This window comes from Salinimicrobium sp. CAU 1759 (genome assembly GCF_054482715.1).
In genome coordinates this window covers 57,672-115,342 of sequence record NZ_JBTLRK010000003.1, presented here as the reverse complement: position 1 = coordinate 115,342, position 57,671 = coordinate 57,672, and the positions used below count along the sequence as shown (strand labels likewise).

53 protein-coding genes and 6 tRNA genes (1 of these 59 only partly in view) are annotated in these 57,671 nt (G+C 41.5%); 45 read left to right on the top strand and 14 right to left on the bottom strand.

From position 1 onward, the window contains the following. Together ACXYMT_RS13810 and ACXYMT_RS13805 are read left to right on the top strand one after the other, a co-directional pair. Window positions 1–68 carry the end of a hypothetical protein gene (locus tag ACXYMT_RS13810; RefSeq protein ID WP_459059684.1) on the top strand. Its footprint begins 1,066 nt before the window's first position, so the window shows 68 of its 1,134 coding nt (coding positions 1,067–1,134); its start codon lies off the left edge, out of view; it ends in the stop codon at window positions 66–68. A 76-nt stretch (window positions 69–144) separates the two neighbouring features. Beyond that, complete coding sequence (locus ACXYMT_RS13805) at window positions 145–1,776, top strand: amidohydrolase (RefSeq protein WP_459059683.1); 1,632 nt, start codon at window positions 145–147, stop codon at window positions 1,774–1,776. 153 nt (window positions 1,777–1,929) lie between these two features. Here the strand turns inward: ACXYMT_RS13805 and ACXYMT_RS13800 are convergent, their stop codons facing one another. Further along, entirely contained in the window at window positions 1,930–2,688 is a 759-nt protein-coding gene (locus ACXYMT_RS13800; RefSeq protein WP_459059682.1) for a hypothetical protein, read from the bottom strand. 4 nt (window positions 2,689–2,692) lie between these two features. Next, the gene (locus ACXYMT_RS13795; RefSeq protein WP_459059681.1) at window positions 2,693–3,421 is read right to left on the bottom strand and encodes a class I SAM-dependent methyltransferase; all 729 of its coding nucleotides are present in this window, start codon (window positions 3,419–3,421) and stop codon (window positions 2,693–2,695) included. A gap of 26 nt (window positions 3,422–3,447) precedes the next feature. Between ACXYMT_RS13795 and ACXYMT_RS13790 the strand changes: the two genes are divergently transcribed. After that, window positions 3,448–3,945 (top strand): YkgJ family cysteine cluster protein, encoded by a 498-nt coding sequence (locus ACXYMT_RS13790; RefSeq protein WP_459059680.1) that lies wholly within the window; start codon window positions 3,448–3,450, stop codon window positions 3,943–3,945. A 124-nt stretch (window positions 3,946–4,069) separates the two neighbouring features. After that, on the top strand, window positions 4,070–4,441 hold the full coding sequence (locus ACXYMT_RS13785) for a four helix bundle protein (RefSeq protein ID WP_459059679.1): 372 nt from the start codon (window positions 4,070–4,072) through the stop codon (window positions 4,439–4,441). A gap of 57 nt (window positions 4,442–4,498) precedes the next feature. On the opposite strand, the gene ACXYMT_RS13780 is transcribed toward ACXYMT_RS13785, so the two are convergent. Next, window positions 4,499–5,731 (bottom strand): exo-beta-N-acetylmuramidase NamZ family protein, encoded by a 1,233-nt coding sequence (locus tag ACXYMT_RS13780; RefSeq protein WP_459059678.1) that lies wholly within the window; start codon window positions 5,729–5,731, stop codon window positions 4,499–4,501. A gap of 8 nt (window positions 5,732–5,739) precedes the next feature. Between ACXYMT_RS13780 and ACXYMT_RS13775 the strand changes: the two genes are divergently transcribed. Continuing rightward, entirely contained in the window at window positions 5,740–6,975 is a 1,236-nt protein-coding gene (locus ACXYMT_RS13775) for an ABC transporter permease (protein ID WP_459059677.1), read from the top strand. A 93-nt stretch (window positions 6,976–7,068) separates the two neighbouring features. Next, window positions 7,069–8,049 carry a PLP-dependent cysteine synthase family protein gene (locus ACXYMT_RS13770; protein ID WP_459059676.1) on the top strand — a complete coding sequence of 327 codons (981 nt, stop codon included), beginning with the start codon at window positions 7,069–7,071 and terminating at the stop codon, window positions 8,047–8,049. Between the two features lie 62 nt (window positions 8,050–8,111). Here the strand turns inward: ACXYMT_RS13770 and ACXYMT_RS13765 are convergent, their stop codons facing one another. Together ACXYMT_RS13765 and ACXYMT_RS13760 are read right to left on the bottom strand one after the other, a co-directional pair. Further along, the gene (locus tag ACXYMT_RS13765) at window positions 8,112–8,483 is read right to left on the bottom strand and encodes a hypothetical protein (protein ID WP_459059675.1); all 372 of its coding nucleotides are present in this window, start codon (window positions 8,481–8,483) and stop codon (window positions 8,112–8,114) included. Next, window positions 8,480–8,656, bottom strand: a complete 177-nt coding sequence (locus ACXYMT_RS13760; protein ID WP_459059674.1) for a hypothetical protein — start codon at window positions 8,654–8,656, stop codon at window positions 8,480–8,482. The genes ACXYMT_RS13765 and ACXYMT_RS13760 overlap by 4 nt, the downstream gene beginning before the upstream one ends. Before the next feature lie 182 nt (window positions 8,657–8,838). On the opposite strand from ACXYMT_RS13760, the gene ACXYMT_RS13755 reads away from it, so the two are divergent. The 28 genes from ACXYMT_RS13755 to ACXYMT_RS13620 all read left to right on the top strand — a co-directional run bounded on the left by ACXYMT_RS13755 (window position 8,839) and on the right by ACXYMT_RS13620 (window position 33,237). Further along, window positions 8,839–9,534, top strand: a complete 696-nt coding sequence (locus ACXYMT_RS13755; protein ID WP_459059673.1) for an SGNH/GDSL hydrolase family protein — start codon at window positions 8,839–8,841, stop codon at window positions 9,532–9,534. A gap of 84 nt (window positions 9,535–9,618) precedes the next feature. After that, complete coding sequence (locus tag ACXYMT_RS13750; RefSeq protein WP_459059672.1) at window positions 9,619–10,902, top strand: DUF2851 family protein; 1,284 nt, start codon at window positions 9,619–9,621, stop codon at window positions 10,900–10,902. Between the two features lie 12 nt (window positions 10,903–10,914). Then, entirely contained in the window at window positions 10,915–11,145 is a 231-nt protein-coding gene (locus ACXYMT_RS13745; protein WP_324721496.1) for a PspC domain-containing protein, read from the top strand. A 134-nt stretch (window positions 11,146–11,279) separates the two neighbouring features. Then, window positions 11,280–13,367, top strand: coding sequence for an amino acid carrier protein (locus tag ACXYMT_RS13740; protein WP_459059671.1), 2,088 nt, complete (start codon window positions 11,280–11,282; stop codon window positions 13,365–13,367). A 15-nt stretch (window positions 13,368–13,382) separates the two neighbouring features. Then, window positions 13,383–14,261: a ComEA family DNA-binding protein gene (locus ACXYMT_RS13735; RefSeq protein ID WP_459059670.1), complete on the top strand. Its 879-nt coding sequence runs from the start codon at window positions 13,383–13,385 to the stop codon at window positions 14,259–14,261. Between the two features lie 58 nt (window positions 14,262–14,319). Then, entirely contained in the window at window positions 14,320–15,489 is a 1,170-nt protein-coding gene (locus tag ACXYMT_RS13730; protein WP_459059669.1) for an acyl-CoA dehydrogenase family protein, read from the top strand. Between the two features lie 241 nt (window positions 15,490–15,730). After that, the gene (gene rpsU, locus ACXYMT_RS13725) at window positions 15,731–15,925 is read left to right on the top strand and encodes a 30S ribosomal protein S21 (RefSeq protein ID WP_029035711.1); all 195 of its coding nucleotides are present in this window, start codon (window positions 15,731–15,733) and stop codon (window positions 15,923–15,925) included. Window positions 15,926–16,013: 88 nt separating this feature from the next. After that, entirely contained in the window at window positions 16,014–16,919 is a 906-nt protein-coding gene (locus ACXYMT_RS13720) for a tyrosine-type recombinase/integrase (protein ID WP_459059668.1), read from the top strand. A gap of 26 nt (window positions 16,920–16,945) precedes the next feature. Next, window positions 16,946–17,251, top strand: a complete 306-nt coding sequence (hpf, locus tag ACXYMT_RS13715; protein WP_324721503.1) for a ribosome hibernation-promoting factor, HPF/YfiA family — start codon at window positions 16,946–16,948, stop codon at window positions 17,249–17,251. Between the two features lie 98 nt (window positions 17,252–17,349). Further along, a tRNA-Thr gene (locus ACXYMT_RS13710) sits at window positions 17,350–17,423 on the top strand. A 150-nt stretch (window positions 17,424–17,573) separates the two neighbouring features. Next, window positions 17,574–17,659 (top strand) — tRNA-Tyr (locus tag ACXYMT_RS13705). A gap of 75 nt (window positions 17,660–17,734) precedes the next feature. Further along, window positions 17,735–17,807: transfer RNA gene (locus ACXYMT_RS13700), tRNA-Gly, on the top strand. A gap of 165 nt (window positions 17,808–17,972) precedes the next feature. After that, window positions 17,973–18,044, top strand: a tRNA-Thr gene (locus ACXYMT_RS13695). A 58-nt stretch (window positions 18,045–18,102) separates the two neighbouring features. Continuing rightward, window positions 18,103–19,290 (top strand): elongation factor Tu, encoded by a 1,188-nt coding sequence (gene tuf / locus ACXYMT_RS13690; protein ID WP_459059667.1) that lies wholly within the window; start codon window positions 18,103–18,105, stop codon window positions 19,288–19,290. Window positions 19,291–19,350: 60 nt separating this feature from the next. Next, window positions 19,351–19,423 (top strand) — tRNA-Trp (locus ACXYMT_RS13685). 139 nt (window positions 19,424–19,562) lie between these two features. Beyond that, window positions 19,563–19,760: a preprotein translocase subunit SecE gene (gene secE, locus ACXYMT_RS13680; protein ID WP_168025835.1), complete on the top strand. Its 198-nt coding sequence runs from the start codon at window positions 19,563–19,565 to the stop codon at window positions 19,758–19,760. 11 nt (window positions 19,761–19,771) lie between these two features. Then, window positions 19,772–20,323, top strand: coding sequence for a transcription termination/antitermination protein NusG (nusG, locus tag ACXYMT_RS13675; RefSeq protein ID WP_324721505.1), 552 nt, complete (start codon window positions 19,772–19,774; stop codon window positions 20,321–20,323). A 76-nt stretch (window positions 20,324–20,399) separates the two neighbouring features. Beyond that, on the top strand, window positions 20,400–20,837 hold the full coding sequence (rplK, locus tag ACXYMT_RS13670; protein WP_324721506.1) for a 50S ribosomal protein L11: 438 nt from the start codon (window positions 20,400–20,402) through the stop codon (window positions 20,835–20,837). Between the two features lie 18 nt (window positions 20,838–20,855). Continuing rightward, on the top strand, window positions 20,856–21,554 hold the full coding sequence (gene rplA / locus ACXYMT_RS13665) for a 50S ribosomal protein L1 (protein ID WP_324721507.1): 699 nt from the start codon (window positions 20,856–20,858) through the stop codon (window positions 21,552–21,554). Window positions 21,555–21,566: 12 nt separating this feature from the next. After that, window positions 21,567–22,088: a 50S ribosomal protein L10 gene (gene rplJ, locus ACXYMT_RS13660; RefSeq protein WP_459059666.1), complete on the top strand. Its 522-nt coding sequence runs from the start codon at window positions 21,567–21,569 to the stop codon at window positions 22,086–22,088. A gap of 57 nt (window positions 22,089–22,145) precedes the next feature. After that, window positions 22,146–22,523, top strand: coding sequence for a 50S ribosomal protein L7/L12 (gene rplL, locus ACXYMT_RS13655; protein WP_459059665.1), 378 nt, complete (start codon window positions 22,146–22,148; stop codon window positions 22,521–22,523). Window positions 22,524–22,656: 133 nt separating this feature from the next. After that, window positions 22,657–26,469, top strand: coding sequence for a DNA-directed RNA polymerase subunit beta (rpoB, locus tag ACXYMT_RS13650; protein WP_459059664.1), 3,813 nt, complete (start codon window positions 22,657–22,659; stop codon window positions 26,467–26,469). A 65-nt stretch (window positions 26,470–26,534) separates the two neighbouring features. Then, window positions 26,535–30,836 carry a DNA-directed RNA polymerase subunit beta' gene (gene rpoC, locus ACXYMT_RS13645; protein ID WP_459059663.1) on the top strand — a complete coding sequence of 1,434 codons (4,302 nt, stop codon included), beginning with the start codon at window positions 26,535–26,537 and terminating at the stop codon, window positions 30,834–30,836. A 90-nt stretch (window positions 30,837–30,926) separates the two neighbouring features. Beyond that, a complete protein-coding gene (locus ACXYMT_RS13640; protein WP_459059662.1) occupies window positions 30,927–31,253 on the top strand; it encodes a DUF3467 domain-containing protein in 327 nt (108 codons plus the stop codon). A gap of 11 nt (window positions 31,254–31,264) precedes the next feature. After that, window positions 31,265–31,486 (top strand): PLDc N-terminal domain-containing protein, encoded by a 222-nt coding sequence (locus tag ACXYMT_RS13635; RefSeq protein WP_459059661.1) that lies wholly within the window; start codon window positions 31,265–31,267, stop codon window positions 31,484–31,486. Between the two features lie 70 nt (window positions 31,487–31,556). Continuing rightward, window positions 31,557–31,754 (top strand): hypothetical protein, encoded by a 198-nt coding sequence (locus ACXYMT_RS13630; protein WP_459059660.1) that lies wholly within the window; start codon window positions 31,557–31,559, stop codon window positions 31,752–31,754. After that, window positions 31,717–31,911: a GNAT family N-acetyltransferase gene (locus tag ACXYMT_RS13625; protein ID WP_459059924.1), complete on the top strand. Its 195-nt coding sequence runs from the start codon at window positions 31,717–31,719 to the stop codon at window positions 31,909–31,911. The genes ACXYMT_RS13630 and ACXYMT_RS13625 overlap by 38 nt, the downstream gene beginning before the upstream one ends. A gap of 132 nt (window positions 31,912–32,043) precedes the next feature. Beyond that, window positions 32,044–33,237, top strand: coding sequence for a hypothetical protein (locus ACXYMT_RS13620; protein WP_459059659.1), 1,194 nt, complete (start codon window positions 32,044–32,046; stop codon window positions 33,235–33,237). 279 nt (window positions 33,238–33,516) lie between these two features. On the opposite strand, the gene ACXYMT_RS13615 is transcribed toward ACXYMT_RS13620, so the two are convergent. After that, the gene (locus tag ACXYMT_RS13615; RefSeq protein ID WP_459059658.1) at window positions 33,517–35,106 is read right to left on the bottom strand and encodes a peptide chain release factor 3; all 1,590 of its coding nucleotides are present in this window, start codon (window positions 35,104–35,106) and stop codon (window positions 33,517–33,519) included. A 139-nt stretch (window positions 35,107–35,245) separates the two neighbouring features. Here ACXYMT_RS13615 and idi point away from each other — a divergent pair, with 139 nt between their 5' ends. From idi to ACXYMT_RS13595, 4 genes are all read left to right on the top strand, one after another. Then, window positions 35,246–35,764, top strand: coding sequence for an isopentenyl-diphosphate Delta-isomerase (gene idi / locus ACXYMT_RS13610; protein WP_459059657.1), 519 nt, complete (start codon window positions 35,246–35,248; stop codon window positions 35,762–35,764). Then, window positions 35,761–36,171: a 6-pyruvoyl trahydropterin synthase family protein gene (locus ACXYMT_RS13605; RefSeq protein WP_459059656.1), complete on the top strand. Its 411-nt coding sequence runs from the start codon at window positions 35,761–35,763 to the stop codon at window positions 36,169–36,171. Before idi ends, ACXYMT_RS13605 begins: the two co-directional genes overlap by 4 nt. A 70-nt stretch (window positions 36,172–36,241) precedes the next feature. Beyond that, the gene (locus ACXYMT_RS13600; protein ID WP_459059655.1) at window positions 36,242–36,508 is read left to right on the top strand and encodes a hypothetical protein; all 267 of its coding nucleotides are present in this window, start codon (window positions 36,242–36,244) and stop codon (window positions 36,506–36,508) included. An 11-nt stretch (window positions 36,509–36,519) separates the two neighbouring features. Further along, a tRNA-Thr gene (locus tag ACXYMT_RS13595) sits at window positions 36,520–36,593 on the top strand. A gap of 290 nt (window positions 36,594–36,883) precedes the next feature. Here the strand turns inward: ACXYMT_RS13595 and ACXYMT_RS13590 are convergent. From ACXYMT_RS13590 to ACXYMT_RS13575, 4 genes are all read right to left on the bottom strand, one after another. Next, on the bottom strand, window positions 36,884–37,621 hold the full coding sequence (locus tag ACXYMT_RS13590; RefSeq protein ID WP_459059654.1) for a DUF4369 domain-containing protein: 738 nt from the start codon (window positions 37,619–37,621) through the stop codon (window positions 36,884–36,886). 53 nt (window positions 37,622–37,674) lie between these two features. Further along, on the bottom strand, window positions 37,675–38,940 hold the full coding sequence (locus tag ACXYMT_RS13585; protein WP_459059653.1) for a DUF819 family protein: 1,266 nt from the start codon (window positions 38,938–38,940) through the stop codon (window positions 37,675–37,677). Between the two features lie 61 nt (window positions 38,941–39,001). Next, window positions 39,002–39,814: a Cof-type HAD-IIB family hydrolase gene (locus ACXYMT_RS13580; protein ID WP_459059652.1), complete on the bottom strand. Its 813-nt coding sequence runs from the start codon at window positions 39,812–39,814 to the stop codon at window positions 39,002–39,004. Beyond that, the gene (locus ACXYMT_RS13575; protein WP_459059651.1) at window positions 39,811–40,743 is read right to left on the bottom strand and encodes an alpha/beta hydrolase family protein; all 933 of its coding nucleotides are present in this window, start codon (window positions 40,741–40,743) and stop codon (window positions 39,811–39,813) included. The genes ACXYMT_RS13580 and ACXYMT_RS13575 overlap by 4 nt, the downstream gene beginning before the upstream one ends. 273 nt (window positions 40,744–41,016) lie before the next feature. Here ACXYMT_RS13575 and ACXYMT_RS13570 point away from each other — a divergent pair, with 273 nt between their 5' ends. Then, a complete protein-coding gene (locus tag ACXYMT_RS13570) occupies window positions 41,017–41,796 on the top strand; it encodes a S1/P1 nuclease (RefSeq protein ID WP_459059650.1) in 780 nt (259 codons plus the stop codon). Between the two features lie 188 nt (window positions 41,797–41,984). Then, on the top strand, window positions 41,985–44,186 hold the full coding sequence (locus ACXYMT_RS13565) for a response regulator (protein WP_459059649.1): 2,202 nt from the start codon (window positions 41,985–41,987) through the stop codon (window positions 44,184–44,186). A 195-nt stretch (window positions 44,187–44,381) separates the two neighbouring features. On the opposite strand, the gene htpG is transcribed toward ACXYMT_RS13565, so the two are convergent. Then, on the bottom strand, window positions 44,382–46,268 hold the full coding sequence (htpG, locus tag ACXYMT_RS13560; protein WP_459059648.1) for a molecular chaperone HtpG: 1,887 nt from the start codon (window positions 46,266–46,268) through the stop codon (window positions 44,382–44,384). A gap of 220 nt (window positions 46,269–46,488) precedes the next feature. On the opposite strand from htpG, the gene ACXYMT_RS13555 reads away from it, so the two are divergent. The 3 genes from ACXYMT_RS13555 (at window position 46,489) to ACXYMT_RS13545 (ending at window position 49,259) form a co-directional block, all read left to right on the top strand. Then, window positions 46,489–47,160: a TetR/AcrR family transcriptional regulator gene (locus ACXYMT_RS13555; RefSeq protein WP_459059647.1), complete on the top strand. Its 672-nt coding sequence runs from the start codon at window positions 46,489–46,491 to the stop codon at window positions 47,158–47,160. Window positions 47,161–47,239: 79 nt separating this feature from the next. Then, on the top strand, window positions 47,240–48,547 hold the full coding sequence (locus ACXYMT_RS13550) for an ABC1 kinase family protein (protein ID WP_459059646.1): 1,308 nt from the start codon (window positions 47,240–47,242) through the stop codon (window positions 48,545–48,547). Window positions 48,548–48,734: 187 nt separating this feature from the next. Continuing rightward, window positions 48,735–49,259 carry an EF-hand domain-containing protein gene (locus ACXYMT_RS13545; protein ID WP_459059645.1) on the top strand — a complete coding sequence of 175 codons (525 nt, stop codon included), beginning with the start codon at window positions 48,735–48,737 and terminating at the stop codon, window positions 49,257–49,259. A 66-nt stretch (window positions 49,260–49,325) separates the two neighbouring features. On the opposite strand, the gene ACXYMT_RS13540 is transcribed toward ACXYMT_RS13545, so the two are convergent. Continuing rightward, window positions 49,326–51,791 (bottom strand): S9 family peptidase, encoded by a 2,466-nt coding sequence (locus tag ACXYMT_RS13540; RefSeq protein ID WP_459059644.1) that lies wholly within the window; start codon window positions 51,789–51,791, stop codon window positions 49,326–49,328. Window positions 51,792–51,924: 133 nt separating this feature from the next. Here ACXYMT_RS13540 and ACXYMT_RS13535 point away from each other — a divergent pair, with 133 nt between their 5' ends. Next, on the top strand, window positions 51,925–52,935 hold the full coding sequence (locus tag ACXYMT_RS13535; RefSeq protein WP_459059643.1) for a 3-oxoacyl-ACP synthase III family protein: 1,011 nt from the start codon (window positions 51,925–51,927) through the stop codon (window positions 52,933–52,935). Between the two features lie 97 nt (window positions 52,936–53,032). Here ACXYMT_RS13535 and ACXYMT_RS13530 read toward each other — a convergent pair whose 3' ends face one another. After that, entirely contained in the window at window positions 53,033–55,399 is a 2,367-nt protein-coding gene (locus ACXYMT_RS13530; protein WP_459059642.1) for a TonB-dependent receptor, read from the bottom strand. Between the two features lie 435 nt (window positions 55,400–55,834). On the opposite strand from ACXYMT_RS13530, the gene ACXYMT_RS13525 reads away from it, so the two are divergent. Beyond that, complete coding sequence (locus ACXYMT_RS13525) at window positions 55,835–56,197, top strand: CoA-binding protein (RefSeq protein ID WP_459059641.1); 363 nt, start codon at window positions 55,835–55,837, stop codon at window positions 56,195–56,197. Here ACXYMT_RS13525 and ACXYMT_RS13520 read toward each other — a convergent pair. Then, the gene (locus ACXYMT_RS13520) at window positions 56,174–57,613 is read right to left on the bottom strand and encodes a sodium:solute symporter (RefSeq protein WP_459059640.1); all 1,440 of its coding nucleotides are present in this window, start codon (window positions 57,611–57,613) and stop codon (window positions 56,174–56,176) included. The genes ACXYMT_RS13525 and ACXYMT_RS13520 overlap by 24 nt on opposite strands. Window positions 57,614–57,671: the final 58 nt, after the last annotated feature.

The window sequence follows — 57,671 nt, the reverse complement described above, 5'->3', positions numbered from 1 at the left end:
CACTTGCTGCTGGGGCCAACTCAGACATTCGTGAAGCTATTGGGGATGCAATTTTAGGTTGGTTCTAAGTCCTTTCTTTCAATTATATAAAAATGCGCTTCTTTCTGGAGCGCATTTTTTATTTTTACCTCAAATCTTTAAAAAATGATCAAAAGAATACTTATTTACTTTTTAAGCTTCGGAATTTCCTTTGCCTGTAATGACAATAACAAAGAAGAAGCAGATCTCCTGGTCATTAACGCCAATATCTATACTGTAGATGATGAATTTTCTACCGCGGAAGCTTTTGTGGTAAAAGACGGTAAATTCATAGCAGTAGGTACTTCGGAAGAATTACAGGAGAAATACAATGCTGCTGAAGTTTATGATGCTGAAGGGAAGACCATACTTCCCGGGCTAATTGATGCTCATGCCCATTTCTACGGATTAGGGACAAACATGCAGGCCGTAGATCTAACCGGCACAACCAGCTTCAAAGAGGTGGTGAGTCGTATCACTGAATTTCAGGAAGAAAAGAACACCGATTTTATTGTAGGTAGGGGATGGGACCAGAATGACTGGGAAGTTCAGGAGTTTCCGGTAAAGGATACGCTGGACCTGTTATTTCCCGATACTCCTGTAGCGATCACCAGGATTGACGGTCATGCTTTACTTGCCAATCAGGCTGCGCTTGATGCTGCCGGGATCACAGTTGATACTCCTGCCGAAGGTGGAGAAATAGAAAAGAAAAACGGTCAGCTCACAGGGATCTTAATTGACAATCCTATGGCACTGGTGGAAAATGCAGTCCCTGCCACGAGCACAGAAGATCAGATCACCGCTTTACAGGATGCTCAAAAAGATGTTTTTCAGTATGGTCTTACAACCATCAATGATGCCGGACTTGATCGTAGCACAATAGAATTGATCGACAGCCTGCAGCAAGCTGGAGAGTTGGATGTTCGTATCTATGCCATGATAAGCAACACCAAAGAAAATCTCGATTATTTTCTTGACCGGGAGCCGCTAAAAACAGATAAGCTGAACGTGCGGTCTGTGAAGTTCTATGCCGATGGTGCTCTTGGCTCTCGAGGTGCAGCTTTGAAGGAACCTTATTCAGATAAGCACAACCATTTTGGAGCACTTTTATCCTCAGTAGCCGATTTCAAAGAGACAGCTGCCCGTATTGCAAATTCAGCATATCAAATGAATACCCATGCCATTGGAGATTCAGCCAATGTGGTGGTTTTAAAAACTTACGATTCACTTCTTGCAAATGCAGGAGACCGTCGCTGGAAGGTGGAACATTCTCAGGTCATCGCACCCGAAGACTTTCAATACTTCAGCAGGAATATTATTCCTTCGGTTCAACCCACACATGCCACCAGTGATATGTATTGGGCACAGGAAAGACTGGGGGCGGAGAGAGAAAAAGGAGCTTATGCTTATAAGCAGCTGCTCGATGAAGCCGGGATCATCGCTTTGGGTACCGACTTCCCCGTGGAAAAGGTAAGTCCGTTTTTGACCTTTTACGCTGCTGTAGCACGTAAGGACACACAAAATTATCCCGAAGGCGGTTATATGCCGGAGCAGGCATTAAGCCGGGAAGAAGCTCTCCGTGGAATGACGATTTGGGCAGCATACAGCAATTTTGAAGATGAAGAAAAAGGTTCTATTGAACCGGGAAAGTTTGCCGATTTTGTCATTTTAGACAAGGATATCATGACAATCTCTGAAGATCAGATCCCTGAGATGAAGGCAAATGCTACTTATTTAGGAGGCAAAAAAGTTTTTTAGAAGTTAGAATTACGAATTTAGAAGTACCAAATTACAGAGATTAAAACCCTTTGAAGAAAATCTTCAAGGGGTTTTCTTTTTTCCTAAAATTAAGACAGCTACAAATTTTAAATCTTAAACTTTGAATCTTGAATAAATAAACCCCTTCCAGATTTATTTCCCTCCGTTAACCTTTAGATCCAGCTTACATTTTTCGTCGAAATCCAGGATCTTAACTCCGTTTTCAAAGAAGCTAAGGGGAGAAGAACTCACATCTATTTTAGCAGCCATAAGACAACCATCCACATTGCAATGAGCTTTATAGTTTGGATCTTCATCTTCGTGTTCAGTTTGTGCGGGAGAACCATTATCTACCAGTCCAAAAAGATGTCCGAATTCATGGTGTAAAGTGACAGTCTGAATTTCGCTTCTCGAACCATTCATTTTTTTAATTACGCTGTCAAAAATGACCATTGAGGTATTCATGTAGGCTTTTCCCAAAATATTTGAGCCTTCTTTTGTGTCCTCACTTTTGTTATCGGCAAAGAAAATATAGACTGCAAGCCGGTTATCTACAGAAAATGCTGTCCTGTTTTTTTTCTCAACTGCCTTGATCTCCTCCATAGAGTATGAGCCCACATTTGGACTGGAAATCGCCCGTGTCTGAATAGACACTCCATTTGGTTTATGAGTATGCCTGTCAAAGAAGGTATGCAGACTGCTTAAAGCCTCTGCCGTGGGTTCGTAACCGGTAACGTAAACCACTTCCAGGTCAATGGCTGTAAAGACCTCGTCACTTAAAAAATCTCTGGCCGATGATCCTAACACTAAATCATTTCTGTGCGCAGAGACTTTATTCTCAGGACTGTCTGTAGTACACCCGGTTAGTAGAAGCAGTGCTACAAAGCAGTTTAATAAATAGTTTTTCTTCATTCTTTTATTTGATGCTAAGCTGTGCGAGGTAATCGTAGTGTTCCCCCTCATAGACTTTTTCGCAATTAAACCCGTTTTTAGTAGCTGCTAAAGATAAGGATTCAAAGTCAAGATACAACCAGTCAAAGCTGCTGGAAGTTTCTCCCTTGTAGCTCAGCCTGTAAATTAACTCCCCGTAATAACCTTTCGAAGAATCTACCCAAACCCCACCATCTTCATCGGCGTCAAAAAGGTAAATCAAATCTGAAGAATCAATTAGAACCTGGCCGCCTACGGAAAGGAGAGCTTTTAGCTTTTCAAAAAAGCGATCCAGGAACTTCATTTTTCCCACTATGCCTGTGCCGTTCATTAGCATTAGGACCGTATCGAATTTTTCTTCGGAAAGATCTTCAAAAGCTATATTTCTTGCATCTGAAATTCCCCGTTTGCGGCAGACCTCTATTGCTCCGGCGGATGTGTCTATACCAACTACTTCAAGTTTTCGTTCTTCCTGAAGGTGCAGAGAGTGACTTCCGGCTCCGCAACCCACATCCAGAACTCTTCCGCGGCACAATTCAAGAGCTTTTTGCTCCAGCTTAGGCATTTCTTTATAATTCCGAAAGAGATAAGGCACCGGGATCGCATCATCATCAAAGTCGGGCGAGTGCACCGTGATATCTGTTGCATCAGCATTTTCGTGGTATGCTGTTATGGCTTTTCCGAAGATATCGGGGTTATTTTTTGGCTTGTTCACGTCTTGGTTCTGTTTATCTTTGCGGCATGCAGGATGAGTTAGATGGGCTTCCGCAAAGGGCCAAAGATAAACATAAGGAGAATAAGAAATTTTTCCAGCAGCTTAAAAAGAAGCCGCCAAAGCATTTAGATCTTCAAATGCAGGAGCTGCACGAGGAGGAGTTCGAGCGAACCGACTGCCTTAAATGTGCCAATTGCTGCAAAACCACCGGACCTCTTTTTACCAATAAAGACATTGAGCGTATTTCCAAACATCTACGCCTAAAGCCACAGCAGTTCATCGATCAATATTTGCGAATAGATGAGGATAATGATTATGTGCTGCAGGAGGTGCCCTGTGTCTTTCTAGCACCCGATAATTACTGTCTTATCTACGACGTTCGTCCAAAAGCTTGTAGTGAATTCCCCCACACCAACCGCAAAGACTTTCACAAGATCTCAAACCTCACCATGAAGAACGTCGCCATTTGCCCGGCAGCGTTTAATATTGTTGAAGAAATGAAGCGAAGGTTGAACAAAAGCTAATTAGAATAAAAAAATCTTTTAGACCAATGAATCTGTTGCGAGTTACGTGTTGCGGGTTTTTTTAAGGAATAACACCAAATTTTTCTCTATCTTTTCTTGAAATTGAACTACAACGATAATTCACATGGCGAATTCATACAAGGATCTGGAGATTTATTCAATATCGTTAAATCTCTTTTACAAAGTTCACTCTTTAAGCCTCCAATTGCCTAAATATGAGCTGTATGAGTTAGGAAGCCAGATTCGTAGATCAGCAGATTCAGTAAATACTAACATTGTGGAGGGATACGGCCGTAGAAGATACAAGGCAGATTTTTTAAAGTTTCTGGTATATTCTCATGCAAGTAATGATGAAACACTGAATCATTTAGAAAAGTTGATTCATCTTTATCCAGCAACAATGCAGGACCATCTTTATTTAAAAAAGTATTACAACAACCTCGGAGCTAAAATAAATTCCTTCATAAAATATGTAGAAACCTCCTGGAAAATATAATTTGAAGCGCAACCCGCAACCCGCAACCCGGAACGTGCAACATGCAACGTGCAACATTTAATAATAGAGCAAATATTTCTCCCTTACCTTCGCGTATTCCTCTAACCCCGACTTCCAGCTCGCACGAATCTCCTTTGCACTCAACCCACTTTCTATTTGCTGCTGGAGTTTTTTAGTTCCGGCGAGCCTGGTGAAAAATGAGTTGAAGAATTCCCCTTTTTGAGCGGTGTGGTTGTAGGCTTCTATCAGCCAGTCCAGGTTGAGGTAGTCAAGGCGTGGAGTGTTAGAAAGGTCTTTTCCAAAACAGGTTTTCCCGAGGTGCTTTGGTGATTTTGCGCCTTCATTGGATTGCGGTATATAGGAAAAAGGGAACTGTTCTTCGGGTAGAAACGGAGAGCCAAAAACCTGGAACTGCTTTGAGGTTCCCCGGCCGGCATTCACGTTAGTTCCTTCAAAAAAGCACAGGCTGGGGTAAAGGTTGATGGCCTTTGCATTTGGAAGATTTGGAGATGGCTTTACCGGAAGCACGTATGGCTCATCCCGGTTGTAATTTTCCATTTTCACTATCTGCAGAGGCGCCTGTATTTCCCCTTTTAGCCACCTCTCTCCATTGATCATTTTTGCATACTCTGCAATGGTCATTCCGTGAACTACAGGAATAGGATGCATACCAACGAAGCTCTGGTGCTCCGGTTCAAGAACTGGTCCATCGATGTAGTGACCGTTTGGATTGGGCCGGTCAAAGACCATCACCTGAACGTCATTTTCAGCTGCGGCTTCCATGACATAGTGGAGTGTTGAAATATAGGTGTAGAATCGGGCGCCGACGTCCTGCAGGTCGAATATTAAGATATCAAGACCTTCCAATTGTTCGGGCGTTGGTTTCTTATTGTTTCCGTAAAGGGAGATCACCGGGAGCCCTGTGCGCGGATCTTTTCCATCTTCGACTGCTTCCCCGGCATCGGCTGTACCGCGAAATCCGTGTTCCGGGGCAAAGACTTTCCGAAGATCAACTTTGAGAGCTAATAGGGTGTCGACAAGGTGAACATTTCCGGCTTCCGTAGGAATGATGCTGGTCTGGTTCCCCACAAGCCCCACTTTCTTAGCTTCCAAAAATGGCAAATAATGGGCAGTTCTTTCGGCGCCGAGCTTCAGCCTTTGTGGAGCTTTAGCAGAAGAAGTTGTATCAGCTTCAGTAGAATTTTTTGATGGCTTACCCGAATTGTTTCCGCAGGCAGTGGCGGTAATAAGTAGGAATAAAAATGTACTTTTGAAAAATCTAAAACTCATAGCTACTCTTGAATCTGGAATTCTTTATCGCCAAACGCCTCATTAGTGCGAAGCAGCACAAAAGTAGCATATCGGCCCCTATAATAAAAATAGCCATTGTGGCCATTGCCATTGGGGTGATCATGATGCTGGTGGCTTTTGCGACGGGGATCGGGCTTCAGCAAAAGATAAGGGAAAAAATGTCGGCTTTTACAGGGCATGTGACCATTTCCAGCTATGACAACAATAATTCGCAGGTCTCCCTGATGCCCATCTCGACCGACCAGGATTTCTATCCTAAATTTGAATCGGTAGAAGGTATTGAACACGTGCAGGCAACAGCTTACCTGGGTGGAGTTATTCGTACTGAAGACGACTTCGAGGGAATAATTGTAAAAGGCGTGGGACCAGATTTTAACGGGGAATATTTTGAAGATTTCCTTGTGGCAGGAGAATTGCCCGACGTTAGCGGAAGTTTAAATAGCCAAGTCCTTCTCTCCAGCTATACTGCCAATCGGCTGGGACTGGAGGTTGGTGACAAGGCAATCACCTATTTTTTGAGGGACGAGACCAGCCGGACTCCTTTGACCAGGGCCTTTGAGATCACAGGAATTTATAATTCGGGCTTTCAGGAATTTGACGAGCTGTATATGCTGGCCGATATAAGACATGTACAGCGGATCAATCGTTGGGAGAAAGATGAGGTGGGGAACTTTGAAGTTTTCCTGGAGGACTTTAGCAAACTTGAGGAAAAAGGACAGGAGATCTATGAGAATACAGGTTCATTTCTTGACACGCGGACAATAAAGCAGCAGTATTATTCTATTTTTGAGTGGTTATCATTGTTCGATTTCAACATTGCACTCATCATCGGGATCATGATCCTGGTGGCAGGGATCAATATGATCACAGCATTGCTGGTACTCATTCTCGAAAGGACACAGATGATCGGAATTATGAAAGCCCTGGGCAGCAGCGACTGGATCATAAGGAAGATCTTCTTATACAACGCCGGATATTTGATCCTTCTCGGACTCTTTTGGGGAAATCTAATTGGCCTCGGACTCCTTTTCGCTCAAAAGTACCTGAAGCTCATTCCGCTTAATCCCGAAACTTATTACGTTACTGAAGCTCCGGTGTACATTGGGTGGGAATACATTCTCGGAGTAAATCTCGGCACCTTACTACTATGTATGCTCATGCTGCTCATTCCTTCCTATATCATCACCAGGATCTCTCCGGTAAAAGCTATGAAATTCGACTAGAATAAGGTGTCAAAAATGCCATTTTCGGCACCCCTTTTGAAGTCTTTTAAAAGCTGCATTTTTTCTTACCTTTGCAGTCGCAAAAAATGAGAAATGGAATACGCTGAAAATATACTAGGTACCATTGGAAACACGCCGCTTGTCAAGATCAATAAATTGACTGAAGGTATAGATGCACTGGTGCTGGCAAAATATGAAACATTTAATCCGGGGAACTCGGTGAAAGACCGTATGGCGGTTAAGATGATCGAAGATGCCGAAGCTGCCGGACTTTTAAAACCGGGAGGAACCATTATCGAAGGAACTTCAGGAAATACCGGGATGGGGCTTGCTCTTGCCGCAATTGTCAAAGGTTACCGCATGGTATGTGTAATGGCCGACAAACAATCTAAAGAGAAAATTGACATTTTACGTGCCGTAGGTAGTGATGTGGTGGTTTGCCCCACCGATGTGGCGCCAGATGATCCTCAGTCTTATTATTCTACCTCAAAACGGCTTTCTGAAGAAACTCCGAATTCCTGGTATGTGAACCAGTACGATAACCTCTCCAATACTAAAGCACATTATGAAAGTACAGGACCTGAGATCTGGAGGCAGACCGACGGAAGAGTAACCCACTTTGTAGTAGGAGTTGGTACCGGCGGAACTATCTCGGGTGTTGGGAAATACCTGAAGGAACAAAATCCTAATGTGAAAGTTTGGGGAGTGGATACCTATGGTTCAGTATTTAAAAAATACCACGAGACAGGAGAATTTGATGAAAAGGAGATCTACCCTTATGTAACTGAAGGGATTGGAGAAGATATTCTTCCAAAGAACGTAGATTTTGACATTATTGACGGCTTTACAAAAGTGACCGACAAAGATGCGGCGGTCTACACCCAAAGGCTTGCGAAGGAAGAGGGAATGTTTTTGGGGAATAGTGCAGGAGCTGCGATTAAAGGATTGTTGCAGTTAAAAGAACACTTTAAGAAGGATGACGTGGTGGTTATTCTATTCCACGATCACGGAAGTCGCTACGTCGGCAAAATGTTCAACGATGACTGGATGAGAAAAATGGGATATATTGACTAAGAAATTAGAGCGAAGAGTCAAGAAACAATACTTTTTAGAAAAAATATATAAAGCTGTCTTTTTTAAGCAGCTTTTTTTATTGCTGAAGTTTCAACTTGTTGGATCAGCCAAAAAATCAATGCTCCTGCAAAGTAAAGAAGAACATCAATTACGTCTGAAGTATACCTGTTGGTTACTTCCGGAAGATAGAGTTCGAAATAAACGGAATATAGTGCCGCGAGAGAGAAGGCTGAAAAAAGGGATATTTTAACTCGTTTACTTTTGCTGAAGAACGTGATCACGAAAAAACAAATACTTAACACGATTGGAAGGCACAGGAGGTCGTTAAGGTAGGAGGAAAGAAAGGTTGGCGGGTTGCTGCTGAAGTTAAGGAGCAGCATATTTAGTAAAAATACAATCAGGCAAACGCCAAAGAGTGCGGTTATTCTTCTCATACCAGGAAAAGTGCTGTTAAAAATGCTAGCGCACCACCGATGATCATGACCGCCAGCCACACGTTATAACCTACCTTTTTGAGGCCCGTTATGAATTTGCTCTCTTTCTTATGCCCCGGGGTTGTATTTTGATCTTCCACATTTTCCTTTGAGAAGTCCTGGTTCCGCTCCATGGTTCTGGTTTTGCAATAAGATAGAATTTTTGCTACAATATTCTTCTGTCAGCAGCCGGTTTAACCGGGAATTAAGAATTCTAACATTGATAATATGTTGTCTAATCCTCATCCAAAAAGAGAGGACGGGTTATGCTGCTGCGAGAGAATAGTATATTTTAGCAGTGTTAAAAATGTCAATTATGAGAAGAATTTTTTTGGCTTGCCTGTTAATGGTAGGTTTCGTTAGCTGTAAAGAGGAAAGTGCTCCGGAGGTGGACAATGAGGTTAGGGAAGCAACTTTGATCTACCTTGCCCTTGGAGATTCCTATACCATTGGAGAAAGTGTGGAGCCCGAAGAAAGATGGCCGGTACAGCTTACAGAAAAATTAAGAGCCGATGGTATTGCAATGCGCGATCCAAGGATCATTGCTACAACTGGTTGGACCACTCAAGATCTTTTGAGTGCAATTGATTCCCAACTCAACAACGAGAAATATGACCTTGTATCTGTTTCTATTGGAGTGAATAACCAATACCAGGGAAAATCTATTGAGGAGTACAGGGAAGATCTTTATGAGGTGTTCAAAAGAGCCATCACTTTCTCAAAGAGTGGTGTATCAGGTGTATTTGCAGTAAGTATACCAGACTATGGTGTGACTCCTTTTGGCGCTCAGAATTCTGAGGAGATAGCAAGGGAGCTGGATGAATTTAATGAGGTGTTTGAAGAAGTAGCTTTGGAATTTGGCGTAGACTTCTATAACATTACGCCAATCTCAAGAGAAGCAGCTAATCAACCGGACCTTATTGCTGATGATCAACTTCACCCGAGCGGCAAAATGTACAAGCTTTGGGTGGAACATTTCTATCCCGAAGTAAAGCAAAAGGTAACTCAGTAAAAATTAACAATAAATGTAAGGCTTCTCCTGCATTAAAGTTTTTTGCCCATGAGGTGATATGGAATTATTCCATATTTTTATTCGATGCGGGAAGACTATTTACATTATCTGTGGCAGTTTCAGAAATTCAATAATCTGAACCTCAAAACTGTGGAGGGTAAAATCGTGCAGGTGATTTCCCCCGGTTTACACAATGAACTTTCCGGTCCTGACTTTTTTAATGCAAGGCTCTTAATTGGGGAACAAGAATGGGCAGGTAATGTAGAGATACATCTTCGTTCTTCCGATTGGTATTTGCACGGCCACGAGACAGATCCCGCCTATGACAATGTGATCCTACATGTAGTATGGATACACGATGTGGAAATTTTCCGAAAAAATAATTCTCCGCTTCCAGTTATTGCATTAAAAGATGTTGTCTCTTCGGAAAGCCTTTTGGTCTATCAGAAACTCTGTGCTGATAATTCCCTAAGGTGGATCAGTTGTCAGGAGGACTTTTCACATGTTGATGATTTTCTTTTGAACAACTGGCTTGAAAGATTATATGTTGAGAGGCTTGAGAAGAGGTCATCACTTATTGAGGAACTTCTAGTGAGAGCTGCCGGAGACTGGGAAGCTGTACTTTTTCAAATGCTTGCCCGAAATTTTGGGCTCAATGTAAATGGAGAGGCTTTTCTAAGTATTGCGGCCTCCATTCCATTTTCAGCGATAAGAAAAGTAAATCTTCTTCAAATGGAATCTCTGCTGCTGGGACAGGCAGGGCTTCTCACTAACGATCATCAAGAGCCATATTTTAGGCATTTAAAAGAGGAGTATCTTTTCCTAAAGCATAAATTTAAACTTTCCTCAAAAGGGGTTCTTCCGGTAAAATATTTTAGGTTGCGCCCAGATAATTTTCCGGAGATAAGGTTGGTCCAACTGGCCGCTGTTTATTACAAACAGAAATCGCTTTTTTCTTCTCTTCAGAAGTGCAAAAATACGCAACAAGTGTACGAACTATTCAATGCAAACGTGAGCGAATTTTGGAACTCTCATTATACTTTTTCCCGAAGCCACTCTCCCAGAAAGAAAAAATTGAGTTTTAAACTTCTCGACTTATTGATCATTAACACAGTTGTTCCTGTTCAATTTTGCTATATAAAAAGTACAGGCAAAGAAGAATTTGAGGGTATATTACCTTTGATCAAAAGCATAGCTCCCGAGCGAAATGAAGTTGTTAAAAAGTTCGAGACTCTCCGGCCTTCGGTGGCACCCGGGGCGATGGAAACTCAGGCACTACTGCAGCTTAAAAATGAGTACTGTGATAAAAAGGCCTGTCTAAAATGTGCAGTTGGAATGAAGATCCTTCAGCAACAACCTCAAATTTAATATCTTTGCCACATGCAGAAATGGGTTAACCAAATAAGGAATTTTTTTGAAAGACATGGGTTCTACGTATCCTCTCGCTTTGCTGATAAGTTGGGAATGAGGGCCAAAAATGTTAGATTATTCTTTATCTATCTATCTTTTGCCACTTTTGGGATAGGTTTTGCAATCTATCTCACCCTGGCTTTTCTATTGAAGTTCAAGGATATGATCTACTCTAAACGCACCTCAGTTTTCGATCTCTAGGAGAGACACTAAGTCTTAGCTCCTGTGGATTAACGTTTTCTTTGCAATTTAACTAGATAAAATTTGAAAACGTTAATATTTTTAGCATCTTGCTTCGCCGAAAATTCCATTAAATATTATTCTAAAATTCTTATATGAGAAAGTCGATACTTTCATTATTATTTTCTGTTTTCTTTTTGACGACTTATGCGCAGGATATGCAGGTGGATGTCCAGGTGGAGAATCCATCCAAGGTCATCAATGATGGTTTAGTTGAACTTGAAGTCACCGGAGGAACTCCTCCATATCAGTACAAGTGGTCCAACCAAAGCACTCCTCTCGATGCATCCCGTGCAGGAGCTCTTGTGGAAGGTGTGGAATATACAGTTACTGTGACAGATGCAGCAAACAATAGTATCACCAAAACTTTTGAAGTGCCTGCAGAAGCTATCACAGAACATTTCAACGGTACCTTCGCGCCAATTGTGGCCAGTATGGGAAGCGTTTTGTTCTGGGATCCATTTTCGGCTATCGGGATATATGATCCTGTAGTTTATGCTGATATGAAAAGGGTAGCAGCTCCAAATTGGGAAGCTCAAGCCCAGGGGCGATATGTTCTCGAACAATGGCTGAAACCTGAAGGAGCCCGCGTAGAAGAGGGTGAGCCTATTGCCGTAGTCGTCAAGGATGGGGTTGAAGAATCAACTGCCTATGCAAATGCCAATGGAACCCTCGAATATTTAGTTGAAGAAGGGGGAGTTATTTACAATTCTGAGAATGTAGAACACATAATAGAACAGGGAGCACAATATCTTGCAGCCATTAAATATGATGAGCCAATTCCTTTATTGCACCCTAACGGGGACCTGCAGCAAAAAGATATTCCTTTTATTGTTATATGGCTGGTGCTGGGAGCGCTGTTCTTTACTATTAGAATGGGCTTCATCAATATTAGAGGATTTAAACACGCTCTGGATCTTGCAAAAGGGAAATATGATGATCCAAACGCTCCTGGACAGGTTACTCACTTCCAGGCTTTGGCAACAGCAGTTTCTGGAACTGTAGGTTTAGGTAATATCGCCGGGGTGGCAGTAGCAATTTCTTTGGGAGGTGCCGGTGCCACTATGTGGATGATCGTTGCAGGACTTCTTGGAATGTCTTCCAAATTTGTAGAGTGTACCCTTGGGGTGAAATATAGATTTATAAATTCTGAAGGTCGTGTCTTTGGTGGTCCAATGAACTACTTGAGATACGGACTTGAAAAAAGAAACATGGCAGGATTTGGAAAGTTCCTGGCTGTATTCTTCGCTATATTGGCAATTGGTGCCTCCTTTGGGGGTGGTAATATGTTCCAGGCGAATCAATCCTTTGTCATCCTTGCGGGAGAGTTTCCTGCTCTTGTTGGAAATGGATTCCTCTTTGGAGTTGTAGTCGCTATTCTTGTTGGAATAGTAATTATTGGAGGAATAAGCAGCATCGCTAAAGTGACCGGAAAGATAGTTCCGATCATGGCAGCTGTTTATATTCTTGGTGCCCTGGTTGTAATTGGAGTAAATATTGAGAATATTGGTCCTGCGTTTGCAGCGATCTGGGATGGAGCCTTTAGCCCGAGCGCTTTGAAAGGTGGGGTAATTGGTGTATTGATCGTCGGTTTCCAGAGAGCAGCCTTTTCAAATGAAGCAGGGGTTGGATCTGCAGCTATTGCCCACTCGGCAGCTAAGACCAACAATCCGCCGTCTGAAGGTTTTGTGGCCTTGCTTGAGCCTTTTATCGATACAGTAGTGGTGTGTACACTTACTGCTCTTGTACTGATATTTACAGGTATGCACGAAGTAGAAGGAGTAGGAGGGGTTGAATTAACTTCTACTGCCTTTGGAAGTGTGATCTCGTGGTTCCCATACGTGCTGGCAGCAGCTGTTTTCCTTTTTGCCTTTTCGACAATGATCTCCTGGTCTTACTACGGAATGAGAGCCTGGACTTACCTTTTTGGAAAGAGCAAGAAGATGGAATTGATCTATAAGGCCCTTTTCCTTGTGTTCGTAGTAGTTGGAGCTTCAGTAAGTCTAGGAGCCGTTCTGGATTTCTCAGATATGATGATCCTGGCGATGTCCTTCCCTAATATTATCGGTCTTTACATTATGTCCGGTGAAGTGAGAAAAGATCTAAGAGAATACTCCAGGAAATTAAAAGCCGGAGAATTATTTCACAAGCCCGAAAGGGAGCGTGTGAAAAAAGCTTCTTAAGCTTAAATCACATACATGAATAACTGGAGATCCCATTTTGTTTTCAATAGAAGTCAGCAAAATGGGATCTTTGTTTTAGTAGCTATCATAGTTGTACTTCAACTAATTTATTTCTTTTATCCTTTTTCTGCGGATGAACCTATAGATCCTCAAGAAGAAGAGATAGTTCTAAAATTGCAACGGTCCATAGATTCTTTGAAGCTGGTTGCTTCGGAAAAGGAGTCGGTAGAGACCCTGCCTTTTAATCCTAATTTCATTTCAGATCATAAAGGTTATCTACTAGGAATGTCTGTAACCGAAATTGATCGGCTTCATGAGCATCGGGAGAAAAATTTGTGGGTAAATTCCGCGGAAGAATTTCAGGAAGTTACAGGAGTGTCTGATTCTATGCTGAAGATCCTTGCTCCATCCTTTAGATTTCCGGAATTCCGGCAGAAAACTTCTGAAGAAAATAAGGTGTCAAAAATGACATTTTCGGCACCTCTTTCTAAAGCCGATCTTAACACCGCAACGGCTAAAGAATTACAGCAAGTCAATGGAATTGGAGAAAAACTCTCTGCCAGGATCCTGAACTACCGCAACAGTCTTGGTGGCTTTCGGGGAGATTTGCAGCTTTATGATGTATATGGCCTTTCTCCCGAAGTGGTCCAGAGGGCGCTGCTGCGATTTGAGGTGAAGACAAAGGATTTTGACAAGCTGGATCTCAACGAAGTGACACTTATGCAGCTCACCGAACTACCATTTTTCAATTATGAGCAGGCACGGGCTATTATCAAATACCGTGAAGAGGTAGGAGAGATAGAGAATATAACGGAACTTGAGCAGATTAGGAATTTTCCCATAGAAAAATTAGACAGAATTGCCCTATATTTGACGATCGACCAGAAAAACTGAGTTTTTCTCAATCCCAAATCTTTTTCAGCTTATTAAAAAACATTCAGAATATAAATTTATGAACAGCAGATATTTTACAGAAGAACACGAATTATTCCGCAAAAGCTTTCAGGAATTTTTGCAGAAAGAGGTGGTGCCTCACATTGAAAAATGGGAAAAAACAGGCACTATTGAACGCTTTATCTGGGAAAAATTCGGCGAAATGGGATATTTCGGACTTAATTATTCCGAAGAATATGGAGGGCTTGACCTGGATATTTTCTATACCGTGATCTTCCTAGAGGAACTGCAAAAGATCAATAGTGGCGGATTTGCGGCGGCTATGTGGGCGCACGCTTATCTGGCAATGACGCATCTTGCCAAAGAGGGAGATGAGGAGATCAAACAGAAATATCTTGCACCGAGTATTAGTGGAGAGAAGATAGGTTGTTTGTGTATTTCAGAACCTTCGGGCGGGAGTGATGTTGCAGGCATGAGAACAACTGCTGTCAAAAAAGGAGATAAATACGTGATCAACGGCTCCAAGACCTTTATTACGAATGGAGTCTATTCAGATTATCTGGTAGTGGCCGCAAAGACAAACCCAGAATTGAAGAGCAAAGGGATGAGCATCTTTGTTATAGACAGGGATACCCCGGGAATATCGGCTACTAAGCTTGATAAGCTTGGCTGGAGAGCATCAGACACTGCAGAGATCGCTTTTGACAATGTGGAGATCCCCGCTTCGAACCTTATGGGAGAGGAAGGAAAAGGTTTTCCCTATATCATGCAGCACTTTGCCTTTGAAAGGTTGATCATGGGAATCAACGCCCATGCCCGTGCCCAGTTTGCTCTTGATTATACGCTGCAGTACATGAAAGAGAGAGAAGCCTTTGGGACGACCATTGATAAATTCCAGGCTTTAAGACATACTTATGCCGATATGGCGAGTGAGGTCGAAATGGCACGAGAGTTCAATTATTCTATTGCAGAAAGAATGGAGCGCGGAGTTTATGTGGTGAAGGAGGCGAGCATGTCCAAACTGCTTTCTACTAAGATTGCTGATGAAGTGATCTACAAGTGTCTTCAGTTCCTTGGTGGTTACGGCTACATGGAGGACTACCCGCTGGCAAGGCTTCTGCGTGATAGTCGCTTAGGGCCTATTGGAGGAGGTACTTCAGAGATCCTTAGGGAGATTATTGCGAAGACAGTGATCGACGGGAAAGAATATAAGCCGGCAGCCAAGTAGGTTTAAGGTTCAAGGTTTAAAGTTCAAGGTTAGGTTTTGGGTTGCCAGTTGCGAGTTACCAGTTCTGATACCAATAACCAATGACTTATAGCTAGTAACCAAACCACTTGGAATATGGTGCTTGGAATTTGGAGCTTAATCTTGGCTGAAATAAAATTCAAATAAAAATAATTGAAATATTGTGGGAGTGGAGATTTAAATTATCTTTGCACCCTAATTTTTAAAGAAAGGAGGTGACACTATGTTAATTATACCAGTTAAAGACGGAGAAAATATTGATAGAGCGCTGAAGCGTTTTAAACGTAAATTTGATCGTACAGGAACAATGCGTCAGTTGAGAGATCGTCAAGCATTCACAAAACCGTCAGTAGAACGTAGGGCTCAAATCCAAAAAGCTGCTTACATTCAGCATCTAAGAGATCAGGAAGAGATCTAGAATCTATTCCTAAGCCTGAGTTCTTAGGTATATAATATTAACTGTTGATAGATAAAGTTTAATAACTTTGTTTGTCAACAGTTTTTTTATGCCTCAAAATCAAAACGAGCGTTTCTTTCAATATCTCGAGCTGGAAAAGAAGAATTCCGTTCACACCATCACAGCATATAGAGCGGATCTCCTGGCTTTTTCAGATTTCGTTGAGACTACTTACGGGGAGCAGGATCTAAAAGAGGTGAATTACTCCCAGGTGCGAAGCTGGATCGTGCAGCTGGTAGAGGTGGGGTTGTCTAATAACAGCATCAATCGTAAGATGTCATCTCTAAAAGCCTTTTACCGTTTTCTTCAAAAGACAAAACAGCTGGAGGTCTCTCCTTTGGCAAAGCACCGGGCGTTGAAGACGAACAGAAAGCTTCAGGTGCCATTTTCGGAGGCTGAGGTGGACACTGCATTATTAAAAATTCCTGCTGAAGGTTTTGAAGAAGTGCGGAATAAATTAATGGTGGAACTATTCTATTCTACCGGAATAAGACGGAGTGAACTCATAGGGATCAAACTTCAGGATGTGGATCTTTCTTCAGGAATTCTGAAGGTGAATGGGAAAGGCAACAAGGAGAGGTTCATTCCGCTTTTGTCAACAGTAGAGATCACCGCGAAGGAATATCTGGAAGAAAGAAAGGCTGTGGAAAATGACATTTCTGAGGGGTATTTTTTCCTGACGGCAGCAGGCGTTAAAATGTATGATTCCCTTGTTTACCGAACAATAAATAATTACTTTAGAGGTATCTCGAGTAAGTTAAAAAAGAGTCCGCATATCCTGCGACACTCCTTTGCTACTCACTTATTGAACCAGGGTGCTCATTTAAATGCTGTAAAAGAACTTCTGGGACATTCCAGTCTCGCTGCCACTCAGGTTTATACACATAACAGTATGGCCGAGCTCAACAAGGTCTACCAGAATGCGCATCCCCGGAACAAGAAGAAGGGATCTTAGAAATGTCTAATTAAAACTTCTATTTTATGAAAGTAAACGTGCAATCCGTGAACTTCCACGCAGATCAAAAACTGGTAAACTTCATTCAGAAAAAGCTTGACAAGCTTGAGAATTATTTCGACAACGTGATTTATGCCGATGTGTATTTAAAAGTTGAGAAAGCCAGTGATAAAGAAAATAAGATTTCGGAAATTTTATTAAGTATTCCGGGAGATGAACTGATTTGTAAAAAGAGGGGTAGGAAATTCGAAATAGGTGTGGATGAATGTGTTAGTTCATTGCAAAGGCAGCTTCAAAAACGCAAGAGGAAATTTAATGCCCAGGTAGCATAAAAATATTTTTCTCAAATGTTTTGAGAACAGATTTAAATTTATACATTTGCAGTCCGTTAGAAATAGCGGGCTTTTTTTGTGAAAAAGTTTTGAATTTTGCCGATGTAGCTCAGCTGGCTAGAGCAGCTGATTTGTAATCAGCAGGTCGTGGGTTCGAGTCCCTCCATCGGCTCTGAAAAACCGCAGAAAACCGGTTTTTAAAGTTCTTGAAATTTTGAATTAAAAAGCTTTGGTTGGTAAATTAATTTTCTATTAATTTGCGGCTTCAAAAAAGTAACCATTCCAAAGCAATGGTTCTCTGAAATATTGAAAGGTAAAAATTGGGGAGATACTCAAGCGGCCAACGAGGACAGACTGTAAATCTGTTGTTTTTTAACTTCGCAGGTTCGAATCCTGCTCTCCCCACCACCAAGGTTCAAAGTTTCAGGTCTAAGGTTTCAGGTTTTTAACCTTGAACTTTAAACTTGGAACCTTGAACCAAATGCGGGAGTAGCTCAGTTGGTAGAGCGTCAGCCTTCCAAGCTGAATGTCGCCGGTTCGAACCCGGTCTCCCGCTCAAAGCTTTCCTTAGGAAAGGAAATATTAAAGGAGTTTGCTTCTTTTAATACTGGAAAGAACCTCACGCCCCGGGCGTGATTTTCTGCTAGAAAAGAATTAGCAACTGCTCTTGGTCCAACAGGTTGTCTCCCCAAAACAAGCTTTGACGGAGGTGACTTTTTTTGCCGACGTAGCTCAGGGGTAGAGCGTTTCCTTGGTAAGGAAGAGGTCACGGGTTCAATTCCCGTCGTTGGCTCTGAGATTTGTATAAAATTGAACACTAATATATAACTAAGATTAAATAAGTATTAATTATGGCAAAGGAAACTTACGATCGGTCCAAGCCGCACCTTAACATAGGTACAATTGGACACGTTGATCACGGAAAAACAACTTTAACAGCAGCTATTACTAAGGTATTAGCTGATGCCGGTTATTCAGAAGCTAGATCTTTTGATCAGATTGATAACGCTCCGGAAGAAAAAGAAAGAGGTATTACAATTAACTCTTCACACGTAGAGTACTCAACGGCTAACCGTCACTACGCTCACGTTGACTGTCCAGGTCACGCGGATTACGTAAAGAACATGGTTACTGGTGCTGCTCAAATGGACGGTGCTATCCTTGTGGTTGCAGCTACTGATGGTCCAATGCCACAAACTCGTGAACACATCCTTCTTGGTCGTCAGGTAGGTATTCCTAGAATCGTTGTATTCCTTAACAAAGTGGATATGGTTGATGATGAGGAGCTACTTGAGCTAGTTGAAATGGAGGTAAGAGATCTTCTTTCTTTCTACGAATATGATGGTGACAACGGGCCTGTAATTTCTGGTTCTGCTCTTGGTGCACTTAACGGTGAGCAAAAGTGGGTTGACACTGTAATGCAGCTTATGGATGCAGTTGATGAGTGGATCGAGCTTCCAGAGCGTGATGTTGATAAGCCATTCCTAATGCCTATCGAAGACGTATTCTCTATTACTGGTCGTGGTACTGTTGCTACTGGTCGTATCGAAACTGGTGTTGCTAACACTGGAGATCCTGTAGAGATCATTGGTATGGGTGCTGGAAAACTTACTTCTACTATTACAGGAGTTGAGATGTTCCGTAAGATCCTTGATAGAGGTGAAGCTGGTGATAACGTAGGTATCCTTCTAAGAGGTATTGAAAAGAGCCAGATCTCTCGTGGTATGGTAATCACCAAGCCAGGATCTGTAACTCCACACGCTAAATTCAAAGCTGAGGTTTATATCCTTAAAAAAGAAGAAGGTGGACGTCACACTCCATTCCACAACAACTACCGTCCACAGTTCTACGTTAGAACTACAGACGTAACTGGAACTATTAACCTTCCAGAAGGTGTTGAGATGGTAATGCCAGGTGATAACCTTACTATTACTGTTGATCTTATCCAGCCAATCGCAATGAACGTTGGTCTACGTTTCGCTATCCGTGAAGGTGGTAGAACTGTAGGTGCTGGTCAGGTAACTGAAATCCTTGATTAATTAGGATCTAAATTTATAAAGTTGAGGTATTCACCATGGTGAATACCTTGACTTGTATTTACGGGTTTAGCTCAGTTGGTAGAGCACTGGTCTCCAAAACCAGGTGTCGGGAGTTCGAGTCTCTCAACCCGTGCACAAAAGAGTGGTCGCATAAAACCTCTTTTTCGAAACAATATTGATCAACTACATGGCCACCGAATTCCTTCCAAAAGAAAGGGGTAGTAAAACGGGAGCCGGCGCTTAAGATTTATTGAGCGGAAAAATTAAATACCATGGCAGGAATAGCAAATTACATTTCGGAGTCCTATAATGAATTGAAGAATCACGTTACCTGGCCAACCTGGGCAGAAGCACAAAGGTTAACTGTAGTGGTAGCTGTGTTCTCTATTATTTTTGCATTATTGATCTGGGGTGTGGATACTGTGTTTAGCGGTGTGATAGAGCAATATTTTGAATGGATTAAATCGTAAGTAGTATTGCTATGGCAGAGGTGAAAGACAAAAAGTGGTATGTAGTTCGTGCCGTAAGCGGACAGGAGAATAAAGTAAAGGAATATATTGAGCGCGAGATCGCTCATGAAGGTCTTGAAGATTTTATTGAACAGGTTCTTGTGCCTACAGAAAAAGTTATTCAAATTAGGAATGGCAAAAAGGTGAATAAAGAACGTGTTTACTTCCCCGGATATGTTATGATCCTTGCCAATATTGGTGGTGAGATCCCTCACATAATCAAATCTATAAATGGTGTTATCGGGTTTTTAGGTGAGACAAAAGGAGGAGATCCTGTACCTCTAAGAAAATCTGAAGTTAACCGCATGCTAGGAAAAGTGGATGAGCTTTCTGTGAAAGCAGACAATGTTGCAATTCCATTTACTATTGGTGAAACTATTAAAGTAATTGACGGTCCTTTCAACGGGTTCAATGGAACAGTTGAAAAGATCAATGAAGAGAAGCGTAAGCTTGAAGTGATGGTGAAGATCTTTGGTAGAAAGACTCCGCTAGAGCTTAGTTATATGCAGGTAGAAAAAGTATAATAACTGTTACACTATATATTTTTGGATAGTTTTAGTATGCTTCCACTAACAAAACTATCATCTTAAAATTAATAAAATGGCAAAAGAAGTAAGTAAGGTTGTTAAGTTACAAGTTCGCGGAGGTGCTGCTAACCCATCACCACCGGTTGGACCAGCTTTAGGTGCTGCCGGAGTTAATATCATGGAATTCTGTAAGCAATTTAACGGAAGAACCCAGGATAAGCAGGGAAAAGTATTGCCTGTTGTAATTACAGTTTATAAGGATAAGTCTTTTGATTTTGTAATTAAAACTCCACCGGCTGCAGTTCAGATCATGGAAGCTGCGAAGACTAAAAAAGGTTCTGGTGAACCAAACCGTAAAAAAGTAGCTAGTGTTTCTTGGGATCAGGTAAGAGCCATTGCTGAAGATAAGATGCAGGATCTAAACGCATTCACAATTGAGTCTGCGATGAAGATGGTGGCAGGAACAGCAAGATCTATGGGAATTACTGTAAAAGGACAAGCACCTTTTTAATCCAAAAAGAAATTGAAAATGGCAAGATTGACTAAAAAGCAAAAGGAAGCACAGTCTAAACTTGAAAAAGGTAAAACTTATTCGGTTGCAGAAGCTTCAGCTTTAATAAAAGAGATTACCAACGTAAACTTTGATCCTTCTGTGGATATCGCTGTTCGTTTGAACGTTGACCCTCGTAAGGCGAATCAAATGGTGCGTGGCGTAGTTACCCTACCACACGGTACAGGTAAAGACGTGAAGGTTTTGGCGCTTGTTACTCCAGATAAGGAAGCAGAAGCTAAAGAAGCCGGTGCAGATTATGTTGGTTTAGATGAGTACCTTGATAAGATCAAGGGTGGCTGGACAGATGTTGATGTTATCATCACTATGCCTAGTGTTATGGGTAAATTAGGTCCCCTTGGACGTGTTCTTGGACCAAGAGGTTTGATGCCTAACCCTAAGACCGGAACTGTTACTATGGATGTGGCTAAAGCTGTATCTGACGTGAAAGCCGGTAAGATCGACTTCAAAGTAGATAAGACAGGTATTGTTCACGCTGGTATTGGAAAAGCTTCATTTGAGGCAGATAAAATAGCAGGAAACGCAAGAGAATTATTAACTACCCTGGTAAAATTGAAACCTACGGCTGCTAAAGGTGTGTATATTAAGAGTATCCACATGTCTAGCACTATGAGTCCTAGTGTTGAGATCGATACTAAAAGGTTCACTGAGCAATAATATTATTGGATTATGACAAGAGAAGAAAAATCAAGAGTAATTGAAGATTTAACTGCCCAGTTAGCTGATAATACCACTATTTACCTGGCCGATATTTCAGGCTTAAACGCTTTGAATACATCAAACTTACGTAGAGCTTGTTTTAAGGCTAACGTAAAACTTGCGGTAGTTAAGAACACACTTTTGGCTAAAGCCATGGAGAGTTCAGATAAGGATTTTGGAGATCTTCCTTCAACTTTGAAGGGAAACACTTCCATCATGTTCTCTGATACAGGAAATGCACCGGCCAAAGTAATTAAAGAATTCAGAAAAAAATCTGACCGTCCCTTACTAAAAGGCGCGTTTATTGAAGAGGCTATCTTCATTGGAGATGACAAACTAGATACTCTGGTTAGCATCAAATCTAAAGAAGAAGTTATTGGAGATATTGTTGGATTACTACAATCACCTGCCAAAAATGTTATTTCGGCACTTAAATCTGGTGGTGGTAAGATCGCAGGAATTCTTAAAACCCTTTCTGAAAAAGAAGGATAGTTTAGTACGCACTTTTTAACAAACATAAATTACATTACATTTTAAAAACGATAGAAAATGGCAGATTTAAAAGATTTCGCAGAACAATTGGTTAACTTGACAGTAAAAGAAGTTAATGAGTTAGCTGATATTTTAAAAGAAGAATACGGGATTGAGCCTGCTGCTGCAGCTGTTGCTGTTGCTGGTGGTGCTGCCGCTGGTGGTGAAGAAGCCGCTGAAGAGCAGACTGAATTTGACGTAATCCTTAAAGCTCCGGGTGGATCAAAACTAGCCGTAGTTAAATTAGTAAAAGAACTTACCGGTCTTGGCTTGAAAGATGCTAAAGAATTGGTAGATAACGCTCCAAAACCTGTTAAAGAAGGAGTTTCTAAAGACGAAGCTGAAGCACTTAAAGCACAGTTAGAAGAAGCAGGAGCTGAGGTTGAGCTTAAGTAAGCTAAACCCACAGACAAATATAGGTTTAGACCCGGAGATTAGGTTCTCTGAGGTCTAAACCATTTTGCGTATATAAACATTTCCTGTTTATTTCCGCACCCTTTTTTATATAATAACATAATTCCGTCCATTGATGTTAGCAACGCAAACTGAAAGATTGAGTTTCTCTTCTGTAAAGAACAGGCCTGCTTACCCCGACTTTCTGGATATCCAGATTAAGTCATTCCAGGACTTCTTTCAATTAGAAACGAAATCAGAAGAAAGAGGAAATGAAGGTTTATATAATACCTTCATGGAGAACTTTCCAATTACGGACACCCGTAACCAATTCGTACTAGAATTTTTAGACTATTTTGTGGACCCGCCGCGATACTCCCTGCAGGAGTGTATTGAGCGTGGATTGACCTATAGTGTACCGCTTAAAGCACGGTTAAAGCTTTATTGTACAGATCCAGAGCATGAGGATTTTGAAACTATTGTTCAGGATGTGTACCTGGGGACGATTCCTTACATGACCCCAAGCGGGACCTTTTGTATCAATGGAGCTGAGCGCGTAGTAGTTTCTCAGTTGCACCGGTCTCCCGGAGTATTCTTTGGACAATCCTTCCATGCCAACGGGACAAAGCTTTATTCTGCCCGTGTAATTCCTTTTAAGGGATCCTGGATTGAATTTGCTACCGATATCAACAGCGTTATGTACGCGTATATCGATAGAAAGAAAAAGTTACCTGTGACTACCCTTTTCCGCGCCATTGGTTTTGAGCGCGATAAAGACATTCTGGAGATCTTTGACCTTGCAGAAGAGGTGAAAGTTTCCAAAACCGGACTTAAAAAAGTCCTTGGCCGTAAACTGGCTGCACGTGTATTGAACACCTGGTATGAAGATTTCGTAGATGAAGATACTGGAGAGGTTGTTTCAATTGAGCGTAACGAGATCGTTCTTGATCGTGATACCGTTCTTGAAAAAGAACATATTGAAGAGATCGTAGAAACCGGATCAAAGACTATCCTTCTTCACAAAGAAGATAATCAAACCGGAGATTACGCTATTATTCACAATACATTACAAAAAGACCCGACCAACTCTGAAAAAGAAGCGGTTGAGCACATATACCGTCAACTTCGTAACGCAGAACCACCAGATGAGGAAACTGCACGCGGAATTATTGACAAATTGTTCTTCTCAGACCAACGTTACAATCTTGGGGAGGTAGGTCGTTACAGAATGAACAAGAAACTTGGTCTTGATATCGCTATGGATAAGCAGGTGCTTACCCGTGAAGATATTATTACCATCGTAAAATACCTAATTGAGCTTATCAATTCTAAGGCAGAGGTTGATGATATTGACCACTTGTCTAACCGTCGTGTAAGAACTGTAGGTGAACAGCTGTCTCAGCAGTTTGGTGTAGGTTTGGCCCGTATGGCACGTACCATCCGTGAAAGGATGAACGTTCGTGATAACGAAGTATTTACTCCAATTGATTTGATCAACGCAAAGACTTTGTCTTCTGTGATCAATTCTTTCTTTGGAACCAACCAGTTGTCTCAGTTCATGGACCAGACGAACCCGCTTGCAGAGATCACTCACAAGCGCCGTCTTTCGGCTCTTGGACCTGGAGGTCTTTCAAGAGAGAGAGCAGGTTTCGAGGTGCGTGACGTTCACTATACTCACTACGGAAGACTTTGTCCTATTGAAACTCCTGAAGGTCCAAACATTGGACTTATTTCCTCACTTTCAGCTTATGCGAAGGTGAATTCAATGGGATTCCTTGAAACTCCTTATCGTGAGGTGGTAAATGGAAAAGTTAACGTTACCGATGAACCTAGATATCTAAGTGCCGAAGAGGAAGAAGAGAAAATGATCGCCCAGGCGAACATTGCAATGAGTGATGACGGTACGATTGAAGCCGATAGAGTAATTGCCCGTGAGGAAGGTGACTTCCCTGTTGTAGAGCCAACTCAGGTTCACTATATGGATGTTGCTCCAAACCAGATCGCTTCTATTTCAGCTTCATTGATTCCATTTTTGGAGCATGATGATGCAAACCGTGCTTTGATGGGATCGAACATGATGCGCCAGGCCGTACCTCTTTTACGGGTGGATTCTCCAATCGTTGGTACCGGACTGGAAAGACAGGTTGCTACAGATTCCCGGGTTTTGATCAATGCTGAAGGAGATGGAACTGTAGAGTATGTTGACGCACAAAAGATTGTAATTAAGTACGACAGGACTGAAGAAGAGCGTATGGTAAGCTTTGATTCAGATTCCAAAACTTACGAGCTTGTAAAATTCAGAAAGACAAACCAGGGTACTTCTATTAACCTGAAGCCTATCGTTAGAGTAGGAGACCGGGTGAGTAAAGGACAGGTGCTTTGTCAGGGTTATGCTACCGAAGCAGGGGAACTTGCTCTTGGACGTAACATGAAGGTTGCCTTCATGCCGTGGAAAGGGTATAACTTTGAGGATGCGATCGTGATCTCAGAAAATGTTGTGAGAAATGACATTTTCACCTCTATTCACATCGATGAGTATTCTCTTGAAGTTAGAGATACCAAGCTTGGTAACGAAGAATTGACAAATGACATTCCAAACGTTTCTGAAGAGGCTACTAAAGACCTTGATGAGAATGGAATGATAAGAATTGGAGCCGAGGTTAAGCCGGGAGATATTCTTATAGGTAAGATCACTCCAAAAGGAGAAAGCGATCCAACTCCTGAAGAAAAGCTTCTTAGAGCGATCTTTGGCGACAAGGCAGGGGATGTGAAAGATGCTTCTCTTAAAGCTTCTCCATCTTTGAGAGGTGTGGTAATTGACAAGAAATTGTTTGCCCGCGCCATTAAGGATAAGCGTAAGAGAGCTCAGGACAAGGAAGATGTTGCGGCACTTGAGAAAAAATATGAGGCGAAATTTGCCATTTTAAAGTCTGAACTGGTAGATAAATTGTTCGCGATCATTGGTGGTAAAACCGCCCAGGGTGTTATGAACGATCTTGGTGAGGAGATCCTTCCAAAAGGTAAGAAGTACACTCAAAAAATGCTTAACGCAGTTGATGATTACACTCACCTTACCCAGGGAACCTGGACCACAGATGATCACCTCAATGCTTTAGTTGCAGATCTTCTTCACAACTATCGTATCAAAGAGAACGATATACAGGGGAACCTGAGAAGAGAGAAGTTTACTATTTCTGTAGGGGATGAACTTCCTTCAGGAATTATAAAACTTGCTAAAGTTTACATCGCTAAGAAACGTAAACTTAAAGTGGGGGATAAAATGGCAGGACGTCACGGTAACAAAGGAATTGTTGCCCGTATCGTTCGTCAGGAGGATATGCCTTTCCTTGAAGATGGTACTCCAGTTGATATCGTGTTGAACCCGCTAGGGGTACCATCACGTATGAACATTGGACAGATCTATGAGACTGTACTTGGATGGGCCGGACAGAAGTTGGGTAGAAAATTTGCTACTCCAATCTTTGACGGGGCAACTATAGACCAGATCAATGAATTGACAGATGAAGCTGGAATTCCAAGATTCGGACACACTTATCTATATGATGGTGGAACCGGAGACCGCTTTGACCAGCCTGCAACTGTTGGTGTCATCTATATGCTTAAGCTGGGTCACATGATCGATGATAAGATGCACGCACGTTCTATCGGACCATACTCATTGATCACTCAGCAGCCTCTTGGAGGTAAAGCTCAATTTGGTGGACAGCGTTTTGGAGAGATGGAAGTTTGGGCGCTAGAGGCATATGGTGCTTCTGCAACCCTTCGTGAGATCTTAACTGTGAAGTCTGATGATGTAATAGGAAGAGCCAAGACTTATGAAGCCATTGTAAAAGGTGAGCCAATGCCAGAACCGGGACTACCTGAATCTTTCAACGTGTTGATGCACGAATTGAAAGGTCTGGGATTAGATATTAGATTAGAAGAATAAAGCTTTGTTGTGCAGGGCCGCAAACCCTGCACAGCATTTACAATAATTAGATAGCACCATTTATTATGGCTAGAAATAATGATAAGAATACAGTACAGAGGTTTAACAAGATCTCTATAGGTTTAGCTTCTCCAGAGTCGATTCTTGCCGAATCACGCGGGGAGGTTCTGAAGCCTGAAACTATCAATTATCGTACGCACAAACCCGAAAGGGATGGGCTTTTCTGTGAGCGTATCTTTGGTCCTGTGAAGGATTACGAATGTGCCTGTGGAAAATACAAAAGGATCCGTTACAAAGGGATCGTGTGTGATAGATGTGGTGTAGAGGTGACCGAAAAGAAAGTGCGTAGAGACCGCGTAGGGCATATTAACCTTGTAGTTCCTGTTGCACATATCTGGTACTTCCGTTCTTTACCTAACAAAATTGGATACCTGCTTGGTCTGCCTTCTAAGAAATTAGATATGATCATCTACTACGAAAGATACGTAGTAATTCAGCCGGGTATTGCCAAGAATGAGGATGGATCGCCGTTGAAGAAAATGGATTTCCTAACTGAAGAAGAGTACCTGAACATTTTGGATACCCTTCCGCAGGAAAACCTTTACCTGGATGAAAACGATCCAAACAAATTCATTGCAAAAATGGGTGCAGAGTGTCTTATTGATATTTTGCAACGCATTGATCTTGATTCTCTTTCCTATGAATTGAGACATAAGGCAAACAACGAGACTTCCAAGCAACGTAAAACTGAAGCCCTTAAGAGACTTCAGGTTGTGGAAGCACTTCGTGATGCAAACAAAAATCGCGAGAATCGTCCTGAGTGGATGATCATGAAAGTAATTCCAATCATTCCGCCGGAATTACGTCCGTTGGTGCCGCTCGATGGAGGACGTTTTGCGACTTCAGATTTAAATGACCTTTACCGTCGAGTAATTATCCGTAACAACCGTTTGAAGAGATTGATGGAGATCAAAGCTCCAGAAGTTATCCTTCGTAACGAGAAGCGTATGCTTCAGGAATCTGTGGATTCGTTGTTCGATAACACCCGTAAGTCTTCAGCAGTAAAAACTGATTCCAACAGGCCGTTGAAATCCCTTTCCGATTCCTTAAAAGGGAAACAAGGGCGTTTCCGTCAAAACCTGCTTGGTAAGCGTGTGGATTATTCGGCACGTTCGGTAATTGTTGTGGGACCTGAATTGAAGTTCTACGAATGTGGTCTTCCAAAAGACATGGCAGCCGAACTTTACAAGCCTTTCGTGATTAGAAAATTGATCGAAAGAGGTATTGTTAAGACGGTAAAGTCTGCCAAGAAAATTATAGATAAAAAAGAACCTGTTGTTTGGGATATTCTTGAGAATGTGTTGAAAGGACACCCTGTGTTGCTAAACCGGGCCCCCACTCTTCACAGACTTGGTATCCAGGCATTCCAGCCAAAACTTATTGAAGGTAAGGCGATCCAGTTGCACCCATTAGCGTGTACTGCATTCAACGCCGACTTTGATGGTGACCAGATGGCTGTTCACCTTCCGCTTGGGCCAGAGGCTATCCTCGAAGCTCAGCTGTTAATGCTAGGTTCTCACAATATTTTGAACCCTGCTAACGGTTCACCGGTTACTGTACCTTCTCAGGATATGGTGCTTGGTCTTTATTATATGACAAAGGCCAGAAAATCAACTGAAGAAAGACCTGTAAAAGGAGAAGGCCTAACGTTCTATTCTGCAGAAGAGGTGAACATCGCCTATAACCAGAAGAGAGTGGAGCTTAACGCGATGATCAAGATTCGCACAAAAGACTTTAACGAGGCTGGAGAACTTGTAAACCAGATCATCGAAACTACTGTTGGTAGAGTATTGTTTAACCAGGCCGTGCCCGAAAAGGCAGGTTTTGTGAACGAGGTTCTTACCAAAAAGTCCCTTCGTGACATTATTGGTAATATTCTTAAAGTGACAAGTGTTCCCGAAACTGCGGAATTCCTTGACGCTATTAAGGAGATGGGTTATGGATTTGCATTCCGCGGAGGATTATCTTTCAGCCTGGGAGATATTATCATTCCGGAAGAAAAGCAGTCTATGATAGACGATGCAAACGAGCAGGTTGAAGGTATTATAGGAAACTATAACATGGGTCTTATTACCAATAACGAACGTTACAACCAGGTTATTGATATCTGGACCTCTACGAACGCCGGCTTAACGGAATTGGCCATGAAGCGTATTCGTGAGGATCAGCAAGGATTTAACTCGGTGTACATGATGCTTGACTCCGGTGCAAGGGGATCTAAAGAACAGATCCGTCAGTTGACCGGTATGCGTGGATTGATGGCGAAGCCTAAGAAATCTACTTCAGGTGGTGGTGAGATTATCGAGAACCCTATCCTTTCCAACTTTAAGGAAGGTCTTTCGATCCTTGAGTACTTTATCTCTACGCACGGTGCACGTAAAGGTCTTGCCGATACGGCTCTTAAAACTGCCGATGCTGGTTACCTAACCCGTCGTTTGGTTGACGTATCACAGGATGTGATCATCAACGAAGAAGATTGTGGAACTCTTAGAGGTGTAGATGTTTCTCCGCTTAAGAAGAATGAAGAGATCGTTGAATCACTAGGAGAGCGTATCCTTGGTAGAACTGCCCTTCATGATGTGTATGATCCTTTGACCAATGAACTACTTGTTTCATCGGGAGTAGAGATCGACGAAGATATCGTGAGAAAGATCACCAGTGCTCCAATCGAGAGCGTTGAAGTGAGATCTGCTCTTACCTGTGAGGCTAAGAAAGGGATTTGTGTGAAATGTTACGGCCGTAACCTTGCTACCAACAAAACGGTACAAAAAGGTGAAGCGGTTGGAGTTGTAGCTGCCCAGTCTATTGGAGAGCCGGGAACACAGCTTACCCTTCGTACCTTCCACGTGGGTGGTATTGCAGGAAACATTTCTGAAGAGAATAAATTGATCGCGAAGTTCCCCGGAATTGCAGAGATCGAAGATCTTAAGACCGTTAAAGGAGAAGCTCCTGATGGTAGTGAGGCGGAGATCGTAATTTCAAGAACTTCAGAATTAAAACTGAAAGATCAGAAATCTGGAATTGTACTTAGTACGAGTAATATTCCTTATGGATCACAGATATTTATTAAAAATGGAGACAAAGTTTCCAAAGACGAGGTAATTTGCCAGTGGGATCCTTATAACGGGGTGATCATTTCAGAATTTGCCGGTAAGATCAAGTATGAGAATATCGAGCAAGGGGTAACTTACCAGGTGGAGATCGATGAGCAAACCGGATTCCAGGAGAAAGTGATTTCTGAAAGCCGTAACAAAAAGCTTATCCCAACGCTGCAGATCCTTGGAAAGAAAGACGAGGTAATTCGTTCTTACAACCTTCCTGTTGGTGCTCACCTTATGGTAGACAACGACGAGAAGATCAAAGTAGGTAAGATCCTGGTTAAGATCCCGCGTAAATCTTCGAAGTCCGGGGATATTACAGGAGGTCTTCCAAGGGTGACCGAGCTTTTCGAAGCGCGTAACCCATCTAACCCTGCTGTGGTAAGTGAGATCGACGGAGTTGTTTCTTTCGGAAAGATCAAACGTGGTAATCGTGAGATCATCATCGAATCCAAGCTGGGAGAAGTTAAGAAGTATCTTGTGAAGCTTTCTAACCAGATCCTTGTTCAGGAGAATGACTACGTGCGTGCCGGAATGCCGCTATCTGATGGATCTGTAACTCCGGAAGATATACTTTCTATCAAAGGACCAAGTGCTGTGCAACAGTACCTTGTGAATGAAGTTCAGGAAGTTTACCGACTGCAAGGGGTGAAGATCAACGATAAGCACTTTGAAGTAGTTGTAAGACAAATGATGCGTAAAGTAAGGATCGTTGATCCGGGAGATACGATCTTCCTTGAGAACCAATTGGTTCATAAGGATGATTTCACAGAGGAGAATGACGAGATCTTTGGAATGAAGGTTGTCGAAGACGCCGGAGATTCAGAGAACCTTAAACCGGGACAGCTTATTAGTCCGAGAGACTTGAGAGACGAGAACTCTATCCTTAGAAGAGAGGATAAGAATCTTGTTACTGCAAGGGAAGTAATTCCTGCGACAGCGACTCCGGTTTTACAAGGTATTACCCGTGCATCACTTCAAACCAAATCATTTATTTCTGCAGCATCCTTCCAGGAAACTACGAAGGTACTTAATGAGGCAGCTGTAAGTGGTAAGGTTGATGAACTTGAAGGACTAAAAGAAAATGTTATTGTTGGACATAGAATCCCGGCCGGTACCGGTCTTAGGGAGTACGACCATATCATTGTTGGTTCTAAAGAAGAATTTGACGAAATGCTTGAGAAAAAGCAGGAAGTAAATTATAACTAGGAAATTCCATCAACCGGATTTCCATTCAATAAAATCCCGGCCAATGCGGTCGGGATTTTTTTGTACTTTTAAATGAAATAAAAATATAAAATGAGCGATCAAAACAACAACCCAAAAAAGCCAAAGAAAGGTCAAATCAATATAGAATTAGATGAAAAAGTAGCGGAAGGAACTTATTCGAATCTGGCCATTATTAACCATTCGGTTTCAGAATTCGTAGTTGATTTTGTAAGTATAATGCCAGGCACTCCTAAAAGCAAAGTGAAATCGCGCATCATTCTTACCCCGCAGCACGCAAAGCGTCTTTTAAAAGCCCTGGGAGATAACGTTCAACGTTTTGAAAAAGCTCATGGAGAAATTAAAGATTATGATCAGCCTAATATCCCGCTGAATTTCGGCCCCACAGGACAGGCTTAATAAAAATTTAAATGGAGCACTTTTCTTTTGTAGCTTTTTTGTGGCAGGCATTTATGTTTGGACTCCTCGTTGCCTGGATGTATTTTCTGTACGAAATAGTTACCTCAGAATTCAAGGGGAGAGAAGGGATGCTGTGGTCGATGCTGGTGTTTTTTGTGCCCCTGGTAGGATTGCTTGCTTACCTGGTCTACGGAAGAGGTACAAGGACCGTTAAGAATAAGTATCTAAAATGACATTTTTGACAGGCATTTTTTCAAGAATTAGTGTCCGGTTAAAACTCTCCTCTACAGAAGACAACATTACATGACCGAGCCGGTTATTAAGCGCACTACCTATACAGATCTTGATTTCATTATGCTCGTAAAGGAGCTGTATAAACACTTGGCAGTGACCTATGGTGAGGATCATGCTTTTTTTGACCAGTTCAATAAGCTTACAGCTATAAAGCACGCGATCGTTTTATATCCAAAACGAAACTCCCGTAGCTTGTGGAGCATTTAAATACTTCGATCCTGAAACAGTAGAAGTAAAAAGGATGTATACCAAAAATAAAAGCAAGGGGAAGGGCTTTGCAGGAAGAGTGCTGGCACAATGGGAGGCATGGGCAAGAACTCCTGGATATAACCGCTGCATCCTGGAGACAGGAATCAGGTGCTAATGTCCTTCTTTGAATTTGCTATTTTACAGTATCTTAAAATCTGGAGTAAATTTTTCTATGGAATTTGGTTGTCCTTATTCCACGAATGTTGATTTAACATTATCTTCACACTTTAATTTACATCAGGATTACATGCTTAAAAATTTACTTCTTCTGTTTTTCTTTTTCACATTTGCTATCTCTCATGCACAAAATGACAGTCTTCAGCAAGAGATCCTTAATTATGATGGCACAAAGTCTCAAGTAATTTCAAGCGGAAGAAGCCTCCTGCTAGATCGATTTCTTGAAGAAGATCTCAAAAAGGTAAAGGAGATAAAAAGATACCTCATTAATGAAGTTGAGAATGATGATTACCTGGCTATTTATCCTGGTGAGAACTGGCTTCTGCTTTACTGGACTCAGGAGTATGAGGAGCTTATAGATAATATTATTGCCTTTGATGAGAACGCACTGGAAAAACTAGGGCGCCAGATCAAACCGGAATACGATATGTTATATACTAAGATTCAGCATAAAACATATACAGATAAACCGGTATTAAAATGGGAGATAGAACGTTCCAAACTCTCTTCTGCAGATCAGGAGTTTTTAGTATTATTTCTTGAATATCTTCTGTCCAATCCCGAAGATCCACAGAGTGAACAGGAAAGGATAAATAATTTGGCAGATAACTTCCTTGCCAAATATCCTGAAAGTAACTACGTTAGTTATATCAAAGAAAATATTCGATTCAGGTATGTTTCGTCGAACTGGGGACTGGCCTTTGAATTTTTTAGCGGGTATGGCCTGTTTACCGACAATCTCTCCGAAAATTTTAAAAATAATATTCCCATGGGCGTTGCCTTTGATGTTGAATACAAGAAATGGACACTTTATCTTAGGAACTATATTGGTTTCAGCTCTAATAAAGAAGATCGCCCATTCAATGGCGGTGTATGGGAAAAGGATTCACAGGTTCGAATCTACCTTCCCGAAGCTTCCCTTGGGTACACAATTGTCGATAATAAAAGATTAAAGATTTCGCCATTTGCAGGTATTGCTTCAACTTCTGTTGGCCCTACCGAATATGATATTGAACAAAACCCGGGGGTGGAAGATGCCGGTCTGGATTTTACAACAACTTATACTGCAGGTTTTAATTTGGATTACAAGCTTAACTGGAATACAGGGTTGCTTGCTCCAAACAGTCCGAAATACAGCTACTGGTTTATTAGACTTAGATATGGTTTCGCTGCCCCACAATTTGGACAGGAATATTCCGGCGGCATGCATTATATTAGTATTGGCTTAGGCGGATTGTATAGAGGTTCAAGACGTAAGCTTTAGACACACCATATTTTCAACAGTCAATTGGCTTAAAGCTGAAATATTTGATCACCGACTATTACAGTCGCTTTTGGGAGCAAAACTAAAAACCGGATGGGAATTAGGATCATTTAGGCGTCTACTACGAATAGGAGCTTTTAAGCCTGAACAGAACACCTTATAAAAAATGCCATTTTTGACAGGTATTCTTCAACTTTATTAGTCTTTCCTTTAGTATAAAAAAAACCTGTAGAGCTCTCTACAGGTTTTGAATATTAACTTAGAGGTTCGTTAAAGGTTCTACTTATACTCCGACACAAAATGAAATTTCACATGTGGATATTTCTGCTGTGCCATTTGGAGGGAAAAGGCAGAATCGGCAAGGAAAACTAATTGTCCGCGTTTATCGTAGGCAAGGAATTTTGATTTTACCCTTTTAAAGTCTTTGAATTCTTCACTTTTTGGATCCTCAGGGTCTACCCAGCATGCCTTATGTACATTTAAGTTCTCGTAAGTACATTTTGCGCCATACTCATGTTCAAGGCGGTACTGGATCACCTCAAACTGCAGTGCACCTACTGTTCCAATTACCTTTCGACCATTGAGTTCCAGGATAAAAAGCTGAGCTACTCCTTCGTCCATAAGTTGATCGATTCCTTTTTCCAATTGTTTGGATTTCATAGGATCGGCATTGTTGATGTACCGAAAATGTTCTGGGGAGAAACTAGGTATTCCTTTATATCGCAACTCTTCCCCTTCCGTCAGGGTATCTCCTATTTTAAAGTTACCCGTGTCGTGTAGTCCTACGATATCTCCGGGATAAGAAACATCTACGATCTCCTTTCTTTCAGCAAAAAAGGCATTAGGGCTGGAGAATTTGAGCTTTTTGTTATGCCTCACGTGTAGGTAAGGCGTATTCCTCTCAAATTTTCCTGAAACGATCTTTATAAAGGCTAAACGGTCTCTGTGCTTTGGATCCATATTGGCATGGATCTTAAATACAAAACCAGTAAAATTTTCTTCGGAAGGTTCTACTTTTCTAATATCGCTCTCCTTCGGGCGGGGAGGAGGGGCGATATTTATAAAACAATCCAGCAATTCTCTAACCCCAAAGTTATTCAAAGCCGAACCAAAGAAAACAGGTTGGAGATTTCCGGCGAGATAAGCTTCTTTATCAAATTCGGGGTATACACCCTGGGCCAGCTCCAGTTCCTCACGCAGAGTACCTGCAGCCTTTTCACCAATAAGCGTGTCGAGTTTTTCAGAAGAAAGGTCGGAGATCTCTACTGTCTCTTCAATGTCTTTTCTTGGATCCCCCGTAAAAAGATTCACATTTTGCTCCCAGATGTTGTAGATCCCTTTGAAATCATAACCCATTCCAATGGGGAAGCTTAAGGGAGTAACTGTAAGGTTCAGCTTTTGTTCGATCTCATCAAGAAGTTCAAAGGCATCCTTTCCTTCGCGGTCAAGTTTATTTATAAAAACGATCATGGGAATGTTGCGCATACGGCAAACTTCCACCAGCTTTTCTGTTTGTTCCTCAACCCCTTTGGCAACGTCAATTACTACGATCACAGAATCAACAGCGGTAAGCGTTCTAAAAGTATCTTCAGCAAAATCCTTGTGTCCTGGGGTATCGAGAATGTTGATCTTATTCTTTTTATATTCGAAAGCAAGTACAGAAGTTGCAACCGAGATCCCTCTCTGTCGCTCGATTTCCATGAAGTCACTGGTCGCTCCCTTCTTGATCTTATTGGACTTTACCGCCCCGGCTTCCTGTATCGCACCTCCAAAAAGCAGCAGCTTTTCGGTGAGTGTGGTTTTACCGGCATCGGGGTGGGAAATGATCCCAAAGGTCCTTCTTCTCTTGATCTCTTCTTGAAATTTCATACTCGTAATTAAGGCTGCAAAGATAATTATTTGATCGTGAAATCGATGATAGGATGAGCCACTCCTTTAGAGCCAATTCTGAAGTCCCAAAAAGGTGTTTTCCCGACCGTTTTTGTACATTTGAAGCTCAATTTTTGCAATGAAAGAAGAACAAGTAATCCTCGTAAATGAAAATGATGAGCAAATAGGTCTTATGCCCAAAATGGAAGCTCATGAAAAAGCATTGCTACACAGAGCATTTTCGGTCTTTGTCTTTAATGATAGGAACGAATTAATGATTCAGCAGCGGGCTTTGGATAAATATCATTCTCCGGGATTGTGGACGAATACCTGTTGCAGCCACCAACGGGAAGGGGAAACTAATATTGAGGCGGGAAAACGTCGCCTGCAGGAAGAAATGGGATTTTCAACAGATCTTAAAGATACTATTTCCTTTATCTATAAGGCACCATTTGACAACGGACTCACAGAACATGAATTCGACCATATTCTTGTAGGGCATTACAATGAAGAACCAAATCTTAATCCTAATGAGGCCCATGATTATAAATGGGTGAGCCTGGAAGAGCTGAAGGAAGATATGAAAAAGAATCCCGATATCTACACAGCCTGGTTTAAGATCATTTTTGATAAATATTATAAGCATATCAAGCAATGAGGGTAACGGTAAACAGAAAAGCACATTTTAATGCTGCGCACAGGCTACATCGCAAGGATTGGGATGACGAAAAAAATTCCAGGGTCTTTGGGAAGTGTAATAATCCTAATTACCATGGTCATAACTATGAGCTGGTTGTGGCAGTTACAGGTGAGGTTGATCCTCAAACCGGATTTGTGGTAAACCTTAAAGATCTTAAAAAATTGATCTACGAAAAAATAGAAGTCCCGTTTGATCATAAAAACTTAAATCTTGAAGTGCCGGAATTTGAGGAGCTTAATCCTACGGCCGAAAATATTTCTATAGTGATATGGAAGAAGTTGAGGGCCGAGCTGGAGTCGCATCTTGACCTGGAAGTGACTCTCTACGAAACTCCTCGCAATTTTGTCACCTACCGTGGAGAATAAAAAAAAATATCAAAACTGTTTTTTGAATAAAGAAATAGTGTAAATTCGCTGCTGAAAAATTACGCGAAAGATGGCGAACAGAAGAACACTAAAAAGAGATATCAACTACGTTTTTGGAGATATTATTGAGGCGGCTTACCTTCACCAGGTGACACATCCCAATGAAGATCCGGCTAAGTCTGAAGAAATTGTCGACGAGGCAATTTCAGATTTTGACGAGTTGATCGGAAAGATGAATCAAAAAGATGTTGAGAATAAAAAACATCATTTTAGAGGTATAGAAAAAGAGCTCGAGGTAAAAGCCAGAGATCTTGTTGAAAAAATAAACGCTCTCTAAAAAGAGCATTTGCCGATGTAGCTCAGCTGGCTAGAGCAGCTGATTTGTAATCAGCAGGTCGTGGGTTCGAGTCCCTCCATCGGCTCTAAATTAAAAACCTCTCAATTTTTTGAGAGGTTTTTTTATGCAATGTTGTGAGGGACGAGAAGCCTGTCCTGAGCGGAAGCACTTTTTAGCTGCTGTAGTCGAAGGGAGTCCCTCCATCGGTTCAAGAAGCTCCTTCAGAAATGAAGGCGCTTTTTTGTTATTCAAGATTTAGGATTAGAACTAAAGATAAAGGATTCCAAGTTGCTTCTCATACCTAAGGCCTCATCTCTCCTAAATAGAAAAATCCCGCCATATAGCGGGATCTGAATTATTTAGAAGGAAATATTCCTATACTTGTGTGGCAGAATCTTTTTTGCTCTGTTGCTCCATTTCCCTGCGTTCTTGCAGGAACTCTTCGAGACTTTGTCCGTAACGCGACTCCTTTACTTCAGGAGTAAGGGAAGAGTAGATAGTGTCAAGATATTTGATATTTGCATCAAAAATTTCAGAAATTGCCAGGTAGGGAGCTACTTCAAGATCCTTATTATTCATGGCAAAATTAACAGTGAAGAGGTACCTTCTTCTAATGAGCTGGTCATACGCAGCATTGGCCGAATCTATGGTAGCCTGATCCTGTTCCTGCTCTGCAGCTACGCTTTTCTGAATAAGTTCCAGGTTGCGGGTGTTGAACTTGTTGATCATAGCCTGATATTCCATGAGTTTCTTTTGATTTTCGGACCCTTCAACTATTGCGTCCCCTTCAAAATTCTTCAAAGTGGTATTGATGATCATCTCTCCGGGTTCGGCAAAGAACATGAGACGGTCATCATAAATGGTATTGTCCTTCTTGTTAAGGTAGAGGTATAGAACCTGTGGGCTCTTAATAAAAGTTTCAAAAACGAAATTTTCATTACCTGTCATTACAACAGAGTCAATAGTGATAAGACTGGTGTCTTCAACCTTTTGCAGGTACAAAGTTCCTTTTTTAAGCCCCTGAACTTTTCCCTTGATCTCCAGGTTTGTTTCTTCTGAAGTACAGGCTGCAAGAGTGATAATAGCAATAAAAAATAATCCTAATTTTTTCATGAATGTCTTGTGATAATATGAGCGCAAATATGCTAAAAAAACATGTTTAAATTTTAAGCTCCGGCAGCTAATTGCATTAAAATTGTACTTAAAATCGCTCCATAGGTTCCCACTACATATCCAAAAACTGCAAGTAGTACACCTACTGTGGCAAGGGATGGATGAAAGGCTGCCGCAACTACAGGTGCAGAGGCTGCGCCACCCACATTCGCCTGACTGCCCACAGCAAGAAAGAAATATGGCGCTTTTATAAGCTTTGCAACCAGAATTAAAAGTCCGGCATGAATTGCCATCCACACAAGACCTATAGCTATAAGTCCCGGGTTGTCAAAGACCATGGTAAGGTCCATTTTCATTCCAATAGTAGCTACAAGGAAGTAGATAAATACACTTCCCAGCTTACTTGCGCCGGCACCCTCGTATTCCTTGGCACGGGTAAATGACAAAACAATTCCCACAGCAGTTGCAATAGAAATCATCCAGAAGAAGGAAGAAGCAAAAGACGATAAGGCAGACTTATTGTCGTTGAAAACTTCAAAGTTTGATGTCAGGAATGCAGCTATGCCATCGGCACTCCAATGGGCGAAGCCTACTGCACCAAAGGCTAAAGCCAGCATGATCATGAGATCTGCAAGGGAAGGATTTCGTGTGACACTTTCGGCATAAGCGGTAACTTTTTTCTTCAATCCTTCTATAGCTGAATTGTCTGCGCGCAGCCATTCATCTATTCTGTCACTTTTGCCAATTCCCATGAGGAGAATGGCCATCCATAGATTGGCGACAACAATATCTACCAATACCATTCCGCCGTACAGGTCGGGGTTATATTCAAAGATCTCCAACATGGCTGCCTGGTTGGCACCACCACCAATCCAGCTACCTGCAAGGGTTGAAAGCCCTCTCCAGACAGCATCGGGGCCAACGCCGCCAACGGTTTCGGGAGAAAAGGCCGAAATTAGGAGGATAGCAATAGGACCTCCAATAATAATTCCTATAGTTCCGGTAAAGAACATGATCAAGGCTTTGGGTCCAAGATTAAATATGGCCTTTAGATCTATGCTAAGGGTCATCAATACCAAAGAGGCCGGTAACAAATAACGGCTGGCTACAAAATATAGCTGCGAAGTCTCATCAGAAATTATGTTGAGAGAATTCAGGATTGCAGGAATGAGGTAGCACATTAGCAGTGCCGGTACCACTTTATAAAATTTGTACCAAAAACCTACTTTTTGGGAGGAAGTGAAAAACACAAAACCTAAAGCCAGCATCAACAGACCAAGGACGATGGCATCATTGGTGAAAATTGGGGGGTTATCCATAAATTGCCTTTAAAGACCGGCAAAATACAATTTTTAGAACATCCTTAAAAATTTATTAAAGTCAGCTAAGTTTAAAAAGTTCCTGCAGACTTTTAGCAACTCCATCCTCTGTATTGTGATGAGTTATTTTCCTGGCAATCTTCAGGATCTCGGGTTTGGCATTTCCCACTGCAATACCCATACCTGCCGCCTCTAGCATTTCGTAGTCGTTGTAATTGTCTCCAAAAGCTATAGTTTCTTCCAGGGAAAGCTTGAAATGAGAATTCAGCAGAAATTCGACTGCGGTCAATTTAGAGACATCTCTGTTTGTTATTTCCAAATAAGTGGGTTTCGAGCGGTAGAGGTGCAATTGGTTTTTAAACTCCTTTAAAAGGAATTCTTCTATCGCCTCTATTTTTTCAGCTTCTCCCATACACATAATTTTATGAGCACCTTTTTTGAGAGGTTTCCAGTCCTGAAGTACCTTTTCGGTAGTTTTTACTGTTGGTGCCACACGGGTGTTATTTTCCTCGCGCTTGGCCCAGTAGTCCATTTGAGGTACGTACCAATCCCGATCATTGTAAAGACTGATGTGACAATTTTTTTCCAGATTGAAAGTGTGAAGAGCATCTAATATCTCCCACGGTATTTCTTTTGATACTACTGTTTCACCATTTAGAATAATTTGAGCTCCATTGTAGCTAATAAGGGGTTGATGAGAAATATGCAGTTCTTCCTGAAGGTGTTCCATGGCCTGTGGCATCCTGGAAGATATCAGCACGAATGGCAGCCTTTTTTGAAGCTGCTGGAAAACTTTTTTAGTAAGGGTAGAAAGTTGTCTTTCTTTGTTCAGTAAAGTTCCGTCAATATCTGTAAAGATTATCCTGTAGCTCATTCTACCTCCCTTATAAACTTGACCAGAACATCAACTAATTCGGGATGTAAGGGCCTATAGGCCTCATTATAGGACTTCGAGTTTTCAAGATCATCTCCTTCGATTTTGCGCAAGACGTGGTTCATGTCCTTCAGGATCACGAATTCTGCATCGGGATTTGCGACCCGTAATGCTTCAGCTTCTGCTTCCTCTACCTGCAAATCTTTGCTGCCATTGATAATGAGAACCGGCATCTTAAGTTTGGAGATCTCTTCCGTTGGTTCATACTTTATCCAGGAAAGAATAAAGGGCTGTACAGAAGGCCGGAAAATTGATTCCAGGACAGGGTTATAACTTGAGGTACTGCCGGAATCCCTTAGTTCCTTGAATGACTGCTGTGCATTGGCTTTTAGCCCCGGCATTTGATGGGCAATTTGCTGAATAAGTATAGAATCTATAGGTTGGGCCACTCCGGCTACAGAAATAAAGGCATCTGCTCTGTTCTGTGCCGCCACCATTCCTACAAGAGAACCCTGGCTGTGGCCTAAAACAACCAGTTTGTCAAATCTTTCGTCTTCCGCAAAATGATCCAGAACACTTACGGCATCAGTAATAAAGTCATCAAACCTTATATCCTGCTCCCTAATTCCCAGCTGCTGCATTTGCATAATCCTCTTATCATAACGATAGGTGGAAATTCCTTCTTCGGCCAGGGCAATGGAAAGTTTTTTTAGAGCATCGTTCTTCATGAAAGATTGATTGCCGTGCCTGTCTGTAGGTCCCGATCCCTGTAGCATGATCACAAGCGGACTCGCTTCTGAAGAATTGGGGATGATCAAAGTACCTTTTACATAAGGATCAAGGTTAACCTCTGTAGAAAAGAATTTCTCTTCCTGGGCCAAAGCACAAACAGACAATAGGAAGAAAATGGCGGGAATGATGTTTTTCATGAATTAAAGTAAAAGTTAATGATCTTTTGAGCTGCTTTAGGTTTTTGAGTGTCTATGAGAAAATCTTCCGCTTTTGTTCTGAGAAAATCTCCCATCTCTTTAGAAATTGTTGCTCCCAATATACCTAATAGGTAGATTTTTTCTTTTAAAGTTACAATATCGCATTGTTCTCTACAACCCATCAAAAATGAGAAAAATTAGGCAGGATTTTTGAAAATGAGTTAAAAACGTCTTCCTAATTTCTATCTTTGGGGACCTTTAAAAATTAAATACATGAAAATTTATTTACTGCTTGCCACTTTGTTTATTTCCAGTTTTACATTTGCCTCAGATAATGATTGGGGGAGGACCGGCCACAGAGCTACGGGAGAAGTAGCAGAACAGCATTTGACCAAAAAAGCTAAGGAGAAGGTTAGAGAGATCCTGAACGGAATGAATCTGGCTTTTGTTTCTACTTATGGGGATGATATTAAAAGTGATCCCGCCTATAGAAAATATAATCCCTGGCATTATGTCAACCTCAATCCGGGAGAGACAGAGTATTCAAAGGAAACAGCAAATCCCGATGGAGATCTTGTCCATGGGATAAACACTTCAATTGCAGTTTTAAAGGACAAAGAGGCTTCGAAAGAGGATAAGGAATTTGCGCTTAAAATGCTTGTTCACTTTGTTGGAGACCTTCATCAACCACTGCACGCAGGTAGGGGAGAAGATAAGGGAGGAAATGACATACAGGTAAGATGGTTTGGAGACGGTTCTAACCTTCACAGGGTTTGGGACAGTGAAATGATCAATGACTTTGACATGAGCTACAGTGAACTTGCCTATAATACAGATGTACTTTCGAAAGAGCAAATCAAAAGAATCCAGAAAGGTTCTGTCTTAGACTGGATGTATGAGTCAAAAAGATTGGCAAATCAGGTATATGACTCAGTGGAGACTGGAGAAAAACTGGGATATGAGTACATGTACAACTGGTTTCCTGTGGTACATGATCAAATACAGAAAGGTGGACTTAGACTTGCCAAGATCCTAAATGAAATTTATAAGTAAACGTTTCTAGTAAAGATAAAAAAACCCGGATATCAAAAATCCGGGTTTTTTTGTGTCCGGGAGTGTCTTGTTTTAGCCAGGTTTCTAAAAAAATAACATTTTTCTTCTTAAACTTTATTTTTTGTTGCATAAGATGCTAAAAATAAATAATTTGCGGCGCCCTATTTACCGAACTTAATTATCAACATTTGAGAAAAAATTACCTGCTTAGTTTTTTTGGTTGCTTTCTGTGCTTTGCAGTATTTGCTCAAAATTCTGATAAGGCATATGAAACCTATACAGATAGTCTATCCAAGGCGGCACGTTCAGCTTACTTTGATTACGATTTTAATCGCTCCATTGAAAATTCTCTTAAGCTCATCGAACTGGCTTCCAAAAAAGAGGATTTTTATCACCTCAATCACGCTTATAATATTCTGGGAGTTATTTGGGAAAGACTTGAGGATACTTTAAGGGCCAAGGAAAATTATTTAAAGGCACTGGAATATGCCCGTTCAAGTGAAAACGATACACTGCTGTGGTACGCCTACAACAATTTAGGAAACATCTATTCCTCCAATAACAAAACAATTGAAAAAGGGCTAGGGTATTACAGAAAAGCAATTCAGGTTTCTTCCCGCGCATCAGAGAGCCAACAGGCTCTTACTCCGGTTATGAATATAGCCTGGACTTATCTTGAAAATCACAATTATAATGAGGCCTTCCCCTACCTTGAAAGAGCGTGGGATTTATTCAGGAAATCGAAGGAAGAGGATCTATTAACAGAGAGTAACATAAATACTCTATATGGGATGTATTATTCAGGCAGGGAGGATTATGAGTTATCCCGGGAGTATTTTAAGGTTGGGATTGGTGTAGCTGAAAGGGATACTTTAATAGCCGAAGCTTCTTTTGCCTATGAGGAATTTGCTAAAATGCTTTTTAAAAGTGGGAATTTTAGTGAAGCATATACTGCTCTTAATAAGCATCAGGATCTTAAAGAAAAGATTGTAGATAGGGAGAAGGAGCTACAGCGGAAAGCAGTTTATGAAAGATTCCAAACAGAAGAATATAAAAAGGATCTACAGGCGGCTAAGCGGGAACAACTGTATAAAGACGAAGTCTTGAAAAAAACTCAGCAGCTTTCAGTTGTCATGGTAATATCTCTTATCGTGATGTTCTTCTTTCTCCTTCTTCTCTACAGGAACAATAAGATGAGAAAGAAATTAATTTCCCAGTTAAAGGATAAAAATGGTGAGCTTAAGCTGGCTAAAGAGGAAGCTGAAAGATTATCAAATCTAAAGACCCGTTTCTTCTCTACAGTGAGTCATGAATTACGTACTCCTCTGTATGGTGTCGTAGGCCTGGCATCTTTGCTACTTGAGGAGAACAAAGAAAAGGAGCAGGAAGATGACCTAAGATCACTTAAATTCTCTGCAGATTATTTGCTAGCGCTCATCAATGATGTTCTTCAAATGAATAAAATGGAGGCCAAATTAATACACCTTGAAAACAGTGTCTTCAACATAAATTCTTTATTCCAGGGAATCGTTAAGACCTTTGAAAATACCAGGAAAAACAAGTGTGTTAAGATAGATCTTGAAGTAGATCCATCTATCCCGATAGTGGTGGGTGATTCCATGCGACTTTCCCAGATTATGATGAATCTTGTGGGTAATGCTGTAAAATTCACAGAAAAAGGCAGGATATGGATCAAAGCGGAAAACAAGGCTTGTAGCAATGGTAAATGCCTCATCTATTTTGAAGTTGGAGATACTGGAATAGGTATTCCACAGAACAAACAGGAAGAGATCTTTGAGGAGTTTTCCCAATTAAAAACCCAGAATCTCAATTATCAGGGTACAGGCCTTGGTCTTCCCATTGTCAAAAAGCTGGTTGAATTATTTGGATCTGAAATAAACATTCATAGTATCGAAGGAGAAGGTTCGATATTCAATTTTACTATAGAATTTGAACAGGGAGCAGAAGCCGAGAACCTAAAACCTTTAGGAGTAGATATATCAAGAACTGAGGAAAAGACAGCACCCAAAATTTTGATAGTGGACGACAACAGGATCAATCAGGTGGTGACCCGTCGAATCCTTGAAAAAAGGGATTTCAAATGTCTTGTGGCAAATAGTGGGGAAGAGGCACTCAAAATCCTGAGATCAACTCAACTTGATATTGTACTTATGGATGTCAACATGCCGGGTATGAATGGAATGGAGACTACCATTAAGATAAGGGAGTTCAATTCAGAAATTCCTGTAATAGCTTTAACGGCAGTAGAGGTAGGAGAGATGAAAGAGGAGATCCTGGCAGCCGGCATGAACGATATCATCAACAAGCCTTACGATATACCGCAGTTCTTCAATACTATCTTCAAAAATTTATTGCAGCCGGTAGTTTAGTGCCTGCGGCAATTCATGGTTCATTATTCGAAATTCAACATTCTCTTTAATAGGAAGATTCCTCCTGTCGGGAATGACAACTGTGTGGTCGTTATTTAGTATTCTATCAGTTCTATAATTTTCTGCCAGTACTCAAAAAAAAACCGTTTCGCTGTAACAGCGAAACGGTTTTTGAATTTCCATAGATCTTGAACCTTATTTGATCATCTCAAAGCTACGCTTGATAAATGATGTCAATTCTTCCCCTTTTAGGAGGTTCTGTGAAAGGCGGGCAAGATCAAGGGATTGCTTGATCAAACGCTCCTGTTTCTTCTCAGTTTTCGTATTCAGGATCTCGGTGATAAGGGGGTGATTGGTGTTCACTACCAGGTTATACATTTCTGGCATATTACCCATCCCGAACATTCCGCCACCGCCGGTTTGTTGCATTTCCTTCATCCTTCTCATAAATTCCGGCTGAGTTATGATCAAAGGTGCTGCGTTGCTGTCCATTGACTCCAGCTGTACAGTGTATTTTTCTTTAGGTACAACCTTCTCAAAATCGGTTTTCAGCTTCTCTTTTTCCTCTTCGTTAAGTTTAGAGATCTTTTCTTCATCCTTTTTGATGAGGTTGTCTACATGATCGGCATCCACACGGGCAAAAGAAACTTTCTCTTCTCCCATTTCCAGCTTTTGAAGCAGGTGAGATACTATTGGAGAATCAAGAAGCAGTACCTCATAACCTTTTTCCTTTGCAGATTCGATGTAGCTGTGTTGATCGTCTTTATTTGAAGCATAAAGGATCACGCGGTTACCATCTTTGTCAGTTTGATTGTCCTTGATCTTTTCGATCAATTCAGCAAAGGTGAAATACTTGTCGTCAACGGTTGGATAAAGAGCAAAGTCTTTAGCCTTTTCGAAGAATTTATCTTCAGAAAGCATTCCGTATTCTATAACGATCTTAATGTCATTCCACTTTTTCTCGAAATCCTCTCTGTTATTGTTGAAGAGAGATTTAAGTTTATCTGCCACCTTACGGGTGATGTAGCTGGAGATCTTCTTCACTGCTCCGTCTGCCTGCAGGTAAGAACGGGAAACGTTCAGCGGGATATCGGGAGAATCGATAACTCCGCGCAGCATGGTAAGGAATTCAGGTACAATGCCTTCTACGTTATCTGTCACGAAGACCTGGTTTTGATACAACTGGATCTTATCCTTTTGGATGTTCATATCCTGTGACATCTTAGGGAAATAGAGAATTCCGGTAAGGTTAAAAGGATAATCTACATTAAGGTGGATGTGGAACAAAGGCTCTTCGAACTGCATGGGGTAAAGTTCCCTGTAGAAGTCTTTATAATCTTTGTCCTCAAGATCTGTCGGCTGCTTGGTCCACGCAGGATTAGTATTATTGATAATATTGTCTACAGTCCTGGTTTCCGGTTTTGCATCTTCGGGAGCATCTTCAGGTAGATCCAGAGTCTCTTCCCTGGTTCCAAACTTAATAGGGATAGGCATGAACTTATTGTATTTTACAAGTAGTTCTTCTATCCTGTTCTCCTCCAAAAATTCTTTATCATCTTCATTGATATGAAGTATGATGTCTGTACCGTGGGTCTTTTTATCAGCTTCCTCTAAGGTGAATTCTGTAGTACCTTCACACACCCAGTGAGCTGCAGGCTCATCTTTAAAGGATTTGGTGATGATCTCCACTTTGTTAGCTACCATGAATGCCGAATAGAATCCCAGCCCAAAATGTCCTATGATCCCGCTATCCTTAGCTGAATCTTTATATTTTTCAAGGAATTCTTCAGCACCCGAAAAAGCGACCTGGTTGATATATTTTTCAACCTCTTCTTTGGTCATTCCAATTCCCTGGTCACTAATAATAAGTTGCTTCTTGTCCTTGTCGATCTTTACCTCGATTACGGGATTTCCGTATTCTACCTTAGCCTCTCCAATAGTAGCCAGGTGTTTTAATTTTAGGGTAGCATCTGTAGCGTTAGAGATCAATTCACGTAAAAAGATCTCGTGATCACTGTATAAAAACTTCTTTATTAAAGGAAAAATGTTTTCAACAGATACATTAATGTTTCCGGTTGCCATATATTTTGGTTTATTAAATTTTACGTTCTCCCAGAGAAGTCAAAAAAAGTACCAACCAGGCTGCGCTGACAAACTGACAGCGTAAGTAATTTACTTTGTCTTCTTTCGACTATTAGTAAGACTTTCCTGATGCTCAAAACTTTAACAGGAAGTTGTTTAAATTTTAGCAATGAAATTTGAACATAATTTGTATTTTTGAACAAATGAAATAAAAGGAAGAATGGCTAAAGTAAAAGAAAATACCACAAAGACTGAAGAACTTACGCAGGATAGACTTATTGAGCTCTATATGAATTATGTGCTTGAAAATGAAGAAGAACCCGGAACTGTCTATAAATTTTGTAAGCAGAACAACATTTCAGAAACAGAATTCTATAATTTCTTCGGAAGTTTTGAAGGTCTTAAAAAAGGGATTTGGGAACGATTTTTTGATCACACTCTTGAGGTGATGCAAAAAAGCAAAGAATACGGTTCCTTTAATAACAGGGAGAAAATGCTCACGCTGTATTACACATTCTTTGAAATGCTTTCAGCTAACCGAAGCTATGTTCTCTTCTCTCTTAAAAATCAAGATTCCATGCTAAACAGTGCCGGACAGTTAAAAGGTCTTAGGCGTAAGGTGAAAAACTACACTGCCGAGTTGATTCGTGAAGGTAATGAAGAGCAGCAGGTAAAGCTGCTAAAAAGATCGGAAACAATATTTTCTGAAGCTGCCTGGGTACAGTTGATGTTTTTAATGAAATTCTGGATGGACGATAATTCCCCGCAATTTGAAAGCACAGATGTTGCCATAGAAAAATCTGTAAATACTGTATTTGATCTGTTTGAGAATACTCCTTTAGAAAGGGTTCTTGATTTGGGGAAATTTCTATGGAAGGAAAAAATGGTTTAAGTATTTAATAATAAGCCTAGGCTAGGCCCGGTGCCGGATGCCCCCTACACATTCGGCTACGGGCCTTAATTTGAAAGAAATGAAAACAATAGATAGAATTCCTACAGGCAAGATCGGTCGTACCGGTAAAATGGTACAGACTGGGATAAAGGTGGGAGGTAATTACCTTAAATATTATTCAAAAAAGGCATTTAATGGAGAGCTTTCCCGGGAGGAACTGGATGAAAGCAACGCCGAAGATATTTATGATGGATTGAAGAGCCTTAAGGGAAGTGCACTTAAGGTCGCCCAAATGCTTTCCATGGAGAAAAGCCTTCTTCCCAATGCCTACGTTGAAAAATTTAGTCTTGCACAATTCAGTGTACCTCCACTTTCTGCTCCCCTGGTGAGAAAGACCTTCAAAAAATATCACGGTCAATTTCCCGATGAACTTTTTGACAGTTTCTCTCTTGAATCTGTGAATGCTGCCAGTATTGGTCAGGTTCACCGCGCTACCAAAGATGGGAAAGAACTTGCTGTGAAAATTCAATATCCGGGGGTAGCCGATAGTATTAGCTCAGACCTTGCTATGGTGAAACCAATCGCCATTAAGATGTTCAATCTTCAGGGAAAGGATTCAGAAAGATATTTTAAGGAAGTAGAAGGTAAACTGCTCGAAGAAACAGATTACGTGCTCGAAGTGAAACAGAGCATTGAAATTTCCGAAGCCTGCAGCCATATTCCAAACCTTAGGTTTCCGAAATATTATCCTGAATTGTCAAGTGAAAGAATCATTACAATGGACTGGATGAATGGCATGCATTTAAGGGATTTTGCCAAACAAAATGAAGATCAGGAAACTGCAAATAAACTGGGGCAGGCACTTTGGGATTTTTATATGTACCAGATGCATGTTTTGAAAGCGGTACATGCCGACCCGCACCCCGGGAATTTTCTTGTTGACAAGGACCACAATCTTATTGCCATTGATTTTGGCTGTATTAAACAGGTGCCTCAGGATTTTTATGATCCATATTTTGAGCTTGCCGATAAGGACAAAATCAATGATCCTGAAGTATTTAATGCAAAACTATTTGAACTGGAGATCCTTAGGAAAGAGGATTCCGAAAAAGAAATTGCATTTTTTTCAGATTTGTTCTACCAGATGTTAAGTCTTTTTACAGCCCCTTTTCATGGGGAGGAATTTGATTTTTCAGATGAAGGTTTCTGGACCTCTGTCACTTCCCTCAGCGAAAAGTACAGCAAAGACCAGGAGCTTAGAAAAATGAACGGAAATAGGGGAAGCAAACATTTTCTATATATAAACCGAACTTTCTTCGGGCTTTATAATCTCCTGCACGACCTGGGTGCTACTGTAAAGATCAATAGCTTTAAACAATACTCTTGATTGCCAATGTTCTATGGAACATTGAAAGCCGGAAGCAATTTTGTTTCCGGCTTTTTTAATTGCTGTTAGGGGAATTCTAAATCCTTTTTCCTCCCTGTTAAAATATTAAACCTCTTTCAATGAAGGCCTTGGAGGGTTATATTAAAGAGAAATAAAAGAAAGTAAAGTTGAACCATAAAATCACATTATGAAGATTTTGAAAGGAATATTTGTGGCGGGTTGTATGATCTTTGGAACTGCGGTGTTTGCCCAGGATCTCGATATTTATGATGCAGATGGGGATAGTAGGCTGGACCAGAATGAATTTATGGAAAGAAATAACCTCGATTACGACGACTGGGATACCAACATGGATGGAAGCATTGACGACAGAGAATTTACAGATCGTACTTATCAGGATTTTGACCTGAACCAGGATGATTATATTGATGAGAACGAGTGGAATGAAGGTATGAATACTACAGCCGGCCGATATTTAAAAGCTGAAGATTATGGGGTTTTTGACACCGATAGAGACGGTCTTTTAGATGATGACGAGTGGAATGAAGGTATGGCCGATAATAACTGGTTTGACACTTATGATATAGATCGTGATGGTGCTATTGATAATGATGAGTGGAACGAAAATGTATTCAATGACTATGACATCAATGATGATAATTTTATTGATGCAGAGGAATACAATGCCTACAACGACAATGAAGATTGGTAGTAAATAATAAGTGTTAGTAAAAAAAAAGCCCGCAACTTGCGGGCTTTTCTATTTAAGAAATTAAATCTAGTTTTTTAATTCCATTGTTTGTGGCTGAATGTTACCATCCTGTTGGTCCTTATTCTTTACATACTTCTCAAGCCATTGATCCTGCTCCCAAAGCACATGAAGTACAGATTCTTTGGCACTGTATCCATGGCTTTCCTTCGGCAGCATTACAAGTCTCGCTGTGGCACCTAAACCTTTTAGGGCATTAAAATAGCGTTCGCTCTGCATAGGATAGGTACCGGAATTATTATCGGCTTCACCATGAATTAGTAACAGCGGAGTCTTCATTTTATCTGCATGCATAAAGGGAGACATGTTGTAGTAAACTTCAGGGGCTTCCCAGTAATTTCTCTCTTCACTCTGGAACCCGAAAGGAGTAAGCGTACGGTTGTAAGCTCCGCTTCGGGCAATTCCGGCAGCAAAGAGATTCGAGTGGGAGAGAAGGTTTGCAGTCATAAAGGCACCATAACTGTGGCCGCCAACTGCAACGCGATCCCTGTCAACATATCCCATCTCGTCAACAGCATCAATGGCTGCTTTTCCATTGGCCACTAATTGCTTTCTAAAGCTGTCATTTGGCTCTTCCTCACCTTCTCCCACAATTGGGAAAGAGGCATCATCCAATACCACATAGCCGCGGTTTACCCAATAAATAGGGGAGCCATAATAGGGATAAGTGAAATCATTAGCATTGGAAGTATTCTGGGAAGCAGAATTTTTGTCTTTATACTCACGTGGATAGGCCCAAACGATCATTGGCAATTTTTGCGGATTCTGCTTATCATAGCCTGCCGGAAGATATAAAGTGCCATTTAGCTCGAGTCCATCCTCCCTTTCGTAAGTGATCACTTCTTTACTTACATCTTCAAGGCTTTTAAATGGATTCTCAAAAGAAGTCACCCTGGTGAGGTCTTCCTCATTGTCGATGTCCCGGATAAAATAATTAGGATATTCTGTGGCGGTTTCAATTCGCACAAGGATCTCACCTTCTTCCATGTCTATAGCCTCTACCAAGGTTTCCTTTTTGTTGTTGTAGCTGGACTGGTAAAGTCTCTCTGTCTCTCCGGTCTCAAGGTCCAGTCGGTCTACAAAAGGATACTGGCCTTCAGGAGTAAATCCGTCTCCCAAAAGAAAGGTGTTATTATCATCCATTTTCAGGACCTGTTGTCCATACTTATTCTTTACCCTCACAAAACTTCCGGGGTCGCTGTACCGGTCCTGGTAGTTACGATCAAAAAGAACCTTAGGCTGCTGCCCTGCATTTGATGGATCGAAGACATAGGTGCGGGTATTTCTGTTATTCCACCAGTAGTCAGTTGCAATGGCAGTGTTTTTATCTCCCCAGATAATTCCTCCAAACCTGTCTTTGGTTTTAAGGATTGGCTTTCCTTCTCCTTTAAAAGGAGCTTCTAATAAAAACACTTCATCTCTAAATTCGGCTTCTCTTTCGGGATCACCACCGTCAAGTGCTTCAACATAGACTAGGGTTGCGGGAGCGTCACTTCTCCAGTTAAGACTTCTTCTGCCTTCTCTTTCTGCCATGAATCCCTTCGGAAGATCTTCGGTAAGCGGCACTTGATTCACCTGGTTCACCGGCTTCCTGTCCCTGGTGTAGACCATTGTTTCTGAAGGGAAGCGGTAGTAAGGCACCAGGTATGAAAAAGGCTTTTTGATGTGGCTCACCATTACATAATTACCATCCGGAGAGAAAGAAATGTCATCATACATTTTAGGTTCCAGCCACTTTGAGGTTTTTCCGTTGAGATCCACCTTTACAAGTTCGGCACGGGCCAATTGCTCGAAGTTAAACTCATCTGTCGGATTTTTCAGCAAATCCTGGTAAGTTCTGTTTTGAGCTTCTTTTCCATCACTTACGGAAACTGTAGGCCCTGTTGGAACAGAAGTTTCAGGATTTATCAAATTCTTGCGGTCCTGCGGAAGCATTTTTACCAATATGGCCGAATTATCTTTGTACCAGTTAAGCACATCTCTCATGTTGGCATTTAAATTTGGGCCTGTAAGCTTTTTCGCTGTTGCGGTTTCAAGATCGGCTACCCAAAGTTCCACTCCTTCTGAAGTAGTGTGCGTAAATGCCATTTTTGACTCATCTGGCGACCAGCTGAAGTTTGTGAGCCGCGGACTTTCCGGAAGGCCTTTCACCTGTGTAGGCTCATCGGCTTTCATATCCTTTACCTGAATATTGTTGAAGTAGGTGGCCCGGCTACTTATATTTGTTACAGGATTGATCCTTAATCCACCCAGGCGCATTTCCTCTTCACTCAATTCAGCAATGGATTTAAATTGATCGCGGTAGAGAAAAACTATCCTTTTGGCGTCGCTGTCAATGAGCGTGGAAGGAGCCAGTGGAACATCAACGAGTTCCAGGATCTCCTGCGGAGGTTTTTGATAGGTGAGGTTTTCCTGCCCAATGCTTACTCCGGTGAAGCAAATAAAAGAGAGGATACTTAAAAAGACTTTTTTCATGGTATAATAAAGTATAATTAGGTTAAGAGGCGCTACGCTGTCAAGATGTTAATGTTTCTTATATTGCGGAGCAACTTTTTATTAATTGCTTAAATTTAAGAGAAATAATTTATTGAAGCCTAAAAATTAATACATGTATCAATCAAAGATAGCGGGCCTGGGTTTTTATGTGCCCGAAAATGTGGTGACTAACGATGATCTTTCTAAGATCATGGATACCAATGATGCCTGGATTCAGGAAAGAACAGGGATAAAAGAAAGACGCCACATCAAAAAAGGGGATGGTAATTCCACAGCTGTGATGGGTGTAAAGGCAGCAAAAATAGCCATTGAACGAGCAAATATTTCCAAGGACGATATAGATCTTATTGTTTTTGCCACGCTAAGTCCCGATTACTATTTTCCCGGAGGAGGGGTGCAGGTTCAGGAAATGCTGGACATTCACACCTGTCCGGCCCTGGATGTAAGAAACCAGTGTAGCGGATTCATCTACGGACTTTCTGTTGCCGATCAATATATTAAGACGGGAATGTATAAGAATGTCCTGCTGATAGGAAGTGAAAACCATAGTGGCGGACTCGACTTCTCTACCCGCGGCCGTGGAGTTTCAGTGATCTTTGGAGATGGTGCAGGAGCAGCAGTTGTGAGCCGAAGTGATCACAATGGGCAGGGAATCCTTTCAACTCATCTTCATTCTGAAGGAAAACATGCCCTGGAATTATCGCTGAAGGGTCCCAGTACAATGCACTGGGTGCCACAGATCATTGAGGAAAATCCGCAGGGGGATGATGTTATTTATTACCCTTATATGAATGGACAATTCGTTTTCAAAAACGCAGTAGTCCGATTTTCTGAAGTGATTAAGGAAGGTTTGGAGGCAAACGGACTCGAGGTTAAAGATATCGACATGCTTATCCCGCACCAGGCCAACTTACGAATTTCCCAGTTCATTCAGCAGAAGTTCAAGCTGAGTGATGATCAGGTATACAACAATATCCAGCGGTACGGGAATACCACCGCAGCCTCTATTCCTATTGCTTTAACCGAAGCCTGGGAAGAAGGAAAAATAAAAGAAGGAGATACTGTTGTACTGGCAGCTTTTGGTAGTGGATTTACCTGGGCGAGTGCTATTATGAAATGGTAAAATTAGAGTCAAGAGACAAGAATCAAGACCTCTCTAAAATGACAAAAATCCGCAACTCTTCAGTTGCGGATTTTCTTTTTGGCTAATTCAAACAAATCTAAAACAATCCACCGTTGCTATTGGTGTTGTCGTCCCGCTGCTTTCTGGAAAGGGCGCGATTCTTTCCGCCGCCAAAGCGGTATGACAGCCCCAGGTAGACGGTTTGAGTATCACCTTTAAAGCGGCCGCGTTGCTCGTAGGGTACTTCACTGGTGAACTGAAATTCCTGGGTGCCAAAAATGTCATTAAAGTTAAGGCTTAAAGTTGCCTTGTCCTCTAAGAAGCTATAGCGGGCACCGGCATTTACAAAGTAGAATTCTTCAGGTTCGATCTGTAGCATCTCTGTTGGGCTTCGGTACATTCCGAAGAGTTGAAGCGTAAGCTTTTTGGTGACATTGAAACTCTGGCTAATTCTAAAGCTGTAGGCAATTGCATCCACTTCCATGTATTCTGTTCCTACAACTCCTTTTTCGGTACTGCTATAGAGTTCAAAGCTTGGATTTAGGCTCCACCAGGAGAAAGGTTTATATCTTCCGCTCAATTCAAAGCCATAGGCTGTATTATCATCCCAGTTCCTGTAAGTGAGCAATAAGCGGGAAGGATCCTCGGGATCTATCAAAAGTACCTGGCTTATTTCATCTTCGATCAACCTGTAGAAAATACCTCCCGTAAAACTCCCTTTTTGGAAGTTATGTGTATAATTGAACTCCAGGGAATTAGTGAATTGGGGATCAAGTTCGGGGTTCCCGACTCCGGTGATCCTGGGAGTGGAAAATTCCCGTACAGGATTCACCTGGTTGAGACCGGGACGGTCAACCCTGCGTCCATAGCTCAATTGTACTGTCTTCATTTCATCAAGTTTGTATGACACAAAAGCCGACGGATACAAGGTTAGATAGTCGGTTTCGTAGATAAGGTCCCCGTCAAGCACAGCTTCCACATCATAACTCTCTAACCTCGCTCCAAGCTGGTAAGACCATTTTTTCCAAGTTTGTCCAAAAGTTGAGTAAAGAGAATAAATATTATTGTCATAGTCATAAAGGGTATTTTCCAGGGACTCGTTAGTGGTCTGGTAATCATTTGTACTTCTTCTCAACCTGGCTTCTGCACCTAATTCCAGCTTTGCGGTTTCTGAAAAAGGATTCTCATAATCAAGATTGAATGTGGTATTTAATAATTCTTCATCAACGTCATCGCGATAAGAATCAAAATCAATGGCACCTCCACCGCTGTATTCAAAACGCGCAAACTCTTCTTCATTAGTTGTGCTGTGATCGGCCTCCAGGATCAACTTGTGACCTTCAGAATTAAAGTCATGGTTGTAGACGAAATTATAGGTGTGGGTGACGTTCTCCATATCAATAAAGAAGTCCTGAAAAATATCCCCGGTAGCGGGATCATCAAACAGGATCCGGGCTTTTCCTGCAGGTTCTCCCATGTAGTAATTCTGGTTTGTGTAGACCGAGAAAGTATTTTTATCGTCCAGGTAAAAATCCACTCCTACTTTGAACAAATACGATTCAGAGTCATTTAAGAAGTTGATCCTCTCTGTGTAATTATTCGTGAAATTCTGAATCACACCGAGCTGTTCCCTTTTTCCGCCGTTAGTTCCAAAGTTTCCGAAGAAGTTCAGTTTTCCGCTGCGGTAGTTCATGTCAAGAGAACCGGTGTACCGGGTATCTTCTCCCAAGGTCACTCCCGTGTTGAGGTTACCGTTGAAACCCATATTGGAGTTCTTATGGAGAATGATATTGATGATCCCGCTCATTCCTTCCGGGTTGTATTTAGCTGAAGGGTTTGTGATCAATTCTATACTTTTTATGGAAGTACTGGGGATTTGTTTAAGAAGCTGGGCAGCAGGAATATTGGTTGGTTTGCCATCCACCAGGATCCTCACATTTTCGTTTCCTCTCATGGAGATATTTCCATCCTGGTCTACAGCGAGGCTAGGGATATTGTTCATGATTTCACTGGCTGTAGCGCCTGCTGTGGTAAGATCTTTTCCAACATTAACCACCTTGCGGTCTATGCGCTGCTCTATAGTAGATCTTTCGGCAACTACGTCAACACTTTCCAATTCGGCAATTTCGGCTTCCATGGAGATAATTCCAATATCGATCGTCCTGTTTCCGCCTTTCACTTCGATCTGTTTGGAATACGTCTTATAGCCCATGAACTGTGCTTTGAAGATATAGATCCCGTCTTTAATCTTGTCCATGGAAAAAGTGCCATCCCCGGAGGTTACGGCTCCTGTAACCAGCTCACCTTCGGGTGTAGAAATGGAAATAGTGGCGTAGGGGATAGGTTCTTTGAATTCGTTGTCGATAATGATTCCGGTAACGGTCCCGAGTTCAGTAGGATCGGGATTAGCATTTCCTAAAAAGCTAAGAGGGAATAGCATTAGGAATAAAATTAACTGTTTCATTTTTTTGATTTTTTGATGATGATTGATAAAGCCCAATACCTTGTAATGCATAATAAAAAAACACAGGTTTCTAAAATTTTACATCCCGGTATATCTACAAGACTATTAAAAATCACCTTTGTTACAAGATTTGCTGAAATTTAACCTTTGCGTAGGAGCTTTCCTGCGGTTATTTTTATCTCTTTTCCTTCTGAAGAATTCCGAAAGCCCTAATCCTAAATGGATAAAAAACAGTCATCCTTAAGGTCTGCGACAGAAGACGGTGCAGATATATAAAAAGAAAAAGCCCATACACAAATGTACGGGCTTGGCAAGGGACTCTTTTAACACTAACCATCAATGTTTTTCAAATCGCCCCTATGCGGGAATTATTTCTTACCTTAAAGACTGCTTACTTTAGCTATTGTTACACTTACAAAAAAGAAATTTTAAAAAATGGAAAAGAAAACCCTCGTACTGGGTGCAACCACTAATCCCGCCCGCTATGCAAATATCGCTGTCAACAGGCTGAAAAGGAACAACATTCCTACAGTAGCAATTGGTTTAAGACAGGGGGAAGTAGCCGGAGTAAAGATCGAAAATGAAAAGATCCCTTTTGAAGATGTACATACAGTTACTCTATACCTCGGGCCACCCCGGCAGAAGGAGTACTACGATTACATTCTATCCCTTCATCCGGAAAGGGTGATCTTTAATCCCGGAACCGAGAATCCGGAATTCTACCGACTTCTTCAGGAGAATGGGATTGAAGTGGAAGTAGCCTGTACCTTAATTTTACTTTCTACGCAGCAGTACTAGCCCAAGGAATGTTAGGAGACCATTAAGGATAAGAACAAAGAACCCGAATTCAAATCCAAACCATACCAGGCTATTGATGCTTATCACATAAGTAAGAATAGGAGAGAGAATGGCAATTGCGGGAACCAGCTTGTCCTTCACCTTCATTTTTGTAAATAACCCGAAACTATAAAGGCCAAGTAAAGGTCCGTAAGTATATCCTGCAAAGACGAAAAGTTTGGCAATCACGCTTTCATCCCGAATGATGTATTTGAAGGCGATGATCACCAGGATGAGGACTACAGAAACCCCTATGTGAATCTGTTTTCTAATTGCTTCCTGCCTTTCGGGTCTAAACTTATTTTCGATATCAAGAATATCAATACTAAAGGAGGTAGTGAGGGCTGTAAGGGCGCTATCGGCACTACTATAGGCTGCGGCGATCAATCCAAGGATAAAGAAAATTGCAATTCCCACTCCCAATTCTCCCGAAGTAGCAATTACCGGGAAGAGATCATCTTTTGAAGCGTCAATTCCGTTGGCACGGGCATATTCAGTAAGTAGAACTCCCAGTGCAAGAAAGAAAAGGTTGACAAATACCAGAACTATGGTAAACCAGAACATGTTCTTTTGAGCATCTCCAAGGTTCCGGCAGGTAAGGTTCTTCTGCATCATATCCTGGTCGAGTCCCGTCATCACGATAGTTATGAAGGCTCCCGAAATAAACTGCTTCCAGAAATAATCGGCACTTTTAATGTCATCAAAAAAGAACATTTTTGAGAACTCACTGTTGGAGATGTGTGAGATCAATTCTCCTCCCTGTATCCCGAGATCATCAGAAACATAGTAAATACTCACCCCTACCGCGATCAACATACATAGGGTTTGAAGCGTATCTGTGTAAACAATTGTTTTGATCCCCGACCTGAAGGTGTAGAGCCATATCAATAAGATCGTCATGATCACGGTCGCCCAAAAGGGGATTCCCAGCGTATCGAAAAGGATGATCTGCAGTACGTTTGCTACCAGAAATAATCTGAAACTTGCTCCTACCACCCTTGATAGTAAGAAGAAAGAGGCTCCTGTCTTGTAAGAATAGGTGCCAAATCTTCCTTCTAAATAGGTGTAGATGGAAGTGAGGTTCATCCTGTAATACAGAGGCAGCAGTACCAGCCCTATCACTGCGTAGCCCACCACATAACCCAGCACTACCTGCATATAGCTGAACTGGCTTGCCTCCACCCAGCCCGGTACAGAAATAAAGGTTACCCCACTCAGCGAAGCACCAATCATCCCGAATGCTACTACATACCAGGGCGATTGCCGGTTGGCTTTGAAAAATGTATTATTGTCCGATTTTCTTCCTGTGATCCAGGAAATGAATATTAGGGTGACAAAATATCCGGCTATAAGTAATAGTATGGAAGAGGGCTGCATGTAATAGAATTTCGGCAGCAAATTACAAAACTTAGCAATATGTGCAGCATGGGGAATG

What these genes read in the sequence shown, in the direction of transcription:
- ACXYMT_RS13805 (WP_459059683.1), top strand. Translation starts at nt 145, where the DNA reads ATGATCAAAAGAATACTTATTTACTTTTTAAGCTTCGGAATTTCCTTT.
- ACXYMT_RS13800 (WP_459059682.1), bottom strand. Translation starts at nt 2,688, where the DNA reads ATGAAGAAAAACTATTTATTAAACTGCTTTGTAGCACTGCTTCTACTA.
- ACXYMT_RS13790 (WP_459059680.1), top strand. Translation starts at nt 3,448, where the DNA reads ATGCAGGATGAGTTAGATGGGCTTCCGCAAAGGGCCAAAGATAAACAT.
- ACXYMT_RS13785 (WP_459059679.1), top strand. Translation starts at nt 4,070, where the DNA reads ATGGCGAATTCATACAAGGATCTGGAGATTTATTCAATATCGTTAAAT.
- ACXYMT_RS13780 (WP_459059678.1), bottom strand. Translation starts at nt 5,731, where the DNA reads ATGAGTTTTAGATTTTTCAAAAGTACATTTTTATTCCTACTTATTACC.
- ACXYMT_RS13770 (WP_459059676.1), top strand. Translation starts at nt 7,069, where the DNA reads ATGGAATACGCTGAAAATATACTAGGTACCATTGGAAACACGCCGCTT.
- ACXYMT_RS13765 (WP_459059675.1), bottom strand. Translation starts at nt 8,483, where the DNA reads ATGAGAAGAATAACCGCACTCTTTGGCGTTTGCCTGATTGTATTTTTA.
- ACXYMT_RS13760 (WP_459059674.1), bottom strand. Translation starts at nt 8,656, where the DNA reads ATGGAGCGGAACCAGGACTTCTCAAAGGAAAATGTGGAAGATCAAAAT.
- ACXYMT_RS13755 (WP_459059673.1), top strand. Translation starts at nt 8,839, where the DNA reads ATGAGAAGAATTTTTTTGGCTTGCCTGTTAATGGTAGGTTTCGTTAGC.
- ACXYMT_RS13750 (WP_459059672.1), top strand. Translation starts at nt 9,619, where the DNA reads ATGCGGGAAGACTATTTACATTATCTGTGGCAGTTTCAGAAATTCAAT.
- ACXYMT_RS13745 (WP_324721496.1), top strand. Translation starts at nt 10,915, where the DNA reads ATGCAGAAATGGGTTAACCAAATAAGGAATTTTTTTGAAAGACATGGG.
- ACXYMT_RS13740 (WP_459059671.1), top strand. Translation starts at nt 11,280, where the DNA reads ATGAGAAAGTCGATACTTTCATTATTATTTTCTGTTTTCTTTTTGACG.
- ACXYMT_RS13735 (WP_459059670.1), top strand. Translation starts at nt 13,383, where the DNA reads ATGAATAACTGGAGATCCCATTTTGTTTTCAATAGAAGTCAGCAAAAT.
- ACXYMT_RS13730 (WP_459059669.1), top strand. Translation starts at nt 14,320, where the DNA reads ATGAACAGCAGATATTTTACAGAAGAACACGAATTATTCCGCAAAAGC.
- rpsU (WP_029035711.1), top strand. Translation starts at nt 15,731, where the DNA reads ATGTTAATTATACCAGTTAAAGACGGAGAAAATATTGATAGAGCGCTG.
- ACXYMT_RS13720 (WP_459059668.1), top strand. Translation starts at nt 16,014, where the DNA reads ATGCCTCAAAATCAAAACGAGCGTTTCTTTCAATATCTCGAGCTGGAA.
- hpf (WP_324721503.1), top strand. Translation starts at nt 16,946, where the DNA reads ATGAAAGTAAACGTGCAATCCGTGAACTTCCACGCAGATCAAAAACTG.
- tuf (WP_459059667.1), top strand. Translation starts at nt 18,103, where the DNA reads ATGGCAAAGGAAACTTACGATCGGTCCAAGCCGCACCTTAACATAGGT.
- secE (WP_168025835.1), top strand. Translation starts at nt 19,563, where the DNA reads ATGGCAGGAATAGCAAATTACATTTCGGAGTCCTATAATGAATTGAAG.
- nusG (WP_324721505.1), top strand. Translation starts at nt 19,772, where the DNA reads ATGGCAGAGGTGAAAGACAAAAAGTGGTATGTAGTTCGTGCCGTAAGC.
- rplK (WP_324721506.1), top strand. Translation starts at nt 20,400, where the DNA reads ATGGCAAAAGAAGTAAGTAAGGTTGTTAAGTTACAAGTTCGCGGAGGT.
- rplA (WP_324721507.1), top strand. Translation starts at nt 20,856, where the DNA reads ATGGCAAGATTGACTAAAAAGCAAAAGGAAGCACAGTCTAAACTTGAA.
- rplJ (WP_459059666.1), top strand. Translation starts at nt 21,567, where the DNA reads ATGACAAGAGAAGAAAAATCAAGAGTAATTGAAGATTTAACTGCCCAG.
- rplL (WP_459059665.1), top strand. Translation starts at nt 22,146, where the DNA reads ATGGCAGATTTAAAAGATTTCGCAGAACAATTGGTTAACTTGACAGTA.
- rpoB (WP_459059664.1), top strand. Translation starts at nt 22,657, where the DNA reads ATGTTAGCAACGCAAACTGAAAGATTGAGTTTCTCTTCTGTAAAGAAC.
- rpoC (WP_459059663.1), top strand. Translation starts at nt 26,535, where the DNA reads ATGGCTAGAAATAATGATAAGAATACAGTACAGAGGTTTAACAAGATC.
- ACXYMT_RS13640 (WP_459059662.1), top strand. Translation starts at nt 30,927, where the DNA reads ATGAGCGATCAAAACAACAACCCAAAAAAGCCAAAGAAAGGTCAAATC.
- ACXYMT_RS13635 (WP_459059661.1), top strand. Translation starts at nt 31,265, where the DNA reads ATGGAGCACTTTTCTTTTGTAGCTTTTTTGTGGCAGGCATTTATGTTT.
- ACXYMT_RS13630 (WP_459059660.1), top strand. Translation starts at nt 31,557, where the DNA reads ATGACCGAGCCGGTTATTAAGCGCACTACCTATACAGATCTTGATTTC.
- ACXYMT_RS13620 (WP_459059659.1), top strand. Translation starts at nt 32,044, where the DNA reads ATGCTTAAAAATTTACTTCTTCTGTTTTTCTTTTTCACATTTGCTATC.
- ACXYMT_RS13615 (WP_459059658.1), bottom strand. Translation starts at nt 35,106, where the DNA reads ATGAAATTTCAAGAAGAGATCAAGAGAAGAAGGACCTTTGGGATCATT.
- idi (WP_459059657.1), top strand. Translation starts at nt 35,246, where the DNA reads ATGAAAGAAGAACAAGTAATCCTCGTAAATGAAAATGATGAGCAAATA.
- ACXYMT_RS13605 (WP_459059656.1), top strand. Translation starts at nt 35,761, where the DNA reads ATGAGGGTAACGGTAAACAGAAAAGCACATTTTAATGCTGCGCACAGG.
- ACXYMT_RS13600 (WP_459059655.1), top strand. Translation starts at nt 36,242, where the DNA reads ATGGCGAACAGAAGAACACTAAAAAGAGATATCAACTACGTTTTTGGA.
- ACXYMT_RS13590 (WP_459059654.1), bottom strand. Translation starts at nt 37,621, where the DNA reads ATGAAAAAATTAGGATTATTTTTTATTGCTATTATCACTCTTGCAGCC.
- ACXYMT_RS13585 (WP_459059653.1), bottom strand. Translation starts at nt 38,940, where the DNA reads ATGGATAACCCCCCAATTTTCACCAATGATGCCATCGTCCTTGGTCTG.
- ACXYMT_RS13580 (WP_459059652.1), bottom strand. Translation starts at nt 39,814, where the DNA reads ATGAGCTACAGGATAATCTTTACAGATATTGACGGAACTTTACTGAAC.
- ACXYMT_RS13575 (WP_459059651.1), bottom strand. Translation starts at nt 40,743, where the DNA reads ATGAAAAACATCATTCCCGCCATTTTCTTCCTATTGTCTGTTTGTGCT.
- ACXYMT_RS13570 (WP_459059650.1), top strand. Translation starts at nt 41,017, where the DNA reads ATGAAAATTTATTTACTGCTTGCCACTTTGTTTATTTCCAGTTTTACA.
- htpG (WP_459059648.1), bottom strand. Translation starts at nt 46,268, where the DNA reads ATGGCAACCGGAAACATTAATGTATCTGTTGAAAACATTTTTCCTTTA.
- ACXYMT_RS13555 (WP_459059647.1), top strand. Translation starts at nt 46,489, where the DNA reads ATGGCTAAAGTAAAAGAAAATACCACAAAGACTGAAGAACTTACGCAG.
- ACXYMT_RS13550 (WP_459059646.1), top strand. Translation starts at nt 47,240, where the DNA reads ATGAAAACAATAGATAGAATTCCTACAGGCAAGATCGGTCGTACCGGT.
- ACXYMT_RS13545 (WP_459059645.1), top strand. Translation starts at nt 48,735, where the DNA reads ATGAAGATTTTGAAAGGAATATTTGTGGCGGGTTGTATGATCTTTGGA.
- ACXYMT_RS13540 (WP_459059644.1), bottom strand. Translation starts at nt 51,791, where the DNA reads ATGAAAAAAGTCTTTTTAAGTATCCTCTCTTTTATTTGCTTCACCGGA.
- ACXYMT_RS13535 (WP_459059643.1), top strand. Translation starts at nt 51,925, where the DNA reads ATGTATCAATCAAAGATAGCGGGCCTGGGTTTTTATGTGCCCGAAAAT.
- ACXYMT_RS13530 (WP_459059642.1), bottom strand. Translation starts at nt 55,399, where the DNA reads ATGAAACAGTTAATTTTATTCCTAATGCTATTCCCTCTTAGCTTTTTA.
- ACXYMT_RS13525 (WP_459059641.1), top strand. Translation starts at nt 55,835, where the DNA reads ATGGAAAAGAAAACCCTCGTACTGGGTGCAACCACTAATCCCGCCCGC.
- ACXYMT_RS13520 (WP_459059640.1), bottom strand. Translation starts at nt 57,613, where the DNA reads ATGCAGCCCTCTTCCATACTATTACTTATAGCCGGATATTTTGTCACC.